This window comes from Streptosporangium sp. NPDC000239, from assembly GCF_040300765.1.
In the GTDB taxonomy this organism is placed as follows: Bacteria; Actinomycetota; Actinomycetes; order Streptosporangiales; family Streptosporangiaceae; genus Streptosporangium.
In genome coordinates, this window is the sequence record NZ_JBEPEI010000012.1 from 1 (window position 1) to 56305 (window position 56305).

Below are 56305 nucleotides of genomic sequence, written 5' to 3' on the forward strand. Positions count from 1 at the left end.
CCGTTTGGCGGCGAGTGTCGCCGCCACGACCGCCTCCGGGTGAGTCACTTGCCCAGGACGTCCTGAGGGACCGGCTTGTCCTCGGCGAGGGCCTTGAACATGCGCAGCGCCTTGGCCCGGTCCCACTGGACGACGGCCTGGCCGTTGATGGTCGGCAGGGAGCCGACGGGGACGACGGTCGTGATCGGGTTGTCGCCCATCGCCAGTCCGAGGGAGAGCAGGTCGAAGGTGCCGGTCTCCTCGCCGACCTCGACCGAGTCCGCGGCGCTGAGGGCGAGCGGGATGGAGGTGAAGGGATTGAGCAGCACTCCGGGGCTGGCCGCCTTCTTCACCACGGCGGAGAAGAACTGGCGCTGACGCTGGGTCCGCTCGAAGTCGGGGATGGCGCCGGTCGCGCGGGTCCGGACGTAGCCGAGGGCGGTCCCGCCGTCCAGCACCTGGCGGCCCTTCTTCAGGTTGATCCCGGCCTTGTGGTCCTTGATGTCCTGCTTGACGTCGATCTCGACGCCGCCGATGGCGTCCACGATGCCGACGAAGCCTCCGAAACCGATCTCCATGTAGTGGTCGATCCGGATGCCGGTCACCTGCTCGACGGTCTTGGGCAGCAGTTTCTGGCCGCCCTCGAAGGCGTAGGCCGAGTTCAGCTTGCCCCGGCCGTGGCCGTCGATCGGCACGTAGGAGTCACGCGGAAGGCTGACCAGGGTCGGGCGGTCACCGGTGTCGGGGATGTGCAGGAGCATCATCGTGTCGGTCCTGCGCCCCACGGCCGAACCGGTGGCGAACTTCTTGCGCTGGGCCTTGGTCAGGCCCTGGCGGCTGTCGGAGCCGACCAGCAGCCAGTTGGTGCCGGGGGTGTCGGCGGGACGGCCCTCATAGTCGCCGAGCGCGTCCACCCGCTTCAGCCGCGAGTTGATCGTGAAGTAGCCGCCGATCGCGACCACCAGAAGCACCACGAGCAACCCGACCAGGATCTGTACGGCCAGCCTGCCCGGCCGCTTCGGCCGCCACGACCGTCTCGGGGCGCCTCCCGAGCCCGAGGGCGGCTCGCCGGGGCCTCCTGGGGAGGGCTGCAGGGGCCTGACCTTGCCCGATCCCTGTCTGGGCTTGCCGTACACCCGGGAGGTGGCCCTTGGCTCCTCGCCGGGAACGTTCCTGGGGGAACCCTGCGCCGGATAGGCGGGCTGGCCCGCCGCTCGCGGCGACGCGGGGCCCGGCGTCGGCGGCCGCAGGGCACGGGTGCGGTCGTCGTCCTCGGTCCAGTCGCCCACGTCGTATTCCCGCCACCTCTCGAAGTCACGATGAGACCGTCATTATCGACGCTACGTCGCGGTCCCGGCGCACGTAGGCGTGTGCCCAAGCTTTCGCTATGGATAAGTACATATAAGGGTGGTTATCAACCAACTATGGGATCGTCGGCCGATCTGGAAACATCGGCCCCCACGTGGATCGTTACCGTAGAGGACGACCGCTGCTCGAAAGGAAGATCGTGTCCACTTCGGACCCGTGGAGTACCTGCCCGTGCGAACGCACGGGAACCACTGACCCAGCCGGGGGAAGGACCCGGTGAACACGGTTCTCGGCCTGCTGGCCGTACTGCTCCTCACTCTCGCGACCGGTTACTTCGTCGCCCAGGAGTTCGCCTTCGTCGCCGCCGACCGGGGCGTTCTGCGTGAGCAGGCCGACGCCGGTGACGCCGCGGCCGAACGCGCGCTCACGGTGACGGGACGCCTGTCCTTCATGCTCTCCGGCGCGCAGCTCGGCATCACCGTGACCGCGCTGCTGGTCGGCTTCATCTCGGAACCGGCCATCGCGACCGTGTTGCGCCCCCCTCTCGAAGGGGCCGGGGTGCCCTCGGCCGCCGTGCCCGGCGTGGCGATCGCGCTGGCGGTCGCCGTGGCGACGATCATCCAGATGGTCTTCGGCGAACTCGCCCCGAAGAACCTCGGTATCGCCCGGCCCGAGCCTGTCGCCAAGTTCCTCGCCCGCTCGACGCTCGTCTACCTCAGGATCGCCGGTCCGGTGATCCGGCTGTTCGACTCCGCAGCGACCGGCCTGCTGCGCAAGGTGGGCGTCGAGCCGATCGAGGAGGTCGAGCACGGCGCCAGCCCGGAGGAGCTGTCACGGATCATCTCCGAGTCCGCGACCTCCGGCGCCCTGCCGCCGCGCCTTTCCGACCTGCTCGAACGGGCGCTGGAGTTCGGCGACCGCACCGCTGAGGACGTCATGGTGCCGCGGCCCAGGCTGGTACTGCTGCGCGCCGAGCGCCCCATCTCCGACCTGCTCGACGCCGTCGCCGAACACGGCCACTCCCGCTACCCGGTGCTGCGCCACGACAACGGCGAGGAGGTCGCCGGGGTCACCGGCGTCAGGGAGCTGCTGAGGTCCCGCGTGACCGACGGGCCGATCGAGCTCGTCACCCGCCCGGCCCTGCTGGTCCCCGACTCGCTGCCGCTGCCGGTCGTGCTCGAACGCATGCGCGCCGCCATGGACGACCTGGCCTGCGTCATCGACGAGTACGGCGGGCTCGCGGGCGTCGTCACCGTCGAGGACCTCGCCGAGGAACTGGTCGGCGAACTGGTCGACGAGAACGACCCGGAGCCCGCGGGGGTCGTCGCCAACGACGACGGCACCTGGGACCTGCCCGGCACGCTCAGACTCGACGAGATCGAACGCGCGACCAGGCTCTCGCTGCCCGAGAGCGACGACTACGACACCGTCGCGGGCCTGGTCCTGGCCACCCTTGGCAGGATGGCCGAGCCCGGCGACCGGGTCACCGTCACCCTGGCCCTGGAGAGCGACCCGCTCGACGACGACGGCGATCAGGAGGCCGAGGCCACCCTCACCGTGCTCTCGGTCCACCGCAGGGTCCCCGAGTGGGTACGGCTGGCCTTCCCCGCTCCCGAGCGGGCCGACTTAGCCGAGGACTCCTCAGAAAGCGGGGAACACGCCTTGGCCGTACCCCGGCCCAACGAGCGCAGGCAGGCGGTGAACGGCCGATGAGCACCACCGGGGCCCTACTGCTCGGCGTCGCGCTGCTGATCGGCAACGCCTTCTTCGTGGCCGCCGAGTTCGCGGTCATCTCGGCCCGCAGGCACCGTCTTGAGGAGCTCGCGGGCAGGGGCGGCAGGATGACCCGCGTGGCCGCCCGCGCCGCCGTACGAGGGGGCAGGGAGCTGTCCCTGATGCTGGCCGGGGCGCAGCTGGGCATCACGCTGTGCTCCCTGGGCCTGGGCATGGTGACCGAGCCCGCCGTCGAGCACCTGCTCGAACCGGTCTTCGGGGCGATCGGCGTGCCCGAGTCGCTGCAGGTGCCCATCTCGCTGGTGATCGCGCTCGCGGTGATCACCTTCCTGCACATGGTGGTCGGCGAGATGGCTCCCAAGTCGTGGGCGCTGACCCACCCCGAGATCGCGGCTATCGGCCTGGCCCTGCCGTTCCGCGCCTTCACGCGGGTGGTCCGCCCGGTGCTGGCCGGGCTCAACGGCCTGACCAACGGGGTGCTCGGCCTGTTCGGCGTACGCCCGAGGGACGAGCTGGCCACCACCAGGACCCCGGTCCAGCTGGCGATGCTGGTCGGTGAGTCGGGCCGGATGGGCCTGCTCGACCGCGCCGAGCACGACCTGCTCACCCGGGCCCTGCGGGTGCACCAGCAGCCCATCGAACGGCTGGCGCTGCCCCTGGCACGGGTGGCGTGCGTCCCCGGGGACGCCACCGGCGAGCAGGTTCGCGAGGTCGCCGCGGAGAGCGGGCACCTGCGCCTGCTGGTGACCTCGGAACGGCCCGGCGAGGTCCTGGGCGTACTGCACGTCAGGGACGCCCTGGTCCGCCCTGAGGCCTCCCCTGCGGAGCTGGCCCGCCCGGTGCCGCTCCTCGGCCGGGACACCACGATCCCCGAGGCGGTCTCCGCCCTGCAGGAGGCCCACGCCCACGTGGGCCTGGTGACCGACGGGGAGAAGGTGGCCGGCATGGTCAGCCTCACCGACCTGCTCGGCGAGCTGCTGGACATGCGGGTGCTGGCCGCACGGTAGATCTTTGGAGCACTCGGGCCGGTGGGAGACGTCCTCCCACCGGCCCGTTTCTCTGTCAGCGTAATCAGCCTTGCCGTACGGACGCCTGCAAGCAGGTCGAAAGCGGCCAGAAAGGGCAGGGCGCTACATATTCGAGTGACCGGGACTTCTCCACGAGGAAGCGAACGACTAGTTTGATCACCGACCAGCCCGCAACCGCCACCCTTCGGACGGTCCCGATGCGCGACAGCGCCCCAGAGGCAACGAAAAGACCCCGGCGCTTTCGCGACCGGGGTCTTGATCGAGTGGGCGAGGAGGGATTTGAACCCTCACGTCCTTTCGGACACACGGACCTGAACCGTGCGCGTCTGCCGTTCCGCCACCCGCCCTTGTTGGGTGCGCTGAAACATTAGCACGGATCAGCCGATACCCACGAACCCGGATACGATCCTCCTAGACGCGAGCGGAGCAGCAGGGGCGCGAGAGAGCGAGGAACAGCCCCGGGCGGCCGTGACCTACATAGACGGAAGAAGGGAGGGACCCGGTGGGAGTCCTTCAGCGCTTCGAGCGGAGGCTCGAAGGTCTGGTTGAGGGGGCCTTTGCGCGGGCGTTCAAATCCGACCTTCAGCCGGTCGAGGTGGCCAGCGCGGTCCAGCGGGAGATGGACGAACGGGCGGCGATCGTCGCGCAGGGCAGGACCCTCGTGCCGAACGACTTCGTGGTCGAGCTGTCGACGACCGACAGCGAGCGCCTCGACGTCTACGCCGACAGCATCAGCCACGAACTGGCCAACCTCGCCAGGGAGTACGCCAAGGAACAGGGCTACTCCTTCGTCGGCCCCGTGCGGGTCCGGTTCGAGACGGCCGAGGACCTGGCCGTCGGCCTGTTCCGCATCCGCTCCGGGGTGATCCGCGGAGCGACGGTCGAGCAGGACGAGATCCGCCAGCCGGTGAGCGACGTACCTCCTGCCCGGCCCCACGCCTTCAACGGACGCCCCCGTCTGCTGGTCTCCACCCAGGACGACCCGCAGGGCCAGCGCTCCTTCGACCTGACGACCCCGGTGACCCTGCTCGGCAGGGGCACCGACTGCGATCTTCGGCTGGTCGACCCCGGGGTCTCCCGGCACCACGCCGAGCTCCGGGTCGAGGGGCCGCAGGTCGTGCTCGTCGATCTGGGCTCGACGAACGGCACCTTCGTCAACGGCCAGCCGGTGCGCCGGGTCGAGCTCCAGAACGGCACTCGCGTGACGCTGGGGCGGACGACTCTGGTTTTCCGGCGCGATTAAAGGTAAACAGACGGTTCATGTCCGAGCTCACGCTGCTACTGATCCGCCTCGCGTTCCTGGCGGTGCTGTGGTTCTTCGTGATCGCCGCGGTAGGTGTGATCCGGACAGACTTGTTCGGATCACGCGCCGGTGCGCCGATCCCCGCCCGCAAGGCCCCCAAGGCCGCCAAGCCCGTCGTCGCCAAGCCCAGGAAGGGGGAGCCCCGGCAGATGGTCGTCACCGGCGGCCCCCTGCAGGGCACGACCATCACCCTGTCGGAGACTCCGATCACCATCGGCAGGGCGACCGACGCCACCCTGGTGGTCAGCGACGACTACGCCTCCAGCCGGCACGCCCGGCTCTTCCCCCAGGACGGTCAGTGGATCGTGGAAGATCTCGGTTCTACCAACGGAACATACCTCGACCGCTCCAAAGTCACCCGTCCGACTCCGGTGCCGCTCGGTGTTCCGATCCGCATCGGTAAGACCGTCATCGAATTGCGCAAATGACCATCGCACTCCGTTACGCCGCCCGCTCGGACGTCGGCCTCCTGCGTGAAGGCAACGAGGACTCGGCGTACGCAAGCGGCCGACTGCTCGCCGTCGCCGACGGCATGGGCGGCCACGCGCACGGCGAGGTGGCCAGCTCGGTCGCCATCGCCGCGATGTCCTCCCTCGACGAGGACACCCAGGGTGTCGACCTGCTCGGCGCCATCGAGGCGGCGGTCAGGGACGCCAATCGCAGACTCCACCAGATGGTCGGCGGCGACCCCAGCCTCAAGGGCATGGGCACCACGCTGACCGCCATGCTGTGGTCGGGCACGAGGGTGGCACTGGTCCACGTCGGCGACTCACGCGCCTATCTGCTGCGCTCCGGCGAGCTGTACCAGATCACCCACGACCACACTCTCGTGCAGTCGCTGGTCGACGACGGCCGGATCACCCAGGAGGAGGCCGCCACCCATCCCCAGCGGTCGATCCTGCTGCGGGCGCTCGACGGCAGCGGCGAGGTCGAGCCCGACCTGTCCCTGCGCGAGGCCCAGATCGGCGACCGCTACCTGCTGTGCTCCGACGGCCTGTCCGGGGTGGTGAGCGCCGAGACGCTGCACCAGGCGCTGTCCACGATCGACGACCCCGAGGCCGCGGTCCGCGCGCTCATCGACCTGGCCAACCGGGGAGGTGGTCCCGACAACATCACCTGCGTGCTCGCCGACGTGCTCGACGTCGACGAGGGGACCGCCCTGCCCGTCGACGCGGCCGTCGTCGGTGCCGCCGGGTCCATCAGGCAGCCCTCCCCGTCGGACGCCCCCGCCGGCCACGTGGGCCACGCGGGCGTCGTCACCATGCCGCAGCCGGTCATCACCGACGACGAGTTCGACGAACCCGTCGCCAGGGCGGCGGCACGGCGGCGCCGCCGCCTGTGGCCGCTTCTGGCCTCGGTGGGCGGCGTCGTCCTCGTCGGTGGCAGCCTAGGGTGGTATTTCGGGACACAATGGCTTGAAGATCAATATTTCGTGGGAGCTAAAGGTGACGAGATCGTGGTTTTCCAAGGCGTGAAAACCAACCTCGGCCCCTTCCAGCTCTTCGACGTCGCCCGGAGCACCACGGAGTCGATCTCAGCCCTTGGCGCGTTCCAGCAGGGCCAGGTACGCGACGGCATCCCCGTCCCCAGCGTCGAGGCGGGCCTGAAGAAGATCGCGGAGCTGAAGTCCTCGACACCCTCCCAGAAGCCCGAACCCACCCCGAAGGCGACCGGGAAGGACAAGCAGACCCCCCAGTCGAGCGGCACTCCCACCCCGGACCCGACAAAGTAGATATATGAGCACCCCAAGCGTCGAGCTCGTCCCCCTGCCCGCCAAACGGCGAGTGGCCCAGTTGGTGATGCTCGCCTTCGCGGTCGTGATCGTGATGGGCGCCTACGCCAACGTGGGCCTGGCCATCGACGGCCGGGTTCCCGCGGGCATGCTCACCTACGGCCTCGGCCTCGGCGGATTCATGCTGGCCGCCTACCTCGTGATGGCGAAGTTCGCCCCCTGGGCCGACCCGCTGATCCTGCCGCTGGTGACCGTGGTCAACGGGCTCGGCCTGGTGATGATCTACCGCCTGGAGCAGTCGAAGGCGTTCGGCGCCTCGGCCACGACCCAGCTGATGTGGACGGCCGTCGGGGTCGTCATGTTCTCCGTGACGCTGATCGTGCTGCGCGACCATCGCGCCCTGCAACGACTGACCTACACCGCCGGAGCCGTCGGCCTCGTCCTGCTGATCTCGCCGTTGCTGCCGTTCGTCGGCATCTCGACGAACGGCGCGCGGATCTGGGTCGGCATCCCCGGCGTGGTCCAGCTCCAGCCCTCCGAGTTCGCCAAGCTCGCTCTGATCGTCTTCTTCGCCGGCTACCTCGTCGCCAAGCGCGACGTGCTGGCGTTGGCCGGGCGGCGGCTGCTGTTCATCGACCTGCCCCGCGCCCGCGACCTCGGCCCGATCCTCATCACCTGGGCGCTCAGCCTCGGCGTGCTGATCATGCAGCGTGACCTCGGCTCCTCATTGTTGATCTTCGGCGCCTTCATCGCGATGCTCTACATCGCCACCCAGCGCACCTCGTGGGTGCTGATCGGCATCCTCCTCTTCGTCGGCGGGGCGATCCTCGCCGGAATGCTCTTCAGTCACGTGCAGGACCGCTTCACCGTCTACCTGAACCCCTACGACCCCGCCCTCTACGACAAGGCGGGCGGCAGCGCACAGCTCCTGCAGGGCATGTTCAGCATGGCCACCGGCGGCATCACCGGCACCGGGCTCGGCCAGGGCCACCCCAAGCTGATCCCGCTGGCCATCTCCGACTTCATCTTTCCCGCCCTCGGGGAGGAACTCGGCCTGACCGGTCTGATGGCGCTGCTGATGATCTACGCGTTGATCGTCGAGCGCGGCCTGCGCACCTCGCTCGCGGCCCGCGACCCGTTCTCCAAGCTGCTGGCCGGCGGTCTGTCGTTCGTGCTGGCCTGGCAGGTCTTCATCATCGTCGGCGGTGTGACCAACCTGATCCCGCTGACCGGCCTGGTCACCCCCTTCATGTCCCAGGGTGGTTCGGCACTGCTGGCTAACTGGATCCTTATCGCGTTGCTGGTACGCATGTCGGACAGTGCCAGGAAGCCCCCGCCCCAGGCCATCCAGGACGAAGGAATGACGCAGGTGTTCCAGCGATGAACGCTCCCCTCAAGCGCGTTGCCGTGGCCTGCCTGGTGATGTTCGGCCTGCTCATGCTCAACGTGAACTACCTGCAGGCCGTGAAGGCCGACGGGCTGCGCTCCGACGCGCGAAACACCCGTAACTTCTACGCCCGTTACGAGGTCGAGCGGGGCCGGATCACCGCGGGCGACAAGGTGCTCGCCGAGTCCGTGGACACCGGCGACAACCAGTTCCGCTTCCAGCGGCGCTATCCGGGCGGCAAGGTCTACGCGCCCATCACCGGGTTCTTCGCCCCGGAGAGCGAGCGCGACATGGAGGCCGCGGAGAACACTCTGCTCAACGGCTCAAGCCCCGACCTGCTGATCCGGCGCGGCCTCGATCTGATCACCGCCAAGCAGACCAAGGGCGCCAACGTCGACCTGACGATCAACCCCAGGGCACAGGAGGCCGCGTACAAGGCGCTGAGCGCCAGCGGCAAGAAGGGCGCCCTGGTCGCGATCGAGCCGAAGACGGGCGCGATCCTCGCCATGGTCTCGGTCCCCAGCTACGACCCCAACACGTTGATCGGCCCGGACAAGGCCACGGTCAACACGGCTTACGGCAAGCTCGACAAGGACGAGAACAAGCCGCTGGTCGACCGGGCGATCGAGCGAAGCTACCCGCCGGGCTCGACCTTCAAGGTGGTCACCCTGGCGGCCTACCTGGACAGCGACGACAGCGTCGGCCCGCAGACGCAGGTGGACGCCCCGCAGGTGCTCGACCTGCCCAACACCAGTGCCGACCTGCCCAACTACGGCGGCGCCGCGTGCGGCTCTGGCCGGGTGACGCTGACCTTCGCCCTCGAACGCTCCTGCAACACCCCGTTCGCCAAGATCGCGATGAGCCTGGGCTACGACGCGCTGAAGGAGCAGGCCGAGAAGTTCGGCATCGGCGGCGAGCCGCTGAAGATCCCGATGGACGTCGCGGGCAGCGGGATCGGCCCCGAGGAGGACCTGGCCGCCCTGGCCCAGACCTCGATCGGCCAGCGCAGCAACCAGATGACGCCGCTGCAGATGGCTCTGGTCGCGGCGGGCATCGCCAACGACGGCGTGGTCATGAAGCCGTACCTCGTCAACAAGATCGCCGACGCCGAGGGCGGCGAGATCGACTCGGCCGACCCCGACAAGCTGTCCACCGCGATGAGCGAGGAGAACGCGAACAAGCTGACGGAGATGATGGTCAGCGTCGTCAGCAACGGCACCGCCAACGCGGCGCAGATCCCCGGCGTTTCCGTCGCGGGCAAGACCGGCACCGCCGAGACCGTCAAGGGCAGGGCTCCGCACGCGTGGTTCATCTCCTTCGCCCCCGCCGAGGACCCCAAGGTCGCCCTGGCGCTCATCGTCGAGTCGGGCAGCGCCGGTGACGACGCCTCCGGCGGTCACACCGCCGCCCCGATCGCCAAGAGCGTGATGGAAGCGGTGCTGGGCAGATGACCGCCCTGCTCGGAGGCCGATACCGCCCGCTCGGGCGGATCGCTACGGGCGGCATGGGCGAGGTGTGGCGGGCGAAGGACGAACTTCTCGGCCGGGAGGTCGCGGTCAAGCTGCTGCGCAGCCACGTGGCCTCCGACTCGACCTTCCGTGACCGCTTCAGGATGGAGGCCAGGTTCGCGGCGCGGCTCGCCGACCCGGCCATCGCGCAGGTCTTCGACTACGGCGAGGCGGAGGACGTCGCCTACCTCGTCATGGAGCTGGTGCCCGGCGAGTCGCTGGCGAACATCCTGTCCCGCGACGGCGCCCTGGGGACCGAGGTCACCCTCGACGTGATCCACCAGACCGCCAAGGGGCTGCGGGCCGCGCACAACGCGGGCATCATCCACCGCGACATCAAGCCCGGCAACCTGCTCGTCACCGGGGCCGGGGTGATCAAGATCACCGACTTCGGCATCGCCAGGGCGCTTGAGGCCGCGCCGGTGACCCTGACCGGCACGGTGCTCGGCACCGCCCAGTACCTCAGCCCGGAACAGGCCTCGGGCTCGCCGCTGACCTTCGCGACCGACATCTACTCGCTGGGCGTGGTGGCCTACGAGTGCCTGGCGGGCAGGCCGCCGTTCGTCGCGGACACCCAGGTGGCGGTCGCGCTCATGCACATCAACGCCACCCCTCCGCCGCTGCCGCTGAGCGTTCCGCTGGTGGTGCGCGACCTGGTGATGGCGTGTCTGGAGAAGGACCCGACGCTGCGCCCGGAGAGCGCGGGCGAACTGGTCCAGCGGGCGACGACGCTGCGCGGCGTCGTGACGGCCGGCGCGGTCTCCGACTCCTCCGACCTGGCCATGCTCACCGATCCGGCCGGGTGGCGTCCCGAGCCCGCGGGCGAGTGGCCGAGGGAGATCTCCGCAGCCCCGGTCACCCCGCCCCTGCCCGACGCGACGCCCGCGACCCCGCCGTCCCAGCCCGCCCAGCCGTCCTCTCCGGAGGTCACCCGGGTCTCCCGGCGTCGTACGGCGCTGCGGCGCACGACGATGGTCGTCGCCGCGGTCGCGGGATGCGCCGCCGCCTTCGGGCTCGGCACCCTGGTGGTGAGGGACGCGACGGTTCCCGCGGGCCACACCGGCCCACCGGAACCGGTCATTCCGACGACCGCCTCGGTGACCAGGACCCCTGCCGTCAAGCCACGCAAAACGAAGCCCGCGTGGACGAGACCGCCGGTGGCTCCGACAAAGTCGGTCAGGACTACGCCCACGCCTTCGGCTACGGTAAGCACATCGGCCTCTCCGAGCGTCCGGCCGACGACGTCACCATCGCCCAGCCCCAGTCCGTCCACCCCGACCCCGACGCCCACCACGAGCCCGCCGGCGACTCCCAGCCCCACCCCGAGCAGTAGCCCCACAACCGGCGAAACGAATGAGCCGACCGGGGAGACGTGATGTGGCAACAGGTCGAAGATGGACACCGGTGGCCCAAGAGGCCAGCGGCACCCAAGATGAACGGTAAGGGACAGTGCAGGAAATGACTCAGCCCCGACGCCTCGGCGATCGCTACGAGCTTGACGGCGTCGTCGGGCGTGGCGGCATGGCCGAGGTCTACCGCGCACGAGACATCCGGCTGGATCGGATCGTCGCCATCAAGACCCTTCGCGCGGACCTGGCCAGGGATCACATCTTCCAGGCCCGTTTCCGCCGCGAGGCGCAGTCCGCCGCGTCACTGAACCACCCGTCCATCGTCGCGGTCTACGACACGGGTGAGGACGTGACGGACGGCGCGCCGGTGCCGTACATCGTGATGGAGTACGTCGACGGTCGCACGCTGCGCGACCTGCTGCGCGCCGACCGGCGGTTGATGCCGGAGCGCGCGGCCGAGCTGGTCGACGGCATCCTGCGGGCGCTCGACTACAGCCACCGTGGCGGGATCGTCCACCGGGACATCAAGCCGGCGAACATCATGATCACCCGCAACGGCGACGTCAAGGTCATGGACTTCGGCATCGCCCGCGCGATGGCCGACTCGGCCGCGACCATGACGCAGACCGCGCAGGTCATCGGAACCGCCCAGTACCTGTCGCCGGAGCAGGCCCGTGGTGAGCGGGTCGACGCGCGCAGCGACCTGTACTCGACCGGCTGCGTGCTGTACGAACTGCTGACCGGGCAGCCTCCCTTCACCGGTGACTCCCCCGTCGCGATCGCCTACCAGCACGTGCGCGAGGACCCGATCCCGCCCTCGCAGATCGACCCCGAAATCCCCGCGTGGGCCGACGCCATCGTGCTGAAGTCGATGGCCAAGGACCCGGCGCAGCGCTACCAGAGCGCGGCGGAGATGCGGGCCGACATCCAGCGGGCCATGTCGGGCATGCCGACCGACGCCCAGACGACGGCCATGGCCGCAGGCGGCTACGGCGGGGCCACCCGCACCATGCAGCAGCAGGCCCCGATGCCCGAGGGCCCCTCGACCCAGCGCACCACCGCGGTCCCCCCCTACGAGTACGGCCAGCAGGACGGCGGCAGGCCGGAACGCGGCCGTCGCCGCCAGCAGAGCGGAAACACCGCGGTCAAGACGGCGGCGTGGATCCTGGTCCCGTTGTTGATCATCGGTGCCTTCATCGGCGTCGGCTACATGTTCCTGAGCGCGCCGGGCGGTAACACCGCGGCGACGAAGGTGAAGATTCCCGAGCTGGCCACGCAGACCGTCGCCGCGGCGAAGAAGACGCTGACCGACCTCGGGCTGCAGGTGAAGATCGAGGAGACCTTCGACGACAAGCTGCCGAAGGACACGGTCATCGACACCGACCCGGCCGCGACCACCGAGGTCGACAAGAACACCGTGGTCACCCTGAAGGTCTCCAAGGGCATCGAGAAGGTCGAGGTGCCCGACGTGCTCAACATGACCGTCGAGGAGGCGACCTCGGCCCTTGAGAACAAGGGCTTCAAGGTCAGCGTGCAGAGCAAGGTGTCCAGCCGCCCGCAGGGCAAGGTGTTCCAGTCCGACCCCGCGGCCGGTGAGAAGGCGGCCAAGGAGAGCACGGTCCGGATCTACGTGCCCAAGGAGGCCGTCGAGGTGCCGGGCGTGGCCAACCTCACGGTCGAGGACGCCACCCGGATGCTCAAGGACGCGGGCTTCAAGACCAAGGTGGTCGAGCAGCCGAGCGACCTGCCGGAGGGCACCGTCCTCAGCCAGGCTCCCCAGGCGGGCACCAAGCTGAACCCCGGCACCACGATCACGCTGCTCGTCTCCAGCGGGCAGCCCCCGCAGCCGACCGAGCAGCCGACCACCGACTATCCCGAAGAGCAGCCCACCGACGACCAGCAGCCGGACCCTGAGCCGACGGAGACCGACGACGGCTCGATCTTCGACAACTCCGGCGACGGAGACCTGAGCTGAGCCTCTGACCTGGGTTTTCCCTGAGGGCCTCCGCCGTCTGGCGGGGGTCCTCGTTCGTTCCCGTCTCCGGAAGGCGTTCCCGGCTCCGGAAACCGTTGGCGTCTCCGGTCTCAGGAAAGGAGAAGAGCCCTTCCGCCACTCGGGGGCGATGGCGGAAGGGCTCACTGGTTAGTCGTTCAGGGCATCGTGAGCGTTACACGGGTTCGCCGGAGTTTTCTCCGGCCTTTCCTCGGCCCTCGTACGGCCCCCTTGCACAGCGGGTCCGTGCCGTACGGCTCAGCGGTCCGGGAGGGCGGGGTCGAGGAGCAGGCGGGGTTCGATCCAGGGGAAGGCGACGAACCACAGCAGGGCGGCCGTCGCCGCCACGAGCGCCACGAGGGTGAGCGTCCTGACCGCGAGGGGGCCGGGAAGCGAACGCCAGAGCCTGCCGTACATGTCGGTCGTCCTATCCCCGGCGGTCCTCGCGCCGGACGAGTTCGCCGGAGACGATGAGCCGCTGGGCGGCGGAGTACTCCGGGTGGCAGGTGGACAGCGTGATCACGGCCTTGGTCGGTCTGCGGCCCGGCACGCCGGGGACGGGGGCGATGACGTCCACCTGTCCCGGGTCGACGACGCGCTCGCCGGTGACCCGGTAGGTGTAGCCGGCCTGCCGGGTCTCCACCACGATCTCGTCGCCCCGGCGCAGTTCCCCGAGCCTGTTGAACGGCGCCGCATAAGTGGTTCGATGCCCAGAAAGCACGAAATTTCCTACTTCGCCGGGTAGGGCGGTGCCCGGGTAGTGCCCCGGCCCCGTCCGCAGCTGGTCCCAGCCGACGCCCTCGACGACGGCGTACTCGTAGTCCGCGCCGAACCGGGGAATCCTGAGCAGCGCCAGCGCGTCCCCCTTCCTGAACCAGGCGGGCAGCCGCTCCTGGACGGGACGGACCCCGGTCCCGGGTGGGACCGCAGGCGGGGCCCCGGGCAGGGCCGTGAGCGTGGGAAGGCCGGCGCGGAAGCCCTCGCGCAGCTCCGCCTGCCGCCGCGCCGTGTAGGACCCCGTTCCCCACAGCAGGTACGCGCAGAAGAACAACACGACCACCCCGGCGGTCATGCTCACTTCTCCGGAAACCCGCAGTATGGCTCTCACGGGCTCACGGTAATGACGGCGAATCCATCACAACCGGAGGAAATCACGGCGTTGAACCAAGGTTTGCGCGGTTATGGCACGCTATGGGATCGCCATGACATGGGTGTCCCGACTATTCTTACTCGGGTCTTCGCCACCAGCGACTACGCTAGTTGACACGGCCTGCGCATGATCCGACCGCGCAGGGTTGACGCAGGAGAGCCCCAGTGCCCAAGCCCAAGACCCGTAAGAAGGCGGTTTACACGCCTCCGCAGACCTCCCAGCAGGTCAAGATGAGCCCGCGCTGGTTGGCGCCGGTCATGGTGGCCTCCTGGATCATCGGGGTCCTGTGGATCGCCGTCTACTACGTCGCGCCCCGCGCGCCCGGCATCATCCTCCTGCAGAACTGGAACCTGCTGATCGGGTTCGCCTTCATCATCTTCGGTGTGGTTCTCTCCACCCGCTGGCGTTAGTTTTTTCCACAGCGTTTATCCACACCCTGGGGAAGCATCAGGGTGTGGATCGAGCGATCAGCCGGGGAAACCGAGCTGCAGCTGGTAGATGTACGGCGGCAGCGTCATGACCACCGCGGCCAGCGCGAGGAGCACCACGGCGCACCCGCCCCACTGGACCACGTTCCGGTTGCGCTGCGGGGCGTAGGCGAGGATGACGCCGACCACGGTGCCGGTGATCAGACCGCCCAGGTGCCCCTGCCAGCTGATGCCGGGGACCGCGAAGGTGATCACCGCGTTGGCGACGATCAGCAGGAGCACACCGCGGGCGTTGTAGCCCAGCCGCCTGGAGACCACGAACAGCGCGCCGAACATGCCGTAGATCGCGCCGGAGGCGCCGACCGCGGCGATGCCGAACAGGTAGACGGCCACCGCCCCGCCGAGCGCGGACAGCAGATAGAGCGCCAGGAAGCGCAGTGAGCCGAGGCGCCGTTCGAGCTCGGGACCGATGACGTAGAGCGCCCACATGTTGAACAGGATGTGGGTGATCGCGAACGAGCCGTTGGCCAGCGGCGCGTGCAGGAACGCACCGGTGAGCAGGCGCCACCACTCGCCGTGGTAGACGGCGCCCGCGTCCATCTGGAAGCCGTAGATCACCGGGCCGGGGGCGAGGGTCTCGGCGACGTAGGCCAGGACGTTGAGGACGAGCAGTGTCCAGGTGGCCCTGGGGGTCGTGACCGCCCTGCCGCCGAAGGCCGTCTGCGCCTGCCGTACGGTCTTGTTGCCCTCCGCGACGCACTCGGGGCACTGGAAGCCGACCGAGGCCTCGCGCATGCAGTCGGGGCAGATGGACCGGTCACAGCGCTGGCAGCGGACGTAGGTCTCGCGGCCCGGGTGCCGGTAACACGTGGGAACGGCTGCCGTCTCCGGCTCGCTGGGTGGTGGCGGTGTGGTCATGGCGTCTCGATGGCCCCTTCGACCGTGCTGTCATCCACAGACTGCCAGCCTATTCATGATCCTGAGCACACGCACCAGGGAAAAGTCCCCTGTACGGCCACAGCGGCCTCCCCGGTCACGGTCGTCACAGTGAGAACCGGTCGGGGAGGCCGCCAGGAGCCTCAGCCCTGGACGCGGTCGATGGTGACCGACTCCAGGACGACCGGCTCGACGGGCCGGTCGCGGCCGTCGGTCTTGGTCTTGGCGATGGCGTCCACGACGTCCTTGCCCTCGACGACCTCACCGAAGATGGTGTGCCTGCCGTTCAGGTGCGGCGTGGGGACCACGGTGATGAAGAACTGCGAACCGTTGGTGCCACGGCCTGCGACGATGCCCGCGTTCGCCATGGCGAACAGGTAGGGACGGTTGAAGTACAGGTCCGGGTGGATCTCGTCGTCGAACTTGTAACCCGGGCCGCCGATGCCCTCACCCAGCGGGTCACCACCCTGGATCATGAAATTGTCGATGACCCGGTGGAAGATCGTGCCGTCGTAGAGCTTGGTGTTCTGCTGCTTCTCCCCCGTCTCCGGATGCACCCACTCGCGGGTGCCCTCCGCCAGCTCGACGAAGTTACGCACCGTCTTGGGCGCGTGGTTCGGGAAGAGCTGGATTTTCACCGTGCCGCGATTGGTCTTCAGGGTCGCGATCAGATTCTCAGCCACGATCGGGCTCCCCCTTCATGTCGGTGGTCAGGACCTCTGCGATGTGCAGTTTCATGGCGTTCAGGTGATCTATCAGTGGCCTCGGCGACAGCCGATCCACTCAGCATCCTCCCACGACCAGCGATGATTGATCCGCCTTCGAGCGGGAAGGGGACGCAACGGGGCCCAGACAACTGGGGAGGTTAACGTGCCTCTTACACTTTTTGGAAAGCGTCATACGATCGTGATTCCGGACAGTCGGCTGCATCAGATGAAGGCTCAGGTCAACCGTGTCGGCGACCTCGCATCCGAGAAGGTCGGTCCGATGGCCAGTCAGGCCCGGGACGCCGCCGGTCACGCTCGCGACGCGGCCGCCTATGCGCGTGGCAGCGCCGGTGACAAGATCTACGTGGCCAGGGAGTGGGCGGCGCCGAAGTTGGACGCCGCGGCCCACTCGTTCGAGGAACAGATAGCGCCCAAGGTCAGCGCCCTGCTGTCCCAGGCGGCGAGCAGGGTCGATCCCCGGCCACCTGTCAGGTCCAGGAAGTGGCCGATGCTCCTGCTGTTCACCGGCCTCGCGGTCGGCGCGGTCGGTTTCGCGCTGTACCGCAAGAACTCCGAGCAGTGGACCGACGCGATGAAGGAGAACGCCGCCGGAGCCTCCCGGTGGGCGACGGACAAGGCCCGTGCGACCTCGGAGAAGGTCTCCGACCTGACGGACGAGGCCGCCTCGAAGGTCGAGGCGAAGGCGGGCAAGCTTGGCGACAAGGCCGAGCACAAGGCGGACCAGGCGTCCAGGAAACTGTCCTGACCGTCGCATGAGGGTGGCCCGCGCCGACCTGGCGCGGGCCGTCCTCATGTCAGGGGTCTCACAGGTCGGCGACGTAGGCTGTCGCGCCGCGTGAGACCTCGAACCCGGCCCGAAGGTAGACACCGGGCGCTCCGGTCGCGTTTCCGGTGTCCACGGAGAGGGCGGCCTTGCCGTACCCCTCGGAGCGGAAGTGGGCCAGGGCGTGGGCGAGCAGCGCGCCGGCCACCCCTCTGCCCCGCCAGTCCTCCAGGGTCGCGACGGTCTGGACCCAGGCCTCGCGGACTCCGGTGACCTCGGTGTCGGCCGCGTAGTAGAAGGTGAGCAGTATCCCGACGCTCCTGCCCGACTCCTCCTGGACGACGAAGGAGTCCTTTCCGCTGAACGCCTCCAGCCTGATGAGCTTCTCGCGCCAGCTCTCCGCCGTGTGCGGGGTGCTGCCCCAGTGGTCGGCGAAGGCCGCGTTGCGCACCTCGCGGGCGGCCTCCTCAAGGTCGTCACCATAGGGGACGATCTTCAGCCCTTCCGGCAGGTGGCTCTCCGGCAGAGGAGCGGCCAGGTCACGGGTCATCACGTGGAACGTCCGGACCGGCAGCATGCCCGCCGCCCGCGCCACGGCTCCGGCCCCCTCGTTGCCGTCGTGCACGTAGACGTGCAGCGAGAGCGGCCTGCCCGGGAAGAGCCCCTCGTGGACCCTGCGGCCCGCCTGGAGGGTCCAGTTCATCAGCCTCCCGCCGAGGCCACGGCGCCGGTAGGCCGGGTGCACCGCGCCCCACGTCCGCATGATGTGGCCGGGCTCGGCGACGGACCCGGCGTAGACGACGCCGAAGGCCACCAGTCTGTCGCCGTCCCACACTCCACAGGTGCCCTCGGCGGGATCGGCCAGGGCGAGATCCTGCAGAAGGTCACTCCGGCTGTAGTTGTCCCCGGTTCTGTCTTCGGCCTCGACCGCCGTGAGCAGTTCCGCCCACCGGTCCACGTCGTCGCCGGTCAGCGGGGTCCACGTGAAGGTCATGCCGGGGAGCATACGATCGCCCCATTTCCAGCACGACTGATTTTTCAGCCTTTCGCATGACACAGGACAGGCGTGTCTCGCCGTACAACCTGGGGCAGGCGTGTCTTCTTATGACCTGGAAGGCGTGTCTCGCCGTACGGCTCAGAGCAGGCGTGTCCCGCAGCCGAGTTCGAGGCCGAGGCGGCGCAGTCCCTCCGCGAAGCCGTTCCTCGTCCTGTCACCGAGCCCGGCGAAGAACCGGTTGGCCAGCGGTACGGCCCAGCGACCCCGTTCCGCGACGTTGAAGACGCGATGGGTGAGGAGTGTGCCCTCTGGATGCGGCTCGACGGTGTGTTCCCCCCGGTACCACCAGCCGCCCTGGACGGCCAGGGTGGCGCCGGTCACCTCGATGGTCATCATGTGGGCCGGTGTCCTCAGGGTGAACCGCCGTGGGCCGCCCTCGGCCGTGCCTCCATAGGACGCGCCCGCGCCACCGCGGGGCGCGGCCGTGCCGCCGTAGGGCTCGACCGTGCCTTCGTTGGAGGCGTACAGCCAGGCGTTGTCCCGGCCGACGGGACCCGGCCCGACCGTCAGGATCAGCCGCCCGACCCGGTCCGGCGGTGCCTCGACCACCCCGGCGACCTCACACAGTGGAGCCCTGCTCATGCGTTCCTCCTGCCGTGCCGGGGCCGGTGTGGTCCGGCCAGGCGAGTTCTCCCGACGCGAGCCGCTCCAGGACACCGCGCACCCAGTCGAGTTCGGCGCCGCGCAGGGCGCGCTCGCATTCGAGCTCCAGCGTCAGCACCGGGGGCAGCCCGCTCTCCCTCAGGTTCCTCAGGTACGCGTCGCAGGCGAAGACCGCGCTCTCCAGGGCGGCGGCGCGGGTCAGCAACGCACGCTCCGCCTCCCGCGCGGACAGCCCCCCGATGAGGGAGAGCGCGGCGTTGAGGGTGCGGGTGTCCGGCCCCGGCTCCTCAAGCAGCCGTCTGAGCCTGGTGGTCAGCTCCGCCCTGCCCTCCTCGGTGAGCCGGTAGACCGTCCGCTCCGGCCTGCGGCCCTGTCTGCTGGTCTCGGCCGGGACGATCAGCTCCTCCCCGGCCAGCCGGTCGATCGCGTGGTAGAGGCTGCGCGGCAGCCCGGTCACGTAGTCCTTGTGCGTGTCCAGGATCATCCGGTGCAGTTCGTACGGATGACCCGGCCGCACCGAGAGCAGGGCGAGCACGGTCAGGCCGACCAGGTCGGGGCCGCGGGCCATCACACCTCCATAGTGCATGCTCCTTTATTGCAGTATGCACTATGGAGGCACGCCTCACGATCCCTCCTGGAAGGCACTCGCGGCCGATCTCTCCCGAGAGTCACTCGCGGCCGGAGTCGATGGTCACCATCACCGTGCCGATGGTGACCTTCATCCCTTCCTCCGGCTCCTCGATCTCCGGGGTGTCGGGCCTCGCGGCGTCGGCGGTGGTCGCGCCCCGCACGCCGAGATCGTCGTGGAGGGCTTCGTGACCCTCCTGGCCGATCCGCATGGGCCTCTCCGGACTGATCAGCCCAGAGGATTCAGCGGATTCATCGTTCTTAGGGTGTTTATCGGACCTGATGTTCTTGACGGGCTCACCAGGTTTGGTGGATTTCGCGGGTTTGGTGGACCTGGGGGGCTTGGGAGTTTTGGCAGGGTCGCCGGGCCCAATGGGCCCAATGGGCTCGGTGGCGAATTTCAGCTCTGTCGTACCCTGCGGCTGCAACTCGTCGATCGTGCACCGCACCGCCCTGCCGCTGAAGTCACAGCCGGGGCTCGCCCCGACGATCCGCCGGCCGCCGAAGGTCCTGCCGACCACGGAGACCCTGGTCGCCGGGATCGGCCCGGTGTTGAGGACCGTGATGCCGTAGCCGTACCTGCCGACCGGCCTGCCCGCGGCGGCCAGTTCAGCCGGGGGCTGGGCGAGCATGCTCAGCTCCGTCATGTTGCCGTTGAAGACGTTCTGCCCGCCGGGAAGCACTCCCTTGTCCGCGAACTGCCAGAAGGTCTGACGCAGCCAGCCCGCGGGCAGCGGCCCCGGCTCGGCTCCCCATCGGGCGAGCCAGAGCGGGTTACGGCCGAAGGCCGAGGAGTCCCCCGTGCAGTTCCGCCACCAGTCGGTGGTGGTGTAGATGATCGCGTCCCGCCCGGTCCGCTCCCGGTAACGCGTGGTGAAGTCCTTCAGCCAGGCGACCATTCGTGGCCGGTCCAGGCCGTAGCAGTGATCCAGGCCGTTCCGGTTGGTGTAGGGATTGTCCTCGATGTCGAGCACACCCGGCAGGGTCCGGCCGTCGGCGTTCCAGCCACCGCCGTTGTCGACGAAGAAGTCCGCCTGCTCGGCGCCGCCCGACTCGTGCGGCTGGGCGAAGTGGTAGGCCCCCCGGAACAGCCCCGCCCCGGCCGCCCCGCTCTCCTGCGCGGCGAACAGGGGGTTGCGGAAGTTCGTGCCCTCGGAGGCGTAGACGAAGGCGAAGAGGCCGCCTCCTTCGAGGACGGACGGCCAGTCGACCTGGCCCGTCCAGTTGCTGACGTCGATCCCCCGGATCTCCTGAGGTTCGCCGGGCATCGGCTCGACCGGTCCGACGGCGTTGGCCGTACCGGGGACGAAGGTCCCGGCCGCGACGAGGGCGGCGAGCAGGGACAGACGTTTCACGTGAATCACTCACCCTCGCGTGGCACCGGGCAAGATCCTGACCGATGCCCCCAAGAATCGCAAGGGCGGGGAACGAATGGCACGGGAGGCGGTGCCTTTCTTGGAGGAATGTCGCCCAGAGAATACCAACCAGGGGGTGCGCGGCTCCGAGTTTCGACCTGTCAATGGCCTTCGGTAAAGGGTTTCCGGTGAATTCCCGACCTGTCCCGAAAAACCCTGAGCCAGGCCGTACGACACCTGTTGCCTAAGATGGATCATGTGCCGGAGACTGTGACCCTGCGGGGTGAACGCGTATGTCTGGAACCGCTCACCGTTGAGCACGTCGGCGGTCTCGTCGCCGCCGCGACCGAGTCCCGCGAGACCTACGACTTCACCCGGGTGCCACAGGACGAGGCGTCGATGAGCGCCTACGTCCGGTCGGCCCTCGACGACCAGCTGACCGGTTGGGCGCTTCCCTTCGCGATCCGGTCTCTCTCCTCGGGGCGGGTGATCGGCACCTCCCGCTTCCTCGACCTCGACTACTGGTCCTGGCCCCCGTCCTGGCCGCCGGGCCGTACGGTCCCCAGTGCGGAGGGGGTTCCCAGCGTGGCCGAGATCGGCAGCACCTGGCTGGCCGCCTCCGCCCAGCGGACGGGGAGCAACACCGAGGCCAAGCTCCTCATGCTCGGCCACGCCTTCGAGGTGTGGAAAGTCCTGCGGGTCACCCTGAAGACCGACGCCCGCAACGAGCGGTCCAAGAGGGCGATCGAGCGTCTCGGCGGCCGGTTCGAGGGGGTACGGCGCGCGCACGCCAGGGCCGTGGACGGCACCGTCCGGGACACCGCCTACTACTCGATCATCGCCGAGGAGTGGCCGGCGGTCCGCTCATCGCTCAGGGAGCGGCTGGACCGGTGACGGGCGTAGCGTCCTGACCGCGACGATCGCGGCCAGGTCGGCGGCCAGGCGCAGTTCGACGGCGTCCAGCAGCGGGTGTTCCAGCCAGTGCAGCCGGACCAGGTCGGGCTCGCCCTCGTGCAGGATCGGCCACCGCCTGGCCGGGGTGAAGTCGTCGACCACGAGCGTCCCGCCGGGGGTGAGCAGCCGCGCCGGGTCGGCCGCCGCCCCGTTCTTGCCCGCCCCGCCCCCGTCCAGGACCAGCAGGTCGTACGGCGCGCGGCCGTGGATCTCGGTCCAGTCGCCGTGGACCACCGTGACGTCCGGCAGGTCCGTGAACAGCTCCGCCGTCACCCGCGCCCGGCCGGGATCGTGTTCCACGCTGACGATCGTGGCTCCCGACGGCGCCCCGGTGATGAGCCAGGCCAGCCCGACCCCGCATCCGGTGCCCGTCTCCGCGATGGAGGAGGCCCCGCCCGCGAGCACCCGCAGCAGGCGCCCCTGCTCGGGGCGGCAGGAGAAGGGAAAGCCCTGCCGGTCCGCCAGTTCGACCGCCCTGGCGACCAGCGGGGGAAGCTCAAGGCCCCGGTAGGCGTCCGTCCCGTTGAGTGACATCCCTATTGTCCGTAGGTGAAGCGGAGCTGGGCGTTGATCAGGAAGTTGAGGCGGTAACGCATGTGGCTGACCGCCTCGGGCGGCGGGGGCTCCGCGGAGGTGAGCAACGTCCAGCGCAGCGAGGTCTCCATGCCATACGGCCGCAGATCGAACCGGATCTCGTCGTTCGGCCTGTTCGGCCACAGCGACGACCAGACCACCAGCTCGGGCTCGACCGACCGGAGCACCCGGGGCTCGATCTCGTCCCGCTGCAGTTCGAGCCACTGCCTGGGGCCGGGACGCCGCGGATTGGTCAGGCTCTCCCACACGATTCGGGGAGGTGGGGGCTGCTTTCTCTCTCGTGAACTCAGCTCGATCACCTCGCCAGAATAGGCGAACGCCATAAACACCACCACGGATTAACAAATCAGGTATTTAGCCATTTTTGCTGGTGAGGTTCTGTTGGGATGGCATTCGGGATGACAGCGCCCTCGTCGGGCGGCCCTTCCGCCGGGGTCCACGCGACCTCATGGGTCTGTCGCGGTGCCGTCGTGTCAGGGACGGAGTCCTGGAGTCACGCGTCGAGGTGTGCACGCGAGGTTCTCCACCACCGAGGAGATCATGTCGGTCGGACCGCCCAGGCCATGGCGGACCGGTGGACGGGCCGACACCGGCATCGGCACGGCCGTCCTACGAGTGGTCGGCGCGAGAGCGCCGGGTTCGCCGACCCGGAAGCCTGCTCCCCGAACCGGTCGCGGGGCCTTGGCCGAGAACGACCACCGGCCCGAGCGGACCGGCCTTGGGCTGAGAACGATCTACTTCGAGGACGCGGCCCGTACCATGCGAAGCTGGCCTATCTCGCTGGCGTTCTTCATCAGCTCGGAGTTGACCCAGGCGATCATGTGGGCGACGGTGTGCTCGGAGTCCTGCGGCCAGGGGAAGGGGGCCGGGGTGTCCAGGTCGGCGTCGGTGAGGCCTTCCAGCACGGTCAGCCAGGTGGTGCGGAGACCACGCAGCCACCCGACGGCGCTCGTTCCGTCACCCGGCCAGGTGACCTCGGTCCTGTCCCGAGGCGCGCGTCCCTGGGCGTGGTCGATGGTCACACTCCACCACCAGCCGATATGCCAGCTCACCCAGCCGATGGTGGGAACGGGGATGGGGTCGGGCTCGGTCTCCGCCCAGTCGGGCACCCATGCTCCCGTGGCGTCACGGCGTACGGTCCAGCAAAGGGGGGCGGGTTCCCACAGGAAGTCATCGGGTCGTAGTCGTTCCAGGTGGTAGTCGAACAACGACCAGGTCAGGTCGAACTGCCAACGCAACAGATCACATCGAGATGTACGCATCAAGACAGAATGGCAGGCTCCGGACAACGATCGACCGTCCCACACGGGGGTTCGGACGAGGTGCGGGGTGGGCACCGCCACGACGCGGGGGGTTTCCGTGCCAGGGGTCGAAACCAGGTGAGGGCTGGTCGGTCGGCGCCACCACGCCACCGGGGCCGCCCGTGGAGGTTCGTGAGAACGTTGATCGACACCGCCACGGCACCAGGGTCGTCCGCGGAAGTTCGAAGCCGGGTGAAGGATCGGTCGCTGGGGCTTTCCTGGGAGAGCGGGGCCGGGGAAGGATCAGTCGACACCGCCACGGCGCTGGGAACCTCCACACGAGGGTTCGAAGCCGGGTGAAGGCGTTGCGACGCCGCCACGACGCCGGGGCTTCCGCGGGGAGGGTGAGGCGGAGCTCCGCCGGAGGGTAGCGTGGGACGCGGCGCCGTACAGGTGTGGAGTCCGCCGGTTCGGATGGAGGCTCCGCCTTCGCGCCGTCGTCGGGAACGTTCCGGGGAGCACCACATGACCAGGCCGTTCGTCCTGTCCTCCGTCGCCGTCTCGCTTGACGGTTACATCGACGACGCGACCTCGGAGCGGCTGCTGCTGTCCAACGACGAGGACTTCGACCGGGTGGACGCCGTACGCGCCACCTGCGACGCCATCCTCGTCGGCGCCGGAACCGTCCGCGCCGACGACCCCCGGCTCATGGTCCGCGCCGCGCACCGCCGTCAGGCCCGTGTCGCCGCCGGCCGGCCGGAGTCTCCGCTCAAGGCCGTCATCGCCGGGCACCGGCCCCTCGACCCGGCCGCGAGGCTCTTCACCACCGGCGACACCGCAAAGGTCGTCTACGCCACCACCCCGGACGTTCCCGTCCAGCGGGACGCCCTCGCCGAGGTCGCCTCGGTCGTCGACGCCGGTGACCCCCTCGACCTGCGAGCCGTCCTCGCCGACCTCGCCGAACGAGGGGTGGAGCGCCTCATGGTCGAAGGCGGCGGCACCGTGCACACCCGGTTTCTGGCGGCGGGTCTCGTGGACGAGCTCCACGTCGTCACCGCGCCCTTCTTCGTCGGCGACGCCGCCGCCCCCCGCTTCGTCAACCCCGCGTCGTTCCCCTACGACGCGAGGAACCGCATGCGACTGCTCGAAGTGCGGCCCATGGGGGATGTCATCCTCGCCCGCTATCAACCCGTCCGGCCGCCGGAGGCCTGACGGCTCAGTAGTCGAGGAAACCGTGGGCGACCGCGACGCGGCTGGACGGCGTCGGCCGCACCCCGGTGACGCGTTCGGCCAGTGCTCGCGCCGCGGCGAGCCCGCCCGTCGCCCTGCCGTGGACCAGCCCGAGCTCGATCCGGTCGGCCAGGAAGGCCGTCTGGTCGTCGACCTCGTGGGGGAACAGCGGGTCGAAGGACAGGATCTCGCGGCCGTCCGCGTAGTGGTTGAAGCCCGCGACCATGTTCACGTTGACGAAGACGCTCGCCACGACCGTCCCCGCTGACAGGGGCCGCAGCACCTCTCCCAACGACCCGGCGTAGCCGATCGCCTCGCCGAGGATGGTGCCGCCCTCGGCCGGGTAGGCGCAGATGAGCCCCACGTCGATCTCGCCTTCCTCGTCGTCGCCGTCGAGCACCTCGACACCGAGACGGGCCAGTGCCTCGTGCGGGGTGAGGCCGCGGACGTGCGTCGCGCAGAACGCCTCGTCGTCGAGCCAGCCGTACGTCATGGGAGCCCTGCTCTCCGTAGGGGGTCGGATACGGGAATCCTGGCAGGCGGGTCCGACAGAAACCGCGCACGGTCTGCGATTTGTGGGGGTTTATCGATTTTGTGAAGGTGTACGGGCTCGTTCCACTGGACGCAAGTTTGGGCGTTCCGGAGAAACGACCTGGCGATTGCTTCGATTATGTCGGTATGTCAATGGGGTCGATGTCGCCGACCGCGAAAGCGTTGTTGAGTGTGCCTCTCGCGGTCGCGATCAACAAAATCTTCGACGATGGGATGTTCAGCCTGCAGTGGACCATCATCGCCGTGGTGCTGACCATACTGATCGCCGAGCCAACACCCACAAACCTGCTTGGGCCCCTCTCCACCAAATCCCCTATAAGCAGACTTTTCATCTTAATTACTGAAAGCTCAATCAACGTTAAGACCTGCCTGCTCCTGCTCACCGTGCTGGCCATCGCCCTCCCCTGGCCACCCATCCCGATCGACCCCCCATCCGAGCCGGGGAACAGGGCGTCTTCCACGCCGCCACCCCCACTGAAAAGCCCGACGGGAAGCCCGACAGTGCATCCGACGGGGAATCCGACAGGAAGCCCGACGGTGAGCCCTCCGGGGAAGCCGCCGGGAGGTCTGCCGTCTCCGCTCGCGGCCGATCCGTGCCGTCTGGTCGACGCCGTGAGACTGGGCCGGTTCGGGAAAACGGAAATTGATCCAGCTTACGGAAATTTCGACCGGTGCGATGTCCTGATATATCCACCGGGAGAGGATGAAGTGGATGTCAAGGTGGAATTCGATCCCGGTCCACTTCCTGAGCAGACCACGTCCTCCGAAACCATGAAGAACGTCATCGTCATGAAGGAGCCCGCCCAGAGCACGGAATGCGAACGCAGGATGGCGTTTTCCGCGGACAACGACACGATCGTGTCGGTAACCGCCAAACGCGGGGAGAAGGGCAGGACCTCCCTGTGTGACATCGCAGACACGGCGGCCGAGATCGCCGCCGAGAAACTCGGTGCCGGAGAGCTGGAGAAGTATCCCCGCTCTCTTCCCCGGGACTCCCTGGCGAACGAGGACGCCTGCGCGCTTCTCAGCCCGGACACCCTGGGAGAGTTCGTCCCAGGCGTCGACGCGGCGAATCCCTACGTGGGCTACGGCAACTGGACGTGCAAATGGTCCAGTACCACCGGTGATCTGCGGGTGAACCTGCACTTCGACCAGGGGCGGCAACCGGACTCCACCGACGGGGCACCCACCCGGCTCAACGGCTACCGCGCCTTCGTCGAGAGGTGGGCGGACGACGAGAGGGCATGCCTGACACAGGTGGTCTACCGCTCCTATCCCGACCGGTACGGCAGGACGAAGGCCGAGACGCTACAGCTGCTGGTCGACGGTTCCTTCCCGATGGACCGGCTCTGCCGCGTCTCCACCGAACTGGCCTATTCCGCCACCGCCCAGCTGAGGGGGGCCGCCTGACCGTACGGTGTGCGACGCCCCGGGACCCGGCGGCGGGCCCCGGGGCGTTCGCTCCTCGTTACCCGAACTGGCCGGGCTGGTAGTCGCCCGCGGGCTGCTGGATGATCACGTTCACCCGGTTGAAGGCGTTGATCAGGGCGATGAGAGCCACCAGGGCGGCGAGCTGCTCCTCGTCGTAGTGCTTGGCGGCGTTCGCCCAGACGTCGTCCGGAACGCCACCGGCCGCGTCCGCGATGCGGGTGCCCTGCTCGGTCAGTTCCAGGGCGGCGCGCTCGGCGTCGGTGAAGACCGTGGCCTCCCGCCAGACCGCGACCAGGTTGAGACGGAGCGGGGTCTCTCCGGCGTGCGCGGCGTCCTTGGTGTGCATGTCGGTGCAGAAACCACAGCCGTTGATCTGGCTGGCGCGGATCTTCACCAGCTCCTGCGTCGCGGTGGGCAGCGCCGAGTTGTGGATCGCCGTGTTCGCCGCGATGAGGTGCTTCAGGAACTTCGCCGCGACCGGGTTGTCGAGCGGATTCAAACGAGCGTCCATGGTGCGCTCCTTGTCGTTGCGGTGGTTACACCTCTCTGACCAACCAGCCGGGCCGGATGTGACGCAAATGAGTGTGATGTACATCTCCTGCCCGTCGAGCCCCTGTCCTCACCGCCCGGAGGGGCACCCGGGCGAGGGCTCGGCGAACGACAGTCCTGACACTCTTGGTGATCGAATATGCACGTAAGGTAGTAGTTGGCCGGGCGGCTTGAAGCTTGGCCGGGTGTGTTATTTTTTGACCATGCGGCCAGAAAACAAGCCGGATCGACAAATGTCGTTCATCGAGGAGGCGCGGCGAGCACAGATCATCGCGTCCGCGATCGAGGTGCTCGCCTCGGTCGGCTTCGCCAAGGCGTCGCTGGCGGCCATCGCCAAGCACGCGGGCATCAGCAAGGGGGTGATCTCCTACCACTTCGCCGGCAAGGACGAGCTGATGGAGGAGATCGTCACCCAGATCTACACGAAGATCGCCGAGCGGGTCATCGCCAGGCTGGAGGGCCAGGACACCGCCGTCGGGATGCTGCGCACGTACATCCTGTCCGTGGCCGAGCACATGCGCGACCACCGCACCCAGCTCCTGGCGCTGGGTGAGATCTTCCACAACCTGCGCGACGCCGAGGGCAAGCCGCGGTACGGCGCGCACACCAACGAGGAGCTCTACCAGGGCATCGAGCACATCTACCGGTTCGGACAGAGCACGGGCGAGTTCCGTGCCTTCGACCTGCGCGTCATGGCGATCACGCACTCCTCCGCCGTCGACGCCATGTTCGCCTACTGGGCGGTCACCCCTGACCACGACCTCGACGCGCACGCGCGCGAGTTGGCCGACTTCTTCGAAAGGGCGGCGGCGAAGTGAAGACCGAGACCAGGACCAGAACCAGACTGTTCGCCGTCGACAACCTGCGTGTGGTGCTCACGGTCCTGGTGGTCCTCCACCATGTCGCGATCACCTACGGCCACATCCCCGCTTGGTACTACTTCGAGGAGGCCAAGGACGCCAGCGGCGTCGCGCTCGACATCCTGGTGATGTTCAACCAGGCGTTCTTCATGGGGTTCTTCTTCCTCATCTCCGGTTTCTTCACGCCCGCCTCCCACGACCGCAAGGGCGGCGGGGCTTTCGTCCGTGACCGGTTGAAGCGGCTCGGCATCCCCCTGCTGGTGTTCCTCCTGCTGCTACGGCCCCTGCTGGTCGCCGGCTTCTACCCGGACGGCATTCCGTACTGGTTGTTCTACCTCGGCTCGTGGGACGCGGGCCCGATGTGGTTCGTGGAGGTGCTGCTGGTCTTCGGCATCGTGTACACGCTGTGGTCGAGGCGGGCCGGAGCGTCGAAGCAGGCCGTCGAGCCCCGGCGCACCGAGCTGACCGCGCGGGCGATCGTGCTGTTCGCGCTCGGGCTGGCGGTGGCCACGTTCCTGTGGCGGTTCCTGGTACCCGTCGGGACCTACTGGATCGTAATCGGGCTGCCGACGCCCTCCCACCTGCCGCAGTACGCCTCGATGTTCGTCGTCGGAGTGCTGGCCTACCGGCGTGGCTGGTTCGAGACGCTGCCCGCCAAGGCGGGACGGATCGGCTTTCTCGCCGCGACCGGGGTGACGCTGGTCGTGCTGCCGCTGAGCATGACGACCGAGGGTGTGCTCCACCAGGCGTTCAACTCCCTGTGGGAGTCGACGTTCGCCGTCTCGATCATCGTCGGGCTGATCGTGCTGTTCAGGAACCGGTACAACCGGCAGGGGGAGGGTGGCAGGTTCCTCTCCGAGCACGCCTACACGGTCTATTTCATCCATCCGGTCGTGCTCGTCGCGGTCGGCTACGCGCTGGCCTGGCTGCACGCTCCGGCGATCGTCAAGTTCGTCGTGGCCGCCGCCGTCTCGTTGCCGCTGTGCTGGGGGGTGGCCTGGCTGGTGCGCGCGCTACCCGGCGCCAGGCGGGTGTTGTGAGGTCAGGTCTCCGTGCAGGTGGTGTCGGTCGCGGGCATGACGCCGTCCACCAGATAGCGGTTGACGATCCGGTCGACGCAGTCGTTCTTCGGGGAGAACAGACCCGCGTAGACGGTGTGCCGGAAGGCGCCGCGCAGGGTGACCAGGCGTGATCCGGTCAGGGCCCGATGGGTGGCCCGCTGGCCCTGGTACGGGGCTCCCGGGTCGCCCGTCGCACCGACCATCAGGACCGGCACGTCGTTGCGGACCCGGGTCGGCGGCTCCGCGGGCGCCACGGGCCAGAACGTACAGGGGGTGAGGTTGCGGATGAGCGGCCCGAACAGGGGCTCCCCTGCCCGGTGGGCCTGGATGTCACGGTAGTAGGTCTCGGGGTCGCGGGAGGCCGCCCGGTCCGCGCAGAAGATCGCGTTCTGTACGGCCGACGCCCCGTCCGCGTCCGGCCCGGAGAAGCCGGTCAGCACCTGCTCAAGGACCGGGGTCGGGGTGACCTCGACCCCCCTGGCCGCGTCACCGAGCACCTTGACGTCGGCGGCGAAGCTGCCGTAGGCCTCGTCGCTGTCTCCTCCGGTGACGTTGAACATGATCATGGGCAGCACACGACTGTCCACCTGGAACCGGCCGACCCTCAGCGGGCCCCGGCCGGTCGCCCGGTTGATCCGGTCGACGACGGCCAGCACCTCGCCCGCCGTACGGCCCAGCCGGTAGCGGTCGTGGTGACGGGCCGTCCAGGCCGCCCAGTCCCGCATGACCCCGGCGAGGGCCGGGCCCTGGTACCGGGCCAGGTCGGGGCCGTAACGGTCGACGTCGAGCGCGCTGTCGAGGACGACCCGGTCGGCACGGCCGGGGAACAGCTGGAGGTAGACGGCGCCCAGGTAGGTGCCGTACGACGAGCCGAGGTAGGACAGCTTCCGCTCACCGAGGGCGGCGCGGATCACGTCCATGTCCCTGGCGGTGTCCCTGGTCGAGACGTACGGCAGCACGTCCCGGTGGGCGGCGCAGCGGGAGGCCAGGTCCCTGGCCAGCGCCGTGGTCCGGTCGAAGGAACGCCGGTCGGGCCCGGCGGAGCCGACGATGGGACTGGGCCAGCCACAGTTCAGCGGGGTGCTGCGCCCGACGAAGCGGGGGTCCATCCCGATCAGGTCGTAGCGGGCGGCGACCTCGGGCGCGGCGTTCTTCACCATGAGCGCGAGGTAGGTCACCGGGACGCCGGGGCCGCCGGGGTTGTAGAGCAGCGTGCCGCGCCGGTGCGCGGGGTCGGTCGCCTTCAACCGGGACATCGCGACCTTGATGGTCCGCCCGTCGGGACGGCCGTAGTCGAGCGGCACCGTGACCTCGGCGCACTGGGCCTTCGCCGCGTCCAGTTCCTTGCCCGCCTCGTCGTCGGGGCCGTTCTGGCAGCGGTGCCAGTCGATCCGCTGGTTCTGGAACCTGGCCAGACCGTCGTCGGCCGTCGCCGTACCGGTCAGAACGGTGGCCAGGGCCGTCCCGGCCAGCACCGCCGCCATCCCTCGTCCGCGCATCGGACTCTCCTCTCGCTTCGTCATGCGGGGCACGAGGCTAGGCGGGCGGGCCGCGGCGGCGCGTCAGTCCGGGGTCTGGTCTTGCCAACCCTCGTGACCTGCGCTTTCGTCTGCCGGGGGATGGTTCTTGGTGGAGAGGGTCCTCCTGGGGTCGCAGGTCCTCCGCGTCATCGTCATCCCCAGGGGGCACGTGTTCACCGGGTCGCGGAACCTAACATGTGTCACGCGATGCGGCTGTTCAGGAGGAATGCCCCGATGTTCGGAGTTCACCGGCGTGACGGGGTGCTCGTGGCCGTGATCCTCCTGGGGTGCGTGGTCCTCAACGACCGTGTCTACGGCTCCCCGGGGCCGTTGGTCCTCCAAGTGGCGCTGGCGGCGCCGCTGGTGTGGCGGCGGCACGCGCCGTTCACGGTGTTCTGCGTGGTGGCCGGGGCGGCGCTCGTGCAGTGGTTCGCCGACGTCCAGACGCTGACCGACGTGGCGTTGCTGGTCGCCCTCTACACGGTCGCCGCCCGTTCGGCCTGGCGGTACGCGCTCGCCGCCGGGGTCGTCCTCGAAGCGGGAGTCCTGCTGGCCGCCGCCCGCTGGGCCGCGCCCGCCGACAGGTTCCTCAACTCGGCCGCCTTCCTGACCGCCGTGGTCGTGGCCGTCGCCGTCACCGGCGTGAACACCCGCATCAGGCAGGAGCGCGCCGTACGGCTCGAACACGAACGGGACCAGCGGGAACGGCTCGCGGTGGCCGAGGAGCGCGGACGCATCGCCAGGGAGATGCACGACATCGTCACCCACAACCTGTCGGTGATGGTCGCGCTGGCCGACGCCGCCGTCTTCGCCCAACGGTACTCACCCGAGCGGGCCGAGGTCGCCATGCGGCAGATCTCCGGCACCGGACGGCAGGCGCTGACCGACATGCGGCGTTCCCTGGGCGTGCTGCGGGCCGACGAACCGGACGCGAGCCGGCATCCGGCTCCCGGCCTGGCCGAGCTCGAACCGCTCGCCGCCCGGACGCGCGCCGCGGGACTGTCCGTCCGTCTCTCCCTTGAGGGGGACGTCTCGGCGGTTCCCGCCGCCGCGCAGCTCACGGTCTACCGGCTGGTCCAGGAGGCGCTGACCAACACGTTCAAGCACACCCCCTCCGGGACACGCGCCGCCGTACGGGTGCGGTGCTCGGGCGACGCCGTCACCGTCGAGGTCGTGGACGACGGCCCGGCGGCGCGGGTCCCCGGCCCGCCGTCGGACGGGCACGGCCTGGTGGGCATGCGCGAACGCGCCGCCGCGTACGGCGGGACCCTGGAGGCCGGTCCCCGTGACGGCGGCGGCTGGCGGGTCGCGACCAGGCTCACCCTGACCACGACGGGCGTGACCGGGGGCCTGGGCATGGCGAGGACGGCCGGGCCCGGTTTGGACGGGGCGGGTGAGACCGGGGGCCCGGAAACGCCGGGTGCCGCCGGGCCTGGTCCGGGTGTGGCGGCCGGTAAGGGGGCGGTGTGACGATCCGGGTGTTGCTGGTCGATGACGAGTCGCTGCTGCGGATGGCCTTCACCATGGTCCTGGACGCCCAGCCGGACATGGAGGCCGTCGGGGAGGCGGCCGACGGCGCCGAGGCCGTACGGCTCGCCAGGACACTGCGTCCCGACGTGGTGCTGATGGACGTCCGGATGCCCGGGATGGACGGCATCGAGGCGACCGGCCGGATCACGCGTGTCTCACCGTCGTCGAAGGTGCTCATCCTGACCACCTTCGACCTCGACGAGTACGCCTTCGCCGGGCTGCGGGCCGGAGCCTCCGGCTTCCTGCTGAAGAACGCCCTGCCCGAGGAGTTGCTCGCGGCCATCCGCAACGTCGCGGCGGGCGACGCCGTGGTCTCCCCCAGGATCACCCGGCGGCTGCTGGAGACCTTCGCCCACCGGCTTCCCCACGGGGAGCGTCCCGTGTCCGACGAACGGCTGGAACGGCTCACCGCGCGTGAGCGGGAGGTGCTCGTCGAGGTGGCGCGCGGTCTGTCGAACACCGAGATCGCCGCCGAACTGCACCTCGCCGAGGCGACCGTGAAGACCCATCTGGGCCGCATCCTGCTGAAACTGGAGCTGCGCGACCGGGTCCAGGCCGTGGTCTTCGCCTACGAGAGCCGCCTCGTCCACCCGGCGTGAGCGTTCTCGCGACTGGTTTGTGATCTGTCCAGAAGTGGGTTTCGGGTGCTTAACGGGGAGACCTTCCTAGATTCCTACTCTCTCTAGGGGTAATGATGCCTTCTGCCTTAGGTGCTCCCATAGCGCCCATCGCCGCGCACAATCTGCTCGTCTTCCTGCTCCAGGTCAGCCTGTTACTCCTGCTGGCGCTGGTTCTCGGGCGGCTGGCCACCCGGTTCGGGATGCCCGCCGTCGTCGGCGAACTGTTCGTCGGCGTGGTCCTCGGCCCCTCCTTCCTGGCGCACGTCGCGCCCGGCCTGCAGACCTGGCTGTTCCCCGCCGACCCCGAGCAGTTCCACCTGCTCGACGCCGTGGGCCAGATCGGCGTGCTGCTGCTGGTCGGCCTCACCGGCATCCACATGGACATGAAGCTGGTCCGCCGCCGTGGCGTCACGGCCGCAGGAGTCAGCGTCGGCGGGCTCGTCGTCCCCCTCGGCCTCGGCATCGGCGCCGGGTTCCTGCTGCCCAGGACGCTGGTGCCCGAGGGCACGGACATCACGGTCTTCGCGCTGTTCCTCGGTGTGGCGATGTGCGTCAGCGCGATCCCGGTCATCGCCAAGACGCTCATGGACATGAAGCTGCTGCACCGCAACATCGGGCAGCTCACCCTGACCGCCGGGATGATCGACGACGCCTTCGGCTGGTTCATGCTGTCGATCGTCAGCGCGATGGCCGTCAACGTGGCCTCGACGGGAACCGTGCTGACCTCGCTCGCCTACCTGACCGTCATCGTGGTGTTCGCGCTGACGATCGGCCGTCCCCTGGTCAGGTACGCCTTCCAGCTCACCGCCAGGTCGGAGGAGGCGGGTCCGGCCGTCGCCACCGCGGCCGTGCTCATCCTGCTCGCCTCGGCCGGTACCCACGCGCTCGGGCTCGAAGCCGTCATCGGCGCGTTCGTCTGCGGCATGCTCATCGGTAGCGCGGGCAAGGTCGAACCGGCCAGACTCGCCCCGCTGCGCACGGTCGTGCTCTCCGGATTCGCGCCGATCTTCTTCGCCACCGCGGGCCTCAGAATGGACCTGACCGCGCTGGCCAGGCCCGAGGTGCTGCTCAGCGGCCTGGCCGTACTGACCATCGCGATCGTCGGCAAGTTCCTCGGCGCCTACGCCGGGGCGCGGCTGAGCAGGCTCAACAGGTGGGAGGCGCTCGCACTCGGCGCCGGGCTCAACGCCCGCGGCGTGATCGAGGTGGTGGTCGCCATGGTCGGCCTGCGGCTGGGCATCCTCGGCGTCGAGGCCTACACCATCGTGATCCTCGTGGCGATCGTGACCTCGCTGATGGCTCCGCCGATCCTGCGGATCGCCATGGCCCGGGTCGAGCAGACCGCGGAGGAGAAGCTCAGGGAAGCCGAACACCAGGCCTGGAACAACCACTCGACCAGTGGTACCGAACCGATTCTGTGACCTCAGAACAGGGTGAGCGGCTCGACCGGTACGGGCTCCGGCAGCGGGCCCAGGGCGGGCAGGTGGGACCGTACCTCGTCGTGGAAGCGCCGGGCGAGCGCGGGGGCGTCGGCGTTGTCGGGGGTGTGCAGGAAGAAGGTCGGCGAACGGCCCTCACGCAGCCATGCCACGACCGTGTCCACCCAGGGCCGCCAGCCCTCTGCGGTGCGTTCGGCGTCGTCCCGGCCGATGTAGCGGACGATCGGGTTCCCGGTGAGGGCGGTCGTACGGCGTGGCATGCGCGGCTTCTTCGTCCAGGACTCCCGCTCGGCGTCGGTCGTCGGCGGCGTCTGGAAGAGGACGACCGTGTCGAACGGCACCCACTCGGCCCCGGCGCCCGCCAGGACCTGTTCCAGCAGCCGCGCGGACCGCTCGTCCTCGAAGAACGCCCGGTGCCTGACCTCGACGGCGTACCGGTGGGATCGGGGAAGCCGGTTGAGAAAGGCCGCGAGAACACCGAGGTCACCCGGGGAGAACGAGCCGGGAAGCTGGATCCACAGCGCGTGGGCGCGTGGGCCGAGCGGCTCGATCGCGTCCAGGAACGCCCTCAGCTCCTCCTCGGCGCCGTTCAGCCGGCGTTCGTGGGTGATCGGTTTGGGCAGCTTGAGCACGAACCGGAAGTCGGGGTCGGTCTGCTGCGCCCACAGCTCGACCGTGTTCCTCGCGGGTGTGGCGTAGAAGGTCGTGTTGCCCTCGACCGCGTTGCACAGGCTCGCGTAGGCGTGCAGCCGTTCCTTCTGCGGAAGGGGATGGGGGATGAAACGCCCCTGCCATGAGGTGTTCGCCCACATCGCGCATCCCACATGAAGCCGCATGTACCGACGCTATCCGAGTACGGCCCGCGTCCGGTCATCGGATGCGGGCCGTACTGGTGATCCACCGGGTTCGGCGGCCGGGTTCAGCGGGGTTCGGCGAAGGCGAGGGCGCGGGCGGGGTTCTCCACCATGATCTTGTGGATGACCTCGTCGCCGACGCCGAGTTCACGCAGCGCGGGCAGGAAGTAGCGCGAGATGTAGTCGTACCCCTTGCCGCCGTACTTCCTGAGCTGGATCTTCTGGCACACGTCGTGACCCAGCACGATCTGGTCCGCGTAGCCCCGTTCGATCAGGTCCGCGACGCCCCGGACGACCTTGTGGTCGCTGGTCAGGAAGAGGTGTCCCCACGGGCTTCCCGGCGAGGCCAGGAAGTCCAGCTCGATGAAGGCGCCACGGGCGACGAGACGCTCGGCGAGCGAGGGGTTCGTCACCGCCTCCATGCAGTGGCCCATGACGACGTTCGTCGGGGCGACGCCCTCCTCGTCGAGGATGTCGAGCACGGCGATCTTCTCCTCGCCGACTCCCCCGACGTGGAAGGTGATGGGGGCGCCGGTGATCCTGCTCGCCCGGCCGCTCGCGCGCACGCTCTTGAGCTCGTTCTCGGTCAGCGGCGCGGAGTCGGCGCCGACCTCGCCGATGATGCCCGAGCGGACGCCGGTCTCGCCGACCCCGAGCACGACGTCGCGCACGATGATGTCGGTGAGGTCGTCGACGGTGAGCTCGTCCATGTTCTCCGGGTGGAAGGTCGGGGTGTACCAGCCGCCGCCCATGACGACGTTGAGCCCGCTCTCCCGGGAGAGCCGCAGGAGTCCCTCGGGGTCGCGGCCGACGCCGATGGGCGAGACCTCGACCAGCGTGCCTCCCCCGACGTTGGCGAAGGCGAGCACCTCCGTCAGCATCTCGTCGAAGTCGCCCATCGCGTCACTGTCGGCGTTGGGGAACCCGTGACGCGTGCGGGCGAGGTTGGCGAGGGTGAGCGGCTCGGCGGCCTCCGGGGAGTCCTCTCCGGGACGGCGGAAGCGCGCCGGGCGCCGCAGGTCGACGAAGACGTGCTCGTGCATGAGCGTCTCCCCGAGCGTCGACGGGTCGACCGGGCCCGTGACGGTCAGCGCCTTGCCCGCGATGTTCGGGATCTCGAAGGGGTAGCGGCTCACGAGTCTGCCTTCGGGGTCGTGATGGTCAGAAGTCGCCTCGGGTTGCGCACGGTGACGGTCTCGATGAGGGCGTCGTCCGCGCCGACCATCCGCAGGTAGTGGACGAGCTGCTGCAGGATGAAGCCGTACCCGCCGCCGCCGTAGGCGAGGAGGTGCGACTTGGCCGAGACGTCCTGCGACAGCAGGACCCGCTCGGCGTGTCCCCTGCGCGCCAGTTCGACCACGGCCGTCGCCACGTCCTGGTCGTCGGAGACGCTCAACACGGACGGCAGCCTACCGAGCTGGTCGAACTGCACGAACACCCCGCGTTCGAGGAGCGGTTCGAGCTCGTCGGGGCGCGGGGAGAGCGGGTCGCAGTGCCCGACGACGACGCGCGTGAGGTCCGCGCCCTCCTCGGCGAGCAGGTCGAGCACCCGCCGCTGGGTCGCGGGGTCGGCGGAGCGGTCGAGCGTGATCGCGGCACCGGTGGCCGCGGAGGCCCGCGCCGCCGCGACGAGGATCGCGCGTCCCGCGGGATCGCCGGGGTCGAGTGCGCCGAGTTCGCCGATGACGCCCGCGCGCACGCCGTCCACGCCCTCGGTGATGTCCCTGACGATCTCCTCGGTGAGCCCGTCGACGTCGCCGGAACCGGTGGGGCGGTATCGTCCCGCGCCCATGACGACGGCCAGGCCGGTCGCCTCGGCGATACGGCGCAGCGCGGCCGGGTCACGCCCGAGGTCGGGGGTGGTGACGTCCACCAGCGTGCCGCCCCCGGCCTGCTTGAACGCGGTGGCCTCGCGGACGGCCAGCGCCTCGTCGCCGAGAAGCAGGTTGTCCCTGTTGGGGAGGCCCAGACTGACCTCGCCGAGCAGTTCCATGGTGAGCGGTTCCTGCGGTTCGGTCCCGTCGCTGAAGTCGCTCAGCAGATGTTCGTGGGGCATGACCGCGCCGAGGGCGTCCGGCGCGAGGTCACCGGTGACGGTGACGACCCTCGCCGCGCGCGCGGTTGCCGTGGTGGAGTCGGTGGTGGACACCGGGCCAACATAACATAGAAGATCGTATATGATACAGAGGGCAATCCGTATGTCTCCGAGACGGAACGGCACGTGGACGCGCCGCGCCGCCGGCCGTACGAAACGCGGACAGACCATTCCGCACTCCCCTGTCCCCGGGCCGGCCGACGGCCCGTCAACCCCCGGCCAGAGCCTCGGCGGCCCTGCGGACGTGGGCCTGCAACGCGGCCTCCGCGCGGTCGTCGAGGGCCGCCGTGGTCGCGGGAAAGGCGTCGGACAGGTCCACCATGACGTCGAGGACCACCTCGTCCAGGAGCTCGTCGAGGGAGGAAGGCCCCGTTTTGGACCGTGCCCCGGCCAGCCGTGGCCCGTTGACCATCTCCAGGGCGATCCGGCGTAGCTCCTCCGGGGAGAGCATCACCTGCGGGTCCCAGGGACGGCTCTGGTCGAAGCGCCGTTCGTCGAACTCCTCGATCTTCAGTTTGCGGGCGGGACGGCGCGCGGGAGGCAGGGGGGTGTCGGGCCGCAGGACGATTCCCTCGGCCGTGTTGTCCGGCACCTCGGGCAGGCCGAGCATCCGCGGCACACGGGTGGGGAAACGGCGGGGCAGACCGTCGAGGTCCGTCAGGCTCCCCCTGGCGAGAAGCGGCACGACGTCGAGACCGGTGTCGGCGGCGATCGAGGCGATGTCCGCGTAGGACAGGAAGGTCCCGGGGTCGTCCGGCCCCTCGTGACGCAACACGTCGAAAAGGGCGAAGCGAATCCCGGGGCTGTACCAGACGCCCGTCTGGACGGGGGACGCGCCCGGCACCGGGGAGACGCCGGGGTGGGGGTAGTGGCCGCCGTACAGCTCGCCGTAGAGACGCACCGCCGAACCACCGCGGGCCAGGGCGGCCTCAACGGCCCCGGCGAAGGCGGCGCGCAGGAGCTGCCAGCCGAAAAACGGCTCGTCGTCACGCAACCACGCCTTGCGCTTGCCCACCGACAGGCCCTCGCCGTCATGGGCGATCACCATCTGGGCCCCGTGGATCTTCTCGGTGGCCACCCACGGACCTCCGGCGGTGCCCCCACCGGCCCGGTCGGCGGCGGGGATCTTGGGGTAGGCGAGATGCCGCATCGGAGCAGTATGGCCGAGACGAACTCGGAAACACCTCTGCTTTTCCGGCCGGTCCGAAGCCTGTTCCGGCCCGGTCCTGAGCCGGTTCTGCCGGTCCGGAGCCGGTGGTCAGATCGGGTGCGCCCCGGGGCCGCCGATCGTGATCTCTGTATCGTGCGGCGGATCGCTTCTGCGCCGAAGGGCCGAGGCCACGGTGGCCCGTGCGCCGTGGTCTCCATGGAGCCGTCTCATCACCGGAAATGCTTTACCCGGGGCCTACGGCCTTTTTGAGATGGTCTCCACGACCAGGAATGACCAGCCTTCCGGACAATCCTCCTCGTCGTCACAGAAAAGTAACAACAGCCCAGGAGAAGCGGGTTCGGCGTGGATGAATCACATGGCTCTCGCCCCATATTGTGGAAGCTCGCATTACTCACCTGCGGACCGCTGCTGACGACGGCGCTGTCGGTGTGGGCCTTCAGCCAGGTACCGGCCGACGCGGTGGTCCCTGTCCATTGGAATGCGATCGGCGAGGCGGATCGGTACGTGTCGAGGCTGGAGGCGCTCCTGACGCTTCCCATCGTCTCGATCGTCGTCAGCCTCGTGGCCTGGCTGGTCGACATGCTGGGAGGCGTTCAGCGGAACGTCGTACCCGGATGGGTGCTGATCTCTCTCATGCTCGTGACGGCGCACGGCTTCGTCCTTCAGGCGGCGCTGTCCGGCAGGGCGGTCCTGCCCCGGGTGATCGTCGGGGTGCTCGGCCTGGCCGTACTGGCGCTGGTCGGCAGGCCTTCCGTACCGGCCGGGTGGAGATGGGGGGCCGCCCTCCTCGGCTGCGCCGTCCTCGTCGCCGCCTTCGCCGTACCGCTGTGACCGCCCGGCCGAGGCGGGACCTGGCGCTCCGTACGGTCCCGGTGGCCGCTCGCCAGGCGAGCGGCCGGGGTGGTCATCGGATGGTGACGCGGTCTCCCTGTGGGGCTCTGACCGGCGAGTTGTTCACGATGTAGGAGGCCAGCGCCCCCCTGTCGTCGGGGCCGCCGTGGTAGACGCCGGTGCTGTCCGTCCACTGCGGGAAGCCCTGCCAACCGCCCATCAGGATGTAGTTGGCCGCGATCTTGATCACCTGGGTGTCGGTCACGGGCACGCCGTTCAGCGTGATCTCGGTGACAGCCCCGTCCTGCACCGTGTAGCGCAGCGAGGACGAGGGGGTCAGCACCCAGCCGGACGGGTTCCGGTAGGCCAGCAGTTCCTTGAGCCGCGCGCCGGTCATCGCGTGCACGTCGATCGCCAGTCCTGCGGGCTGGGTGGCCCACAGCTCCTCGTAGGTGACCGGCCCCTCGTCCAGGTCGGTGTGGAAGCCGTACCTGCTGACGAGGGCGACCTCCGCGCCGGAGACGGCCTGGACCGCGTCGAGGTAGGCGTCGGCGACCAGTTCGACGAGCGGGCCGCCACCCGGCGTCAGCGGGATCTTCTCGGCGGTCGCGCCGAACGTCTCCTCACCACCCGGCGAGGCGCACTCGAAGTAGTGGATGACGTTGGAGGTGAGGCCGTCCGGCTGCCCGATCTCGACCTGCACCGAGGTCTGCTCGGTGTTCTCGTCCCAGTTGAAGGTTCCCAGCACCGTGTGGAAAACCGCGCCGTGGTTGTCGGGGACCTTGAAGCTCCTCCATTTCTCGGCGCCGACGAGGCGGTAGCGCACGAGCTGGAAACCGGCCGGCAGCCCCTCGAAGTAACCGTGGATCTTGAAGGTCAACGGGCACTTCGTCGCCGTGGTCCGTTCGAAGGCGATGGTGACCTTCCCCACGGGGTTTCCCGCGAGGGCGTCGGCCTGCTGGGCCGGAGGGGTCTCACCGGAGGTGACCGGCTCCGGGGCCGCCTGCGCCACGGGGGCGAAGACGCCGGACGCCAGGACCACGGCGGCCACCAGCCCCCCGAATCTGCTCGACAATCTCACAAAAGTCCTTTCTCGAAACCCTTCTTTCTCTTGACGGGATGGACGTTAGACAGGTCGACTGACATTTTTTAAAGGGCGACCGGAAAGCATTGTTGCGGCTGGTTCCCACGGGGAGAAAATGATTCGCAACGACCCTTCTCCACCGCCACCATGTGAACCATGAAAGATGACGGCGGACCGGACTGTGTGTTCTGCGCGATCGTTCGCGGCGAGGCCGAGGCGAGCGTTCCCTACGCGGACGACCGGGTGATGGTGATCATGGACATAGGGCCCGTGACCCCCGGCCACCTCCTCGTCATCCCGCGCGTCCACGCCGTAGGACTGGAGGACCTCGACGAGGAGACGAGCACGCACGTGTGGCGGACCGGCCACCGGATGGGCCGGGCCCTGCGGCGCTCCGGTCTGCGATGCGAGGGCGTGAACGTCCTCCTCGCCGACGGGGAGGCGGCGTTCCAGGAGGTCTTCCACTTCCACCTGCACGTCTTCCCGCGTTTCGAGGGAGACGGTTTCCGGATAACCGCCGACTGGGGGACAAGGGCACGCGACCTGCTCGACCAGGAGGCGGAGGCGATCCGGTCCGGGCTGGCGGAGTTGGATCCGTACGAGAACCTGAGACTCTGACGGTTCCCAGATGTCACGGTTCCCAGATGTCACGGCAGGAAGATCAGGCCCAGGCCGATCAGGACGTCGAACACGCCGCACCACTCGGCGTAGGAGCGGGCCACGACCCTGCCACGGCGCAGGTGCGCGAAGTCCCAGACTCCGTGCAGCAGCCATCCGGCCCCCACGATGTACCGGCCGGCCTCCGGGTCGAGGGCCAACCCGGCCAGCGCGAGCGCGCCGTACCCGATCATGCCGAGCGCCTGGAGCCTGAACTCGCCGGAGCGGCGTGCGTGCCCGTCGAGCACGCCCCACACCAGTACGGCCAGCGCCAGGGCGAACAGGACGGTGGACGGCGCGACCAGGTTCAGCAGTCGCGACCCGATGACGATCGCCGTGCCGACGCCGAGCAGCGGCCATGACAGCGCGGGGCGGTCCAGCTTGGCGACGACGAGGTAGAGCAGCGGCAGGAGAGGCAGGATCTGCGCGAGGTTCCCGGCCCCGCCGTCCAGGGTGAGGAACGCCAGGCCGACGGCGACGGCGGTCGGCCAGCGGCCTTTCAGCGCGTCGATCCAGCGTGTGGAGGGCGTCGAGAGGCGCATCGAGAGGCTCCTTCGTGTGGGGCCTCCAGGCTCTTCGACGCGGATGCCTGTCGGTAGCGCCGAAACCACACGTGATCGCATGACATCTGTCATGAGTGGACAATGGCCGTGTGCGTGACGTACCGGTCGATCCAGGGGCGGGACTGACGAACCTCCGTCGCTCCACCTGGTGGAGCCTCATCGGCGTCACCGTGTTCTTCCTGGCCCTCAGCGTCAGGAGCCGGATCATGGACCCGGCGGTACCGGTCGCGGTACGGCTCGCCGCCGTCGCCGCCCTCGCACTGACGGTGACGGCCGTCGCGGTGTCCGTCAGCCGTCGGCTTCCGCGCCTCCCCCACGGGTCTCCGTCTGTCACGACCCCGGTGCGGTGGCTGGTGGCCGGTGGCGCGGGCTCCGTGATGTTGGGGGTGATCCTGCTCGCCCTGCAGGACCGCGGGCTCTGGTCGTTCGGCCCGGCCATGATGGTCGCGATCACCGCGACCTTCCTGTCGCCCCGGCGTCGCCGCCTGTTGATCGTCACCGCTGCGGCGGGTGTGGCCGTACTCGGCGGGATCACGGGGCGGGGCTCGGTCTTCGCGGCGGCCTTCCCCGCCGGGCTGATGATCCTCAGCGGCTGGGTCACACTCGGGATGCTGTGGGCGTGGGACGTCGCCGAGCGGCTGAACGCCGCCCGCCGGTTGTCCGCGGAGCTGGCGGTCAAGGACGAACGACTGCGGTTCGCCGCCGAGTTGCACGACATCCAGGGCCACCACCTGCAGGTGATCGCGCTCAAGAGCGAGCTGGCGGCGCGGCTGGCCGAGGCCGACCCCTCGCGTGCGGCCGCAGAGATGCGGGAGGTACGGCGGCTCGCCGCGGACGCGTTGCGCGACACCCGGGCCGTTGTCCAGGGATACCGCCGTGTCACGTTCGAGGAGGAGATCGCGAACGCGACCAGGGTGCTCACCTCGGCCGGTGTCGACGCCCGGACGAAGCTCGACCCCGCCCTTCCTCCCGGCCCGGGACGGCACCTGCTGGGGCTTGTGGTGCGGGAGGCGACCACCAACGTGCTGCGCCACAGCCACGCCCGGTACGCCGAGATCGAATACCGGACCGCCGACGGCCTGGCCCGTCTCACGGTCACCAACGACGGTGTGTCCGAACGGCCCGACGCGGACACGGGTACCGGCCTGCGGTCACTCGCCGAACGGCTGCCGACCGCCGGAGGCGAGCTGACCTGGCGGCACGACGGCGACCGCTTCGTCGTGACGGCCCGCGTGCCCATCGAGGAGATGTGATGATCCGGCTGCTGGTCGCCGATGACGAGGACCTGGTCAGGGGTGCCCTGGTCGCACTACTGGGGCTGGAGGACGACCTGACCGTCATCGCCGAGGCGGCCACTTCCGCCGACGCCGTACGGCTGACGCTTGAGCATCGGCCCGACATCGCCGTGCTGGATCTGGAGATGCCACCGGCCGACGGCCTGCGTGCCGCCGAGGAGATCAGGGCGAACTCCCCTATCAAGATCATTCTGGTGACGCGACACGCCCGCCCCGGGGTACTGCGCCGTGCGCTGTCAGTCGGGGTGAGCGGGTTCGTGCCCAAGACCACCCCAGCGACGAGGCTGGCGGAGATCATCCGGGATGTCGCCGCCGGACGGCGCTACGTCGACCCCGAGATCGCCGCCACGGCCCTGACCGAGGGCGCCTGTCCGCTCAGCGACCGGGAACTCGCGGTACTGCGGGCCTCCCGGACCGGGGCCTCGATAAAGGAGATAGCCGTCCAGGTCCACCTGGCTCCGGGCACCGTGCGCAACTACCTGTCGGCGGCCATGGCCAAACTCGGCGTCGGCTCCCGCCACGCTGCCGCCCACCGCGCCTGGGAGGAGGGCTGGATCTGAGCTGTGAGCCGTCCTCCCTCGGGCGCGTTCAGGAGAACCTGTTCCTGCACCAGTCGTCGAGGGCCGCCAGCGCCCGGGGCGTCTCCTCGGGGAAGCTCAGCGTCTTGGCGAGCATCCAGAGCGCGGCCTGCAACCGCCGAGCCCGCAGGAACGGCCCAAGCCCCGGATCATCCGGATCCACCCCATACTCCTGTACGGGCCGCCACCCCGGGAACCGCCCCGCGCCGAGCATGCATGCGAGGTCCCAGCCCACCGGACCGAGACAGGCCTCCTCGAAGTCGATCCAGCGCGGTCCGTCAGGGGTCGCCAGGAGGTTCCCCGCGTGCGCGTCTCCGTGAACGGCCTGGACAGGGCCTGGCCGGCGGTGTGATTCGGCGCGCAGCAGATCGAGCTCCTCGCGCAGTTCGGCGTACGTCCCCCGGTCCAGGTGATCCCGCGAGTCCAGCAGGTCGAGGAGGAGGACGGTCTCCTCAAGCGCCGGTCCGAGATACGGCAACTCTCCAGGATGGTCGCGAAGAGCCGTGTGCAGATCCGCCGGCGCCCGGCCGGTCGCGGCCTGCCGAGCGTGGTGACCGTGGGCACACGGGCCACGATCGGCGCCGGACGAAGGTGCACCCGAACGCTGAAAGAGTCCTTCAACACCACCGACTCACCGACCCGCACACCGTACTCGGCGGCGACCGCGACAGCGACGAAGACATTGTGTCCCGGCGTTCACGGGGCACCGACGGCCCGGGGTTCTCGGTTCGGAGCCGACTCTCCGGTCATATTTCGAGGCCGTGGCCGCAACCTGCTCCGACAGTGACGTTCACAGACGGCGTCCTGGTCTCGGTACCTCCACGAAAGACCGTGTCATCGGTTTTCCGCGCGACCCGCACAGCATCACCACGCCGCCGGAGCGCATCCGGAGTTATCGTCAAAGAAAGGTCGACCACAAAACGGAAACGACGACAGCCGGAGGGGAGCTCGTCGGAGCAGGTTCGGAGAACGAACCAGAAAACGACCTTTCATGATTCTCGCCTGACCAGAGGAGCCGGAGCGAACACTCTCATGAAAAGACTCAAAGGAATGATCTGGTGGAAGGTCGTCCTGGTCGGCGTGATCGCGCTGCCGACTTATATCGCACTGTCCGTTTCCGACGGTGAGAGGGGCTGGGATCTGCTCGCACGATCCGCCCCCGTGGTCGTGATTCTTGTCCTTTCGGTCGTTCTGGCGATCCGCGAGTACCGCGCGGGTCGCCAGAAGGACTAGCCGAAAAGCGCACGAGCCCACACCCCGCCGTTTCGGCACGATATGGATCGTGGGAACGGTGGGACACGTGTTCCGTTCAGTTGGGGATCCTGAACGGGAGCCGGCAGGGAACGAGGTTGGCGCACTTCTCAACCGGTCCCGCAGAGTTGAGTTTCAGCGACTCCTCGCCCCAGCGCGACTGGTTTATCGGCAGGTCACCGAAGTCCACGACCTCGGCCTCCGGAGGGGCGACGACCTTCACCTTCGCGTTCCAGTGGTGGTACCGGGTGTCCACCACGCTGTCGTACGTTCTCGTGACCGTCTTGCCCTTGGGCCTGAATTCCTGTTCGGTTTCCGTGTACCGCGTGACCAGGCGGACGGGAAGTCCGTTCCTGTCGACGAACAGTCTGAACGAGATCTTCAGCTTTTCCGGGTTCATGGGGCCCCGCTCGGCGTACAGATCCTCGGTTCTGAGGGTGCCGCGATACTCACCCGAGTGGAAGGAGGTGGCTTTCGAGATCACGAACTTCAGCCTCGCGGGGCTGAGGACGTCAACGCGTTGTTCGCCGCGCTGGCCGTACCACTGCCAGGTCGCGCTCTTGCCGAACCTGATCCAACTCGTTCCTTCGGGCATCGGCCCCCACTCGAAACCCTGGACATAGGTGTAGCGCCCCACATTGACCGCGCGGAGGGGGGTCCTCATGGTTTCCAGTTCGTCGGCGCTGAGAGTGGCCCTGTTCTTTGGGGTGATCTTCACCTTCTCGGTGAGGTCGTAACCGACCACTCCGGGCTTCCCGAACGCGATCGTGCCGGTGGTTCGGCTGGTGTAGGTCTCCTTCGACGCCTTGACGGTCGTCCGGCTCGTCTCGGACACCAAGACGCCCCGTCCGGCCACGAACTGCTTCCTGAGAGCTTGGACCGGCTCTACAGGCGGCGCGGCAAGAGCGGTTCCGGTATCGGTGAGTAAAGCCGCGAACACACCAAGCGCGACGACGACGCTGAGACGCTTCATAACGCTCCTTCGGCTAAAGCAGGCGATGAAGATCGTGCCACCCGTGAATCACATACGGATGTCGGACGATCGCGTCCTCATTCATCGGACGGAATGCCGCACCGGAGCTTGAAACGACGGGCCGACCTCTTCTGGCGCGACATGGACCGACCGGAGGCCCCGGCCCCCTTGGTCGGTGGGCCGGGGCTCCGGTTCGGCTCTACGCGCGCACGAAGCCGTTGATGACCAGTGGGAGCGACGCGTCCACACCCGCCATGTTCAACACGCCTTCGTCGTCCGGCTCACCGATCGAGTAGCCGGCAGCGGTCATCGCCGCGACCACGACCCGGGCCCGCGGGTTGACGCTGTCTCGGTAGGCGCGCAGCGCCTGCGACGGGTGAGTCCGGCCGGCCCACGTCTCGTTGTCGGTGAAGACCACGATGCCATCGGCGTGGAACCGCTCACGCCGCGCCCAGACGAACGGGAGCGACAGGTCGGTGCCGCCGCCCGAGGGGCTCCAGGTGGAGATCTCCCGGAGGTTCGTGCGCGGCGTCACCTTGGAGGGGTGGACATCGGTGTCGACGTCGATGACGTGGACGTCACCGTGCTCGATGCGGGCGAGCATGACAGCCATGGCGCAACCGACCTCGTACGGCGAGCCGACCGGCGACCCGCCGACCCGCACCCCGCCGCCCCAGCTCATCGATCCTGACGAGTCGACGGCGACCAGCAGTCGCTTCCCCGAGGGTGCGACGGCGCCGAAGGCGAGCTCGTACGTCTCCTCCAACGCGTCGGAGACCGCCGGCACCGGCTGCCACACCTGCCGGTCGGCGCGCGGGTTCGGCTGCGCCTGTCCCGAGTTGTAGACGCGGAGTGCGAGCCAGGCGTCCATCGGGTGGATGCGCGCCTTGAGGATCGCGTCACGGTCGGTGAGCCGGGCGACCGCCCGGCCGGTGGCGTCGCCGAGGGGCTTGAGCGCCCCGATCCGGGTCATGCGGGCCAGGTTGCGGATGAGGGCGGTCATGCCGACGGTGTCGATGAGCGCCTCCCACACGGCGGGCTCGCGCAGCATCGCGTCGGGGAGGAACTCCCACGGCACCCGCGCCTCCGTCACGACCCGGACGGCCTGGTCGACTGTGGTGACGGCCTTCGCGGTGAGGAACCGGTCGACCGCCGGCAGCTCGTCACGCGCCTCGTCATCGGTGACGTTTCCGGCGATCCACCCGAACAAGGCCTTCCGCTGCTCGGAGTCAGCGGCAGGGTGGGCGATCCGCAGCACGTCCCGCAGGTCGAACGCCTCACCCTGTGGCGTCTTACGCTGCCGCGCCTTCACCGCCTTGAACGCCACGTGGTCCGGGTCACCCCGCAGGAACCAGGAGCCGAGCGCCGTCCGAAGCGACCGGCCCACCCGCGGCGCCGTACCGCGTGAGGTCGGCTTCCCGCCAAGGTTCTTGTAGTAGCCGAAGAACTGCGCCAGATGGTCCGTCGTCCGGGCGACCTTCACAAGTGCCGACTTCGCCGCCTGGCGCGTGTCGGCGTCCCCCCGGGCGTAGCAGGCAGCGAGCGCGAACAGCGCCGGGCGCGGCTTCGGAGCGCGCGGCGGGCGAGCCGTTGAAATGTCCGTGAGCAGCCGCACAACGCGCGGTCCGTCCTCGGCGATCGCCTGGAACAACACGCCGGCGTTCTCCGCCGTCAGCTTGTCCTCACCCACGTAGTAGGTGCCGCCCGTCGTGCCGAGGATGAGGAAGTCCTCCAGGCGGGTCCACAGATCCTTGGCGAACACGTAGCCGCCCGCAGCGTTGGGCACCTGGTCACTGCGGCCGGGGATCGGCTGAGACTGCGGGGTCGCGACCGTCGACACCGCGGCGAGGGGATCACGGGGAGCCATGGGCGTTTCCTTCCGTTCGACCCGCCCAGAGGCGGATATGCGAAAAGGGGAGAGCGGATGTGGGATCTCCGACCGGCTGTGCCCTACCAAGCTGGGCGATGGGTCAGGCGAGCTGACCCGACAGGACTCGAACCTGAATTCACCATGTGATAACCGACTGGATTCGACCCGCTCTCCCCCGTTCATCAGCCCTTCCTGCGGCGCGGATGTGGAGAGACCGACCGGCCGTTGAACGTGCTGGGCCGCTGCACCACACCACCCGAAGGCGGCGCCGGGATTCGAACCCGGGTCTCCGCTTTTACAGAGCGATAACCGATCGAGATTCGACCCACGCCACCGGCGGACCGATGAACGATCAGGTCTGGAGCCGTCACGGATATGGGGACGCCCACCGGCCTTTTTGGTGCTCTACCGATTGAGCTACGTGAGCCGAAACCCACGACGGGACTCGAACCCGCAACCGCCCCATTAACAGTGGATAACCGACGAGCTTCGACCCGTGCCGGCACCAGACCTGACCAGCTCATCGGGCCGAGAGAAGGCACGGATATGAGGGCGGACACCGGCGGCATCTGATTTGAAGAGATAACCGATGTCCTTCGACCCGCACCGTCTCCAGGCCCGATGAACTGCATGCAACGCTACCGATTCCCGTGACGCGTCACACCTGAATTTCCGGACGAGAGTGACAACCGAGGAAAATGTGATCACATCCCTCCGAATGGTGTGATCACGCGGCCGTCCGACGACGGCAGGCTCGTGAGCGGTGGTCGACGTCCTCGCCTGGCGGTTCCTGCCGGGGCCTTCGTACTTCTGCCTCATCCCCCCGGAGGGCAACAAGGACGCCTTCGCGTGTGTGTCAACCGGTAGGCGTTCCTCGATCCGTTGGATGTCAACGGTCACAGACGGCCTTGAACCGCAGAAGCCGGGACGATCAGGCCTCTACACCAACCACCAGGAAGTCAGCCCTTGCGATTGGCGATCATCCCGGAGCCGAGGCCTCCGGCGGAGGCCCGGAAGGCGGCGCGACAGGTGGTAAAAAACAGCAACGACCACGGCAGTGACCAGGAGGGCGGAAAGCAGCAGGACGCCCAGGAGGATCACCGTGCGGACGGCCTCGTAGCCGACCCAGAGATAGATCTCTCCACTGGAGACTCCAGACAAAGGGGCCTCGACTGCTTCGTCGGGTGACAAAGTCACTCCTCGCCATATGCGTCATATGCGCCGTAGGTGCAGAGTGAGGGTATATCGTCACGCGAGGCGCGTCCTGTGGTCCTGGTGCGTACGGCGGCGTGGCCCCAGCTCTGCGAGTTGAACGCCGACACACCGTCGAAGAGTCGCACGGCCGGAGACCTTGCCGTTTTCACATAACCGGGAGCAACCTCATGAGGACGAGCATCCTTTGAGGCCACACGGATTGGTGCGACCAGAAGCTGTTATCGGGCCACACCCGCGTAGCCGTACGAACAACCGACCAAGGACCACGATGTCGATAGCCGAGAGTCTGGCAATCCTTCACCGCGCCGCCGAATCCGGAACGGTCGTCATCACGGCGTCGGAGCCCGCCTCCACCGAAGCCGTCCGCGACCGCGAGACAGGGCTGAAGCCCCATTTCGGAACCATCGAATGGACGGCCCCGCCCAGCTACCGGGCTTTCCTCGCCGAGCACAACACCTTTTCCTGTAAGCGCTGGGACGCCTCATCCGACCGGTACATCGAGTTCGTCGTCGTCGGTGACGATGCCGTCGTCGAGCTGAACTCCGATCTCGTGCACATGCCCGAGCATGTGGACCGCGGCGACGGCCGGTGGCTGTCCACCAACCACCTGGTCGGCTTCGCCCTCGCCGACGCGGACAACGAGGCGGTCTGGTGCTTCGATGTCACCCAGCCGGACGCGGACGGCGAATACCCGGTCTACCACCACCACTACGACGACCAGGAAGGGCGTGCCCGCTACGTTGAGGGCGGGGACTGGGAGGACCCGGCCAACTCCACCCCGGACTTCCCCACGTTCGCCGCCTGGCTGGACGCGATGACCAAAGCGTTCACCGCGCCCGAGCCACCGAGCTGGTTCGAACAGCTGGGCTCTCCGGGCTTCCACCCGGGGCTGTAGGAGGCCGTACGGGTAAGGGTTCGATCATGGTCGGCGATTCCCGGGGTGGCGCCGGCACGCCTGTCCACGCGACCTCCAGGAACGAAGGGTCCCACCCCCGTACGGCGAGCACCGAATTCGTCCGTCGTCACGACCCTCCACCTGGTCCGCGCGCAACGCAGCCTGTCCGGCCATCATGAGCGCTCGGCGGCGCGGACCGCGACCGCCTGTCGCGGGTCGAACGGCCTCAGACGCCGGCCTCGTCCGGTGGCACATCCCCCGTCCATCGAGCGCCCACATGAAGGATCTCGCCGTGGACGATGGCGATGGTCCACTCCGTGACACCGACTCCAACCGTGGTGTCCGAGCCAGGTCGCTCTACCGACGACGACATGCGAACTCGACGAGCCGGCAAGGAGTACGGGATCCCGTCTCGGGCTGTGGGAAACGATCTCCCCAACCGCCCAGGGAGCAAAGATCATTTCCCCGGGAGAAAGACGAGCCGTTCAGGCCGGTCAGAGACATGAAAGCGAGTGGAGCCTAGGAGATTCGAACTCCTGACATCCTGCTTGCAAATAGGCTTGCCGATCTTGAGCTAGCTGCAAAGACCCAGCTCAAGTACATGATTGCGCTACCCGTGGGTAGCCCCAGTTACCCGTTGTTCCCTGGCTCATCGGGCACGCAACGGGCACGCCGACCGCAAGCCAGCTATCCGCCTCGCTTACTACGCGCACCTCGTTACGAAACCTCCTCAGCAAAAGCGCTCTCTCATTCGGAATGCTCTGACCTGCATGGATAGTCAGATTGCCGGGAGGTGGCCCCCCTGTTACACTCGGCTCTTGTTGGGGAAAAGTGTGCCCAACTTACGTGAGCCCTTGAGTCCAGTCTGGATTCAAGGGCTTTTGTCATTTAGTCGGTTCCACGAAGGCGGCCTCGCATAGCGGGGCCGCCTTTGTCGTCTCTGGAGGTAAAATGCCACCACGCTCGTCAGCGGTCCAAGCTATTCCCTGGCCAGTGCTGATAGCTGGCGCATGGCTAGCCACAGTCCTCGTGATCGCAGTCCTGCTCTACTCGATCGCGAAGGCAGCCATCAACAAGACCGAGGCGCGTGACATCCCTAGGCTCGCCCCAGGGCTCATGCAGGTACTCGCCAACCTCACACGGCCCCTCACACGCACTTACGGAAGCCAGGCCGACCCTCCCATGGTGGCCACGCAGGACTCACCCACGGTCGACCCGACAGGGGGCAGGGAGTGACAAGGCGACGCCCGCTCAACGACCCAGTTCCGCGGCTGGCTATAGACGAGGGCGACATTCTCGCAGCCGTCCTCTACACGCTGACCGACAGAGAACGGGAACTGATTTGCCTGGCTTTCGGCCTCGTCGTCGGCAGTCCGCTGACAGTCGGCCAGATCGCGGACATGTATGCCATGCACCCCGCCGAAATGTGGCGCACGATTAATCGAGCAGTCAGAAAGCTCGAGCACCCTGCGCGCAGGTCGCAACTACGCGTGATGGACGATGACTCCGAGGTCGACTTCATTGATGCACGTCGCCTGCCAGGGAGTGTCCTAGAGCTGCAAGTCGCGGATCCAGAGCCAATTGAAATCGTCTGGTGCAGTCATTGCGGTGAGCGTCGTTTTGCCTCTCACAACACCAGTCCAGTTGGTGGACGGCCAAGAAGGTTCTGTTCCAATCGGTGCAGGCAGGCCGCATACAGAGCAAGGCGTGCTCGTGGTAGTACAGCATCCACGTGACATGCGGTCCGGCATCTTCGGTGGGCTGTGGCTGAGGAACGAAGCCACAGCCCACCGATCGCCCCCAGCCATTAGCGATGGCCAACCGAAGTCAGGCGATCGTGAGGGCAGCATTCGAACGGTCTCGCTCTACATATGGGAAGGACCCAGCAGTTAAGCCGGCGGCTTCACCCTTGTGGGCGGCGGTGCGTCGCTGGAGTCGGCGAGATCGCTCGGCAACTGAGGTTGCGACGATCGGTGGACGGCCCGGGGCGCTGCCGTTCGGGACCGGCGCCCAAGCCGCACGCCCGGACGGCGGGCGGCAGAGGGCCGGTTACGGCGGCGCGGCGCGCCGCCGCTTGATCCTTACAAGAACAATTCGGCAGTCTCCCTCTAGCGCTCGACACCCTCATAAGACTCGACACCGAGGTCAGGGCTCCCACACCTGAAGTTCAAGGTGAACCTGTGCTTAGCTGCGGCTCCCGCTATCTTGCTTTTATGCGTTTCGGGAGATTCACCTTCAAGCAGCCTGCCCATCAGGCCATGATCGGCCCCACTGGGGTCTACTACGTCTTCACATTCGACTTGGGCGCCTCCCGGAAGTACGAACAAGTTGCGGCAAAACTGCTACGTCTTGGAATTGCGGAGTCGGCCATCACTGCGGCAAGTCCGCAGGTAATAGTAACACCGAAATTTAAGCAATTACTCCACAATAAGCACAAAGCACTAAAGGTGTCGGATTTCAATGCAGCGATTCATAGAGGAAGTTGGCCTGTAATAATAAAAGAGTCAATACGATCGCCATCACTCGGTCGATCTGTAGCCAGACTTGCAGTTAGCTATTACGCTAGTAGACTTCTGCGCCACAAAATTCCGGTAGCGAAAATAGAACCTGAGGAGAGCATCAGAGAGGATAGTTTCACAGAAAAATTAAATGCGGATCTACGCGAAGCTGTGGACATCATCGACGACAGCATGCGCAATAAATTGATGTATCGCGGACTAGACCATGCCATCGATCGGAAGATGTTCGCACCTGGTTATCTGCAAGATAATCCCTTCATTAGACTTCAGCTCAAGCCATTTCAAGGAAATATATCTGGCCAAACGGATGGGACGCCATTCGGCAACTCTAAGTCGTGGATCGATGTAGACCTAGTTCTCTACCATTCGGGCATTGCTCAACTATGCTTCTCAATTGCCTTTGAATCGTCTTCCATGGCAAGCCGGTTCAATGCAACCTCGGCAAAGGGAGTAATCATCCCCCAGTCCAGGTTATGCGAGGAAATCCTTAAACCCTACGTTCGTAGCATCAGCGGGTCTCTAAATGACTTGTCCGGAACCGTCGCCTCCGATATTGAAGGAGGATCAAAGTGGTGGACGCTTTCTAGCACAGAAACCACCACGCTCTCCGATATATTCAATATTTATGACGCAGCTATCCGCTATTCGTGCAGGATTCGAAACGATGCAACATGGTTCTGCTATACCCTGATATGCATAGAGAGCCTTGAATGCCGTTGCCGGAGCCGGGACGACTGGATGGTTCACCACAAAAAAGAACTGGCTGGCCTGGCCGCACGAGTTGGATGGCACGAAAATATATCAGAGCGCGGGATGCAGAAGTTCCTACCCGAGGATCTATTCGAAACAGTATCGTCGTCTCTCTATGCATCTTTCGCTAGTGCCGTCAGAATAAACTGGAGCTTCGTCGGTAGCGCCGACGAGGTCGAATATTCTCATGTGGCTAACCTTCACGATCTCACCGCTATTAGCTATTCTTTGGCAGGCTACCAACAAGCTAAACGCCTTGACCGCGCTATCCGTGGAAGCATGCGCAGTTCGCGTCACCTAGACAGTCAGGTCGAGGAATTCGCGGAACTTCGACATGGCGTCGAAGTTCTAACGTATGGGACCGCCAGAGAGATCGCTGAGCACGTCGACTCAAGTCTGGGTGTTCCAAGTCTCTATCAGCGAACGCTGACCAACCTGGAAATGAAACGCGATGTATTGGCGGCAATTCAAGCCAAAAGGGCCTCTCGGCGGGCTAACGTGACCGCAGCGGCTGCATTAGTCGCAGCGGCAATCATCGCGCTCCCGAATGTTGATGACGGCTTAAAAGTTGTTGCGAACATCGACACATCCAACGGGGTAGGCAGAATTGCTGCGCCGTTGAAAGAAATCGCAGCGCAGGGCGCTAACGGCACCTGGATGGTCTATCTGGCAGTTCTAGCGATTTTTATCGGCGTGATTGCAATTCCTTGGAGCAGCAGAAGAAGAACATGGAATCGTAGAGTTCGACTTGGCTGGCGCTGGCCCGAAGAAGTTACGGTAGAGCTTTCTGATGATGAGGTGTAGAACTAGAGGAAGCGACAGTCGATGGCCAAGTCAAGATAGACGCAAATGATCAAATACATGGACTCGAAATATGTTCGTCAATCTCCCTTCTCCTCGCCGGGATTGATGACAGGGGGCGCACTTGGTCCCGCATCACTGTCAGTTACGCACTCATTTCCTCGTGCCGCTAAGCCTTTCAATTGGCGCCACGCTTGGATAGCTTCACCCGCCTTGATAAGAATATCTCGAATTTGTGATAGCAAAAGAGTCGCGAGACTAGTGGCACCGAGGATTGTCAGCGCCACCGAATCCCAGCTCATTTGACTTCCTGCCGAATGGGGTGTGCGTAGGCGTTACGCCCTCCATCTCCCCCTCCCGAATTAGGGTGAACGCGATCGATCCACGAAGGTTCAGCCCCCGCCTTTATAAATAGGTCCTTATCGTGGACCTCATAGGCTGGCCCCAGTGTTCGGAACCGTAATTGGAGCCGCCCAGGAATTGACTCATCTCTATTGACTAGGTAGTAATAGCAGGCTTTCATGTGATACATGCTATTGGACCACGGAGATACGCACTCGCAATAATGTCTCTGTATCTTTAAGTTGATCCCCCACTGCGGGTCGGCGAGAAGGTCCAGAAAGCGGTTGTGATCGTTTCCGATCTCATAATAAGAATCGAGCTCAAAAATCCAATCTCCATCACCGGTCCACGAGCTCGTAGTGTAGGCAGTGCTGACGGTGTGCCACAATGCAGCTCTTCGGAGTAACCCCGACCCCAGCCAAGATATCCTTGCGCCATAGTTAACGAGCGTTCTGTGGCTGCTTTTGTGATCTAGTTCATGCTGAGACCATCCGTCCAGATTCCAGAGCGGAATGACTTTGGACCTTCGGTATTCGTCCCGCAGCTTCGGAAGAATTTCGTGCCAGCGAGTTCCTTTAACACCCCGAATGACTACCTCGCCGCCGTTTTCGATATCGGTAAGACTTAGATCTCTGCCATTGGCTGCAGTAACACGAAGGCCTAGAACACCATTGACCTGAAATCCCGGCTCGGCGTAGGGAAGAAGTAGCTGCGCGGCGTGCAGATTCATCTCTAGTGGGTACCCGAATGCCGAACTAGCACCGTCTAGCATCACTACGATGCGACGCCTGAATGGAAGTACGTACGCAATACCGAGGGGGTGCGCCCAATATTCTCGGCCAACACCGAGATGAAGCATTACTTGAGACTCAAGTGATGCTTGGGCATGTGTGGCCGCTGGAATTAGCTCTTTGGAAGAGAGTAGTTGCTCCCTGGCATGCTGAGCAGGCTCACCCGTGAACAACCGCCGGGTCCGAGCATTTTGAGTCACACAACCTTTAGCAGGCATAATCAATCCGTTCCCGGATACTCCCGCCCCTGAATATCCGACAACTGATCGCGGCGCCTGCTAAGGCGCATAAAAAGGACTCCGGGAAGGTGGAGCAAAGCTTCTTCGTCCTTAGTCGACATCTGGTTGGGGCAGAGATGTCAGGACAGGCCGCCTTCCGGCCCAGCAACATTTTTGCGCCGTCAGGCGGCTTATGCAAGGGGTGCGACTCACGCTCACTCTCGACACCTACGGACGGATCAACGACGGCGTCCCGGTCGACCCAGCCACCTACGACTACGCGAAGGCGGCACGGGACGCGCTGCACTTCTCCAAGCTGATCGACCGCTTCGTGCAGAACCTTCGCCGGGTGGCGGGCTATGACGTCCAATACTTCGCGTCGGTGGAGATGCAAAAGCGCCTGGCACCGCACCTGCACATGGCCATGCGCGGCAGCATGTCCCGCGCCGACATCCGCGCCGTAGCGGCTGCTACCTACCACCAAGTGTGGTGACCCTCCTGCGACACGATCCGCTTCGAGGGCGGGCACCTGCCGGTGTGGGATGAAAAGGCCGGCTACCTCGATCCCGCGACCGGCGAGATCCTCCCCACCTGGGACGAGGCCCTCGACCAGCTCGACGCCGATCCCGACGCACAGCCACTCCACGTCGTCCGCTTCGGCCCCCAGGTCGACGCCCAAGGCATCCTCTCGGACACCCCGGACGCAGATCAGGCGATCCGCTACCTGTCGAAGTACCTGACCAAGTCACTCGGGCAGGCCGCCGACTCCCAAGCCGCCCGGGATCACGCGGCCCGGCTCGCTGAGGTCCTGCGGTACGAACCATGCACGCCCACCTGCCCGAACTGGCTCCGGTACGGCGTCCAGCCCAAGAACGCCAAGCCGGGCATGATCCCCGGCCGGTGCAGAGGCAAAGCCCACCGCCCCGAACACCTCGGCTACGGCGGACGCCGCGTCCTGGTCTCCCGCAAGTGGTTCAACAAGACCCTGACCGAACACAAGGCC

Annotated in this window: 51 protein-coding genes, 2 tRNA genes and 2 pseudogenes (1 of these 55 cut by a window edge); 28 read left to right on the forward strand and 27 right to left on the reverse strand. The window is 67.5% G+C overall.

Annotated elements, in window-relative coordinates:
• Window positions 1–44: 44 nt before the first annotated feature.
• Window positions 45–1268 carry an LCP family protein gene (locus tag ABT340_RS26305; protein ID WP_352013499.1) on the reverse strand — a complete coding sequence of 408 codons (1224 nt, stop codon included), beginning with the start codon at window positions 1266–1268 and terminating at the stop codon, window positions 45–47.
• Between the two features lie 295 nt (window positions 1269–1563).
• Between ABT340_RS26305 and ABT340_RS26310 the strand changes: the two genes are divergently transcribed.
• Window positions 1564–3000 (forward strand): hemolysin family protein, encoded by a 1437-nt coding sequence (locus ABT340_RS26310; RefSeq protein ID WP_352013500.1) that lies wholly within the window; start codon window positions 1564–1566, stop codon window positions 2998–3000.
• Entirely contained in the window at window positions 2997–4028 is a 1032-nt protein-coding gene (locus tag ABT340_RS26315; RefSeq protein ID WP_352013501.1) for a hemolysin family protein, read from the forward strand. Before ABT340_RS26310 ends, ABT340_RS26315 begins: the two co-directional genes overlap by 4 nt.
• A gap of 285 nt (window positions 4029–4313) precedes the next feature.
• On the opposite strand, the gene ABT340_RS26320 is transcribed toward ABT340_RS26315, so the two are convergent.
• Window positions 4314–4396, reverse strand: a tRNA-Leu gene (locus ABT340_RS26320).
• A gap of 155 nt (window positions 4397–4551) precedes the next feature.
• Here ABT340_RS26320 and ABT340_RS26325 point away from each other — a divergent pair.
• From ABT340_RS26325 to pknB, 7 genes are all read left to right on the forward strand, one after another.
• On the forward strand, window positions 4552–5292 hold the full coding sequence (locus ABT340_RS26325; RefSeq protein ID WP_352013502.1) for an FHA domain-containing protein: 741 nt from the start codon (window positions 4552–4554) through the stop codon (window positions 5290–5292).
• 17 nt (window positions 5293–5309) lie between these two features.
• The gene (locus ABT340_RS26330; RefSeq protein WP_352013503.1) at window positions 5310–5780 is read left to right on the forward strand and encodes an FHA domain-containing protein FhaB/FipA; all 471 of its coding nucleotides are present in this window, start codon (window positions 5310–5312) and stop codon (window positions 5778–5780) included.
• Complete coding sequence (locus ABT340_RS26335) at window positions 5777–7084, forward strand: Stp1/IreP family PP2C-type Ser/Thr phosphatase (protein WP_352013504.1); 1308 nt, start codon at window positions 5777–5779, stop codon at window positions 7082–7084. The genes ABT340_RS26330 and ABT340_RS26335 overlap by 4 nt, the downstream gene beginning before the upstream one ends.
• 4 nt (window positions 7085–7088) lie before the next feature.
• Entirely contained in the window at window positions 7089–8468 is a 1380-nt protein-coding gene (locus ABT340_RS26340; protein WP_352013505.1) for an FtsW/RodA/SpoVE family cell cycle protein, read from the forward strand.
• Window positions 8465–9922: a peptidoglycan D,D-transpeptidase FtsI family protein gene (locus tag ABT340_RS26345; RefSeq protein ID WP_352013506.1), complete on the forward strand. Its 1458-nt coding sequence runs from the start codon at window positions 8465–8467 to the stop codon at window positions 9920–9922. The genes ABT340_RS26340 and ABT340_RS26345 overlap by 4 nt, the downstream gene beginning before the upstream one ends.
• Window positions 9919–11355, forward strand: a complete 1437-nt coding sequence (locus ABT340_RS26350; protein WP_352013507.1) for a serine/threonine-protein kinase — start codon at window positions 9919–9921, stop codon at window positions 11353–11355. The genes ABT340_RS26345 and ABT340_RS26350 overlap by 4 nt, the downstream gene beginning before the upstream one ends.
• 82 nt (window positions 11356–11437) lie before the next feature.
• The gene (gene pknB / locus ABT340_RS26355) at window positions 11438–13303 is read left to right on the forward strand and encodes a Stk1 family PASTA domain-containing Ser/Thr kinase (protein WP_352013508.1); all 1866 of its coding nucleotides are present in this window, start codon (window positions 11438–11440) and stop codon (window positions 13301–13303) included.
• A gap of 276 nt (window positions 13304–13579) precedes the next feature.
• Here pknB and ABT340_RS26360 read toward each other — a convergent pair whose 3' ends face one another.
• Complete coding sequence (locus tag ABT340_RS26360; RefSeq protein ID WP_352013509.1) at window positions 13580–13738, reverse strand: hypothetical protein; 159 nt, start codon at window positions 13736–13738, stop codon at window positions 13580–13582.
• Between the two features lie 10 nt (window positions 13739–13748).
• Window positions 13749–14429 (reverse strand): class E sortase, encoded by a 681-nt coding sequence (locus tag ABT340_RS26365; RefSeq protein WP_352013510.1) that lies wholly within the window; start codon window positions 14427–14429, stop codon window positions 13749–13751.
• 206 nt (window positions 14430–14635) lie between these two features.
• Here ABT340_RS26365 and ABT340_RS26370 point away from each other — a divergent pair, with 206 nt between their 5' ends.
• Window positions 14636–14881: a cell division protein CrgA gene (locus tag ABT340_RS26370; RefSeq protein ID WP_352013511.1), complete on the forward strand. Its 246-nt coding sequence runs from the start codon at window positions 14636–14638 to the stop codon at window positions 14879–14881.
• 57 nt (window positions 14882–14938) lie between these two features.
• Here the strand turns inward: ABT340_RS26370 and ABT340_RS26375 are convergent, their stop codons facing one another.
• Window positions 14939–15817 carry a rhomboid family intramembrane serine protease gene (locus ABT340_RS26375; protein WP_352013512.1) on the reverse strand — a complete coding sequence of 293 codons (879 nt, stop codon included), beginning with the start codon at window positions 15815–15817 and terminating at the stop codon, window positions 14939–14941.
• Between the two features lie 161 nt (window positions 15818–15978).
• The gene (locus ABT340_RS26380) at window positions 15979–16518 is read right to left on the reverse strand and encodes a peptidylprolyl isomerase (RefSeq protein WP_352013513.1); all 540 of its coding nucleotides are present in this window, start codon (window positions 16516–16518) and stop codon (window positions 15979–15981) included.
• A 250-nt stretch (window positions 16519–16768) separates the two neighbouring features.
• Between ABT340_RS26380 and ABT340_RS26385 the strand changes: the two genes are divergently transcribed.
• Window positions 16769–17308 carry a hypothetical protein gene (locus ABT340_RS26385; protein WP_352013514.1) on the forward strand — a complete coding sequence of 180 codons (540 nt, stop codon included), beginning with the start codon at window positions 16769–16771 and terminating at the stop codon, window positions 17306–17308.
• Between the two features lie 58 nt (window positions 17309–17366).
• Here the strand turns inward: ABT340_RS26385 and ABT340_RS26390 are convergent, their stop codons facing one another.
• From ABT340_RS26390 to ABT340_RS26405, 4 genes are all read right to left on the reverse strand, one after another.
• The gene (locus ABT340_RS26390; protein WP_352013515.1) at window positions 17367–18320 is read right to left on the reverse strand and encodes a GNAT family N-acetyltransferase; all 954 of its coding nucleotides are present in this window, start codon (window positions 18318–18320) and stop codon (window positions 17367–17369) included.
• A 141-nt stretch (window positions 18321–18461) separates the two neighbouring features.
• Window positions 18462–18965 (reverse strand): hypothetical protein, encoded by a 504-nt coding sequence (locus ABT340_RS26395; protein ID WP_352013516.1) that lies wholly within the window; start codon window positions 18963–18965, stop codon window positions 18462–18464.
• Window positions 18943–19572: a PadR family transcriptional regulator gene (locus ABT340_RS26400; RefSeq protein WP_352013517.1), complete on the reverse strand. Its 630-nt coding sequence runs from the start codon at window positions 19570–19572 to the stop codon at window positions 18943–18945. The genes ABT340_RS26395 and ABT340_RS26400 overlap by 23 nt, the downstream gene beginning before the upstream one ends.
• 82 nt (window positions 19573–19654) lie before the next feature.
• Window positions 19655–20968 (reverse strand): lysozyme, encoded by a 1314-nt coding sequence (locus ABT340_RS26405; RefSeq protein ID WP_352013518.1) that lies wholly within the window; start codon window positions 20966–20968, stop codon window positions 19655–19657.
• Window positions 20969–21226: 258 nt separating this feature from the next.
• Between ABT340_RS26405 and ABT340_RS26410 the strand changes: the two genes are divergently transcribed.
• The gene (locus ABT340_RS26410) at window positions 21227–21862 is read left to right on the forward strand and encodes a GNAT family N-acetyltransferase (protein WP_352013519.1); all 636 of its coding nucleotides are present in this window, start codon (window positions 21227–21229) and stop codon (window positions 21860–21862) included.
• Here ABT340_RS26410 and ABT340_RS26415 read toward each other — a convergent pair.
• The 3 genes from ABT340_RS26415 to ABT340_RS26425 all read right to left on the reverse strand — a co-directional run bounded on the left by ABT340_RS26415 (window position 21833) and on the right by ABT340_RS26425 (window position 23778).
• Window positions 21833–22456, reverse strand: coding sequence for an O-methyltransferase (locus ABT340_RS26415; RefSeq protein WP_352013520.1), 624 nt, complete (start codon window positions 22454–22456; stop codon window positions 21833–21835). The two genes, ABT340_RS26410 and ABT340_RS26415, sit on opposite strands and share 30 nt — an antisense overlap.
• A 2-nt stretch (window positions 22457–22458) precedes the next feature.
• Window positions 22459–22815 carry a hypothetical protein gene (locus tag ABT340_RS26420; RefSeq protein ID WP_352013521.1) on the reverse strand — a complete coding sequence of 119 codons (357 nt, stop codon included), beginning with the start codon at window positions 22813–22815 and terminating at the stop codon, window positions 22459–22461.
• Between the two features lie 435 nt (window positions 22816–23250).
• Window positions 23251–23778, reverse strand: a complete 528-nt coding sequence (locus tag ABT340_RS26425; RefSeq protein ID WP_352013522.1) for a DinB family protein — start codon at window positions 23776–23778, stop codon at window positions 23251–23253.
• A 504-nt stretch (window positions 23779–24282) separates the two neighbouring features.
• Between ABT340_RS26425 and ABT340_RS26430 the strand changes: the two genes are divergently transcribed.
• The gene (locus ABT340_RS26430; protein WP_352013523.1) at window positions 24283–24969 is read left to right on the forward strand and encodes a RibD family protein; all 687 of its coding nucleotides are present in this window, start codon (window positions 24283–24285) and stop codon (window positions 24967–24969) included.
• A 4-nt stretch (window positions 24970–24973) separates the two neighbouring features.
• On the opposite strand, the gene ABT340_RS26435 is transcribed toward ABT340_RS26430, so the two are convergent.
• Window positions 24974–25480, reverse strand: coding sequence for a DUF6461 domain-containing protein (locus ABT340_RS26435; RefSeq protein ID WP_352013524.1), 507 nt, complete (start codon window positions 25478–25480; stop codon window positions 24974–24976).
• A 200-nt stretch (window positions 25481–25680) separates the two neighbouring features.
• Here ABT340_RS26435 and ABT340_RS26440 point away from each other — a divergent pair, with 200 nt between their 5' ends.
• Window positions 25681–26949 carry a DUF3558 domain-containing protein gene (locus tag ABT340_RS26440; RefSeq protein WP_352013525.1) on the forward strand — a complete coding sequence of 423 codons (1269 nt, stop codon included), beginning with the start codon at window positions 25681–25683 and terminating at the stop codon, window positions 26947–26949.
• Window positions 26950–27007: 58 nt separating this feature from the next.
• Here the strand turns inward: ABT340_RS26440 and ABT340_RS26445 are convergent, their stop codons facing one another.
• Window positions 27008–27481 (reverse strand): carboxymuconolactone decarboxylase family protein, encoded by a 474-nt coding sequence (locus tag ABT340_RS26445; RefSeq protein WP_352013526.1) that lies wholly within the window; start codon window positions 27479–27481, stop codon window positions 27008–27010.
• A 241-nt stretch (window positions 27482–27722) separates the two neighbouring features.
• Between ABT340_RS26445 and ABT340_RS26450 the strand changes: the two genes are divergently transcribed.
• Window positions 27723–28337, forward strand: a complete 615-nt coding sequence (locus ABT340_RS26450) for a TetR/AcrR family transcriptional regulator (RefSeq protein WP_386189749.1) — start codon at window positions 27723–27725, stop codon at window positions 28335–28337.
• Window positions 28334–29419, forward strand: a complete 1086-nt coding sequence (locus tag ABT340_RS26455) for an acyltransferase family protein (protein ID WP_352013528.1) — start codon at window positions 28334–28336, stop codon at window positions 29417–29419. The genes ABT340_RS26450 and ABT340_RS26455 overlap by 4 nt, the downstream gene beginning before the upstream one ends.
• Before the next feature lie 2 nt (window positions 29420–29421).
• On the opposite strand, the gene ABT340_RS26460 is transcribed toward ABT340_RS26455, so the two are convergent.
• A complete protein-coding gene (locus ABT340_RS26460; protein WP_352013529.1) occupies window positions 29422–30939 on the reverse strand; it encodes an alpha/beta hydrolase in 1518 nt (505 codons plus the stop codon).
• A 255-nt stretch (window positions 30940–31194) separates the two neighbouring features.
• On the opposite strand from ABT340_RS26460, the gene ABT340_RS26465 reads away from it, so the two are divergent.
• The 3 genes from ABT340_RS26465 (at window position 31195) to ABT340_RS26475 (ending at window position 34531) form a co-directional block, all read left to right on the forward strand.
• Window positions 31195–32430: a sensor histidine kinase gene (locus tag ABT340_RS26465; RefSeq protein ID WP_352013530.1), complete on the forward strand. Its 1236-nt coding sequence runs from the start codon at window positions 31195–31197 to the stop codon at window positions 32428–32430.
• Window positions 32427–33089: a response regulator gene (locus ABT340_RS26470; RefSeq protein ID WP_352013531.1), complete on the forward strand. Its 663-nt coding sequence runs from the start codon at window positions 32427–32429 to the stop codon at window positions 33087–33089. Before ABT340_RS26465 ends, ABT340_RS26470 begins: the two co-directional genes overlap by 4 nt.
• Before the next feature lie 95 nt (window positions 33090–33184).
• Window positions 33185–34531: a cation:proton antiporter gene (locus ABT340_RS26475; RefSeq protein WP_352013532.1), complete on the forward strand. Its 1347-nt coding sequence runs from the start codon at window positions 33185–33187 to the stop codon at window positions 34529–34531.
• Between the two features lie 2 nt (window positions 34532–34533).
• On the opposite strand, the gene ABT340_RS26480 is transcribed toward ABT340_RS26475, so the two are convergent.
• From ABT340_RS26480 to ABT340_RS26495, 4 genes are all read right to left on the reverse strand, one after another.
• Window positions 34534–35385 carry a DUF72 domain-containing protein gene (locus ABT340_RS26480; protein WP_352013533.1) on the reverse strand — a complete coding sequence of 284 codons (852 nt, stop codon included), beginning with the start codon at window positions 35383–35385 and terminating at the stop codon, window positions 34534–34536.
• Window positions 35386–35468: 83 nt separating this feature from the next.
• The gene (locus ABT340_RS26485; protein WP_352013534.1) at window positions 35469–36539 is read right to left on the reverse strand and encodes a phosphotriesterase family protein; all 1071 of its coding nucleotides are present in this window, start codon (window positions 36537–36539) and stop codon (window positions 35469–35471) included.
• On the reverse strand, window positions 36536–37552 hold the full coding sequence (locus ABT340_RS26490) for a phosphotriesterase family protein (protein ID WP_352013535.1): 1017 nt from the start codon (window positions 37550–37552) through the stop codon (window positions 36536–36538). The genes ABT340_RS26485 and ABT340_RS26490 overlap by 4 nt, the downstream gene beginning before the upstream one ends.
• 154 nt (window positions 37553–37706) lie before the next feature.
• Window positions 37707–38648, reverse strand: a complete 942-nt coding sequence (locus ABT340_RS26495) for an RNA ligase family protein (RefSeq protein ID WP_352013536.1) — start codon at window positions 38646–38648, stop codon at window positions 37707–37709.
• 363 nt (window positions 38649–39011) lie between these two features.
• On the opposite strand from ABT340_RS26495, the gene ABT340_RS26500 reads away from it, so the two are divergent.
• Complete coding sequence (locus ABT340_RS26500) at window positions 39012–39500, forward strand: DUF1648 domain-containing protein (protein ID WP_352013537.1); 489 nt, start codon at window positions 39012–39014, stop codon at window positions 39498–39500.
• Between the two features lie 73 nt (window positions 39501–39573).
• On the opposite strand, the gene ABT340_RS26505 is transcribed toward ABT340_RS26500, so the two are convergent.
• Window positions 39574–40575 carry a 5'-nucleotidase C-terminal domain-containing protein gene (locus ABT340_RS26505; RefSeq protein WP_352013538.1) on the reverse strand — a complete coding sequence of 334 codons (1002 nt, stop codon included), beginning with the start codon at window positions 40573–40575 and terminating at the stop codon, window positions 39574–39576.
• Between the two features lie 165 nt (window positions 40576–40740).
• On the opposite strand from ABT340_RS26505, the gene ABT340_RS26510 reads away from it, so the two are divergent.
• Complete coding sequence (locus tag ABT340_RS26510) at window positions 40741–41202, forward strand: HIT family protein (RefSeq protein WP_352013539.1); 462 nt, start codon at window positions 40741–40743, stop codon at window positions 41200–41202.
• Between the two features lie 29 nt (window positions 41203–41231).
• Here ABT340_RS26510 and ABT340_RS26515 read toward each other — a convergent pair whose 3' ends face one another.
• Complete coding sequence (locus ABT340_RS26515) at window positions 41232–41783, reverse strand: hypothetical protein (RefSeq protein WP_352013540.1); 552 nt, start codon at window positions 41781–41783, stop codon at window positions 41232–41234.
• 110 nt (window positions 41784–41893) lie between these two features.
• Here ABT340_RS26515 and ABT340_RS26520 point away from each other — a divergent pair, with 110 nt between their 5' ends.
• Together ABT340_RS26520 and ABT340_RS26525 are read left to right on the forward strand one after the other, a co-directional pair.
• On the forward strand, window positions 41894–43057 hold the full coding sequence (locus tag ABT340_RS26520; protein ID WP_352013541.1) for a sensor histidine kinase: 1164 nt from the start codon (window positions 41894–41896) through the stop codon (window positions 43055–43057).
• On the forward strand, window positions 43057–43659 hold the full coding sequence (locus ABT340_RS26525) for a response regulator transcription factor (protein ID WP_352013542.1): 603 nt from the start codon (window positions 43057–43059) through the stop codon (window positions 43657–43659). Before ABT340_RS26520 ends, ABT340_RS26525 begins: the two co-directional genes overlap by 1 nt.
• Before the next feature lie 28 nt (window positions 43660–43687).
• Here the strand turns inward: ABT340_RS26525 and ABT340_RS26530 are convergent.
• Window positions 43688–44227: pseudogene (locus ABT340_RS26530) on the reverse strand (phosphotransferase family protein); the annotation flags it as partial.
• Window positions 44228–44727: 500 nt separating this feature from the next.
• Between ABT340_RS26530 and ABT340_RS26535 the strand changes: the two are divergent.
• Window positions 44728–44910, forward strand: a complete 183-nt coding sequence (locus ABT340_RS26535; protein ID WP_352013543.1) for a hypothetical protein — start codon at window positions 44728–44730, stop codon at window positions 44908–44910.
• A gap of 76 nt (window positions 44911–44986) precedes the next feature.
• Here ABT340_RS26535 and ABT340_RS26540 read toward each other — a convergent pair whose 3' ends face one another.
• The 3 genes from ABT340_RS26540 to ABT340_RS26550 form a co-directional block, all read right to left on the reverse strand.
• Window positions 44987–45901 carry a hypothetical protein gene (locus tag ABT340_RS26540; protein WP_352013544.1) on the reverse strand — a complete coding sequence of 305 codons (915 nt, stop codon included), beginning with the start codon at window positions 45899–45901 and terminating at the stop codon, window positions 44987–44989.
• Between the two features lie 199 nt (window positions 45902–46100).
• Window positions 46101–47768: a TROVE domain-containing protein gene (locus ABT340_RS26545; protein ID WP_352013545.1), complete on the reverse strand. Its 1668-nt coding sequence runs from the start codon at window positions 47766–47768 to the stop codon at window positions 46101–46103.
• A 263-nt stretch (window positions 47769–48031) separates the two neighbouring features.
• Window positions 48032–48106: transfer RNA gene (locus ABT340_RS26550), tRNA-OTHER, on the reverse strand.
• 631 nt (window positions 48107–48737) lie between these two features.
• Between ABT340_RS26550 and ABT340_RS26555 the strand changes: the two genes are divergently transcribed.
• From ABT340_RS26555 to ABT340_RS26565, 3 genes are all read left to right on the forward strand, one after another.
• Window positions 48738–48959: a hypothetical protein gene (locus tag ABT340_RS26555; RefSeq protein ID WP_352013546.1), complete on the forward strand. Its 222-nt coding sequence runs from the start codon at window positions 48738–48740 to the stop codon at window positions 48957–48959.
• Between the two features lie 295 nt (window positions 48960–49254).
• The gene (locus ABT340_RS26560; protein ID WP_352013547.1) at window positions 49255–49881 is read left to right on the forward strand and encodes a hypothetical protein; all 627 of its coding nucleotides are present in this window, start codon (window positions 49255–49257) and stop codon (window positions 49879–49881) included.
• A 2213-nt stretch (window positions 49882–52094) separates the two neighbouring features.
• Window positions 52095–53954 (forward strand): hypothetical protein, encoded by a 1860-nt coding sequence (locus ABT340_RS26565; protein WP_352013548.1) that lies wholly within the window; start codon window positions 52095–52097, stop codon window positions 53952–53954.
• A 77-nt stretch (window positions 53955–54031) separates the two neighbouring features.
• Here ABT340_RS26565 and ABT340_RS26570 read toward each other — a convergent pair whose 3' ends face one another.
• Window positions 54032–54253: a hypothetical protein gene (locus tag ABT340_RS26570; RefSeq protein ID WP_352013549.1), complete on the reverse strand. Its 222-nt coding sequence runs from the start codon at window positions 54251–54253 to the stop codon at window positions 54032–54034.
• Between the two features lie 1251 nt (window positions 54254–55504).
• Here ABT340_RS26570 and ABT340_RS26575 point away from each other — a divergent pair.
• Window positions 55505–56305 (forward strand): annotated as a pseudogene (locus ABT340_RS26575) (replication initiator); it runs 228 nt beyond the window's last position.

Coding starts and splice junctions, on each gene's coding strand:
- ABT340_RS26375 (WP_352013512.1), bottom strand. CDS start 15,817: ATGACCACACCGCCACCACCCAGCGAGCCGGAGACGGCAGCCGTTCCC.
- ABT340_RS26330 (WP_352013503.1), top strand. CDS start 5,310: ATGTCCGAGCTCACGCTGCTACTGATCCGCCTCGCGTTCCTGGCGGTG.
- ABT340_RS26415 (WP_352013520.1), bottom strand. CDS start 22,456: ATGTCACTCAACGGGACGGACGCCTACCGGGGCCTTGAGCTTCCCCCG.
- pknB (WP_352013508.1), top strand. CDS start 11,438: ATGACTCAGCCCCGACGCCTCGGCGATCGCTACGAGCTTGACGGCGTC.
- ABT340_RS26435 (WP_352013524.1), bottom strand. CDS start 25,480: ATGACGTACGGCTGGCTCGACGACGAGGCGTTCTGCGCGACGCACGTC.
- ABT340_RS26395 (WP_352013516.1), bottom strand. CDS start 18,965: ATGAGCAGGGCTCCACTGTGTGAGGTCGCCGGGGTGGTCGAGGCACCG.
- ABT340_RS26350 (WP_352013507.1), top strand. CDS start 9,919: ATGACCGCCCTGCTCGGAGGCCGATACCGCCCGCTCGGGCGGATCGCT.
- ABT340_RS26315 (WP_352013501.1), top strand. CDS start 2,997: ATGAGCACCACCGGGGCCCTACTGCTCGGCGTCGCGCTGCTGATCGGC.
- ABT340_RS26535 (WP_352013543.1), top strand. CDS start 44,728: ATGATCTGGTGGAAGGTCGTCCTGGTCGGCGTGATCGCGCTGCCGACT.
- ABT340_RS26480 (WP_352013533.1), bottom strand. CDS start 35,385: ATGCGGCTTCATGTGGGATGCGCGATGTGGGCGAACACCTCATGGCAG.
- ABT340_RS26475 (WP_352013532.1), top strand. CDS start 33,185: ATGCCTTCTGCCTTAGGTGCTCCCATAGCGCCCATCGCCGCGCACAAT.
- ABT340_RS26430 (WP_352013523.1), top strand. CDS start 24,283: ATGACCAGGCCGTTCGTCCTGTCCTCCGTCGCCGTCTCGCTTGACGGT.
- ABT340_RS26360 (WP_352013509.1), bottom strand. CDS start 13,738: ATGTACGGCAGGCTCTGGCGTTCGCTTCCCGGCCCCCTCGCGGTCAGG.
- ABT340_RS26565 (WP_352013548.1), top strand. CDS start 52,095: ATGCGTTTCGGGAGATTCACCTTCAAGCAGCCTGCCCATCAGGCCATG.
- ABT340_RS26440 (WP_352013525.1), top strand. CDS start 25,681: ATGTCGCCGACCGCGAAAGCGTTGTTGAGTGTGCCTCTCGCGGTCGCG.
- ABT340_RS26425 (WP_352013522.1), bottom strand. CDS start 23,778: ATGCGTACATCTCGATGTGATCTGTTGCGTTGGCAGTTCGACCTGACC.
- ABT340_RS26560 (WP_352013547.1), top strand. CDS start 49,255: ATGTCGATAGCCGAGAGTCTGGCAATCCTTCACCGCGCCGCCGAATCC.
- ABT340_RS26390 (WP_352013515.1), bottom strand. CDS start 18,320: ATGACCTTCACGTGGACCCCGCTGACCGGCGACGACGTGGACCGGTGG.
- ABT340_RS26525 (WP_352013542.1), top strand. CDS start 43,057: ATGATCCGGCTGCTGGTCGCCGATGACGAGGACCTGGTCAGGGGTGCC.
- ABT340_RS26515 (WP_352013540.1), bottom strand. CDS start 41,783: ATGCGCCTCTCGACGCCCTCCACACGCTGGATCGACGCGCTGAAAGGC.
- ABT340_RS26545 (WP_352013545.1), bottom strand. CDS start 47,768: ATGGCTCCCCGTGATCCCCTCGCCGCGGTGTCGACGGTCGCGACCCCG.
- ABT340_RS26345 (WP_352013506.1), top strand. CDS start 8,465: ATGAACGCTCCCCTCAAGCGCGTTGCCGTGGCCTGCCTGGTGATGTTC.
- ABT340_RS26570 (WP_352013549.1), bottom strand. CDS start 54,253: ATGAGCTGGGATTCGGTGGCGCTGACAATCCTCGGTGCCACTAGTCTC.
- ABT340_RS26340 (WP_352013505.1), top strand. CDS start 7,089: ATGAGCACCCCAAGCGTCGAGCTCGTCCCCCTGCCCGCCAAACGGCGA.
- ABT340_RS26400 (WP_352013517.1), bottom strand. CDS start 19,572: ATGCACTATGGAGGTGTGATGGCCCGCGGCCCCGACCTGGTCGGCCTG.
- ABT340_RS26540 (WP_352013544.1), bottom strand. CDS start 45,901: ATGAAGCGTCTCAGCGTCGTCGTCGCGCTTGGTGTGTTCGCGGCTTTA.
- ABT340_RS26445 (WP_352013526.1), bottom strand. CDS start 27,481: ATGGACGCTCGTTTGAATCCGCTCGACAACCCGGTCGCGGCGAAGTTC.
- ABT340_RS26385 (WP_352013514.1), top strand. CDS start 16,769: ATGAAGGCTCAGGTCAACCGTGTCGGCGACCTCGCATCCGAGAAGGTC.
- ABT340_RS26450 (WP_386189749.1), top strand. CDS start 27,723: ATGCGGCCAGAAAACAAGCCGGATCGACAAATGTCGTTCATCGAGGAG.
- ABT340_RS26510 (WP_352013539.1), top strand. CDS start 40,741: ATGAAAGATGACGGCGGACCGGACTGTGTGTTCTGCGCGATCGTTCGC.
- ABT340_RS26460 (WP_352013529.1), bottom strand. CDS start 30,939: ATGCGCGGACGAGGGATGGCGGCGGTGCTGGCCGGGACGGCCCTGGCC.
- ABT340_RS26465 (WP_352013530.1), top strand. CDS start 31,195: ATGTTCGGAGTTCACCGGCGTGACGGGGTGCTCGTGGCCGTGATCCTC.
- ABT340_RS26495 (WP_352013536.1), bottom strand. CDS start 38,648: ATGCGGCATCTCGCCTACCCCAAGATCCCCGCCGCCGACCGGGCCGGT.
- ABT340_RS26335 (WP_352013504.1), top strand. CDS start 5,777: ATGACCATCGCACTCCGTTACGCCGCCCGCTCGGACGTCGGCCTCCTG.